General features: G+C 67.5%; 48 protein-coding genes and 2 pseudogenes (1 of these 50 only partly in view). 13 read left to right on the top strand and 37 right to left on the bottom strand.

From position 1 onward, the window contains the following. Window positions 1-283, top strand: partial view of an NYN domain-containing protein gene (locus DPQ65_RS13600; protein WP_114907896.1) — the 3' end only. 539 nt of this gene lie to the left of the window's left edge; 283 of the gene's 822 nt are visible here — the last part of the coding sequence; the start codon falls outside the window, past its left edge; its stop codon occupies window positions 281-283. A 25-nt stretch (window positions 284-308) separates the two neighbouring features. On the opposite strand, the gene pgeF is transcribed toward DPQ65_RS13600, so the two are convergent. Continuing rightward, window positions 309-1,061, bottom strand: coding sequence for a peptidoglycan editing factor PgeF (gene pgeF, locus DPQ65_RS13595; RefSeq protein WP_114907895.1), 753 nt, complete (start codon window positions 1,059-1,061; stop codon window positions 309-311). Window positions 1,062-1,146: 85 nt separating this feature from the next. On the opposite strand from pgeF, the gene DPQ65_RS13590 reads away from it, so the two are divergent. After that, window positions 1,147-2,376 carry an epoxide hydrolase family protein gene (locus DPQ65_RS13590; protein WP_114907894.1) on the top strand — a complete coding sequence of 410 codons (1,230 nt, stop codon included), beginning with the start codon at window positions 1,147-1,149 and terminating at the stop codon, window positions 2,374-2,376. Between the two features lie 31 nt (window positions 2,377-2,407). On the opposite strand, the gene DPQ65_RS13585 is transcribed toward DPQ65_RS13590, so the two are convergent. The 4 genes from DPQ65_RS13585 to DPQ65_RS13575 form a co-directional block, all read right to left on the bottom strand. Continuing rightward, entirely contained in the window at window positions 2,408-3,133 is a 726-nt protein-coding gene (locus DPQ65_RS13585; protein ID WP_162802238.1) for an alpha/beta hydrolase, read from the bottom strand. A 467-nt stretch (window positions 3,134-3,600) separates the two neighbouring features. Beyond that, window positions 3,601-4,158 carry a Fic family protein gene (locus DPQ65_RS13580; protein ID WP_202863139.1) on the bottom strand — a complete coding sequence of 186 codons (558 nt, stop codon included), beginning with the start codon at window positions 4,156-4,158 and terminating at the stop codon, window positions 3,601-3,603. Window positions 4,159-4,234: 76 nt separating this feature from the next. Continuing rightward, a complete protein-coding gene (locus DPQ65_RS15735; protein WP_162802237.1) occupies window positions 4,235-4,390 on the bottom strand; it encodes a hypothetical protein in 156 nt (51 codons plus the stop codon). Window positions 4,391-4,871: 481 nt separating this feature from the next. Further along, entirely contained in the window at window positions 4,872-5,165 is a 294-nt protein-coding gene (locus DPQ65_RS13575; RefSeq protein WP_202863138.1) for a nucleotidyltransferase family protein, read from the bottom strand. 463 nt (window positions 5,166-5,628) lie between these two features. Here DPQ65_RS13575 and DPQ65_RS15730 point away from each other — a divergent pair, with 463 nt between their 5' ends. Next, window positions 5,629-6,723, top strand: coding sequence for a hypothetical protein (locus DPQ65_RS15730; RefSeq protein WP_162802236.1), 1,095 nt, complete (start codon window positions 5,629-5,631; stop codon window positions 6,721-6,723). Between the two features lie 97 nt (window positions 6,724-6,820). Beyond that, the gene (locus DPQ65_RS13570) at window positions 6,821-9,637 is read left to right on the top strand and encodes an NACHT domain-containing protein (RefSeq protein WP_114907892.1); all 2,817 of its coding nucleotides are present in this window, start codon (window positions 6,821-6,823) and stop codon (window positions 9,635-9,637) included. Between the two features lie 35 nt (window positions 9,638-9,672). Here DPQ65_RS13570 and DPQ65_RS15725 read toward each other — a convergent pair whose 3' ends face one another. From DPQ65_RS15725 to DPQ65_RS13555, 3 genes are all read right to left on the bottom strand, one after another. Next, window positions 9,673-10,113, bottom strand: coding sequence for a hypothetical protein (locus DPQ65_RS15725; protein ID WP_162802235.1), 441 nt, complete (start codon window positions 10,111-10,113; stop codon window positions 9,673-9,675). 819 nt (window positions 10,114-10,932) lie between these two features. Then, complete coding sequence (locus tag DPQ65_RS13560; RefSeq protein ID WP_114907890.1) at window positions 10,933-11,271, bottom strand: hypothetical protein; 339 nt, start codon at window positions 11,269-11,271, stop codon at window positions 10,933-10,935. Between the two features lie 90 nt (window positions 11,272-11,361). Further along, window positions 11,362-12,891, bottom strand: a complete 1,530-nt coding sequence (locus DPQ65_RS13555) for a hypothetical protein (RefSeq protein WP_162802234.1) — start codon at window positions 12,889-12,891, stop codon at window positions 11,362-11,364. 511 nt (window positions 12,892-13,402) lie between these two features. Between DPQ65_RS13555 and DPQ65_RS13550 the strand changes: the two genes are divergently transcribed. Both DPQ65_RS13550 and DPQ65_RS13545 read left to right on the top strand, forming a co-directional pair. Then, window positions 13,403-14,188, top strand: coding sequence for a hypothetical protein (locus tag DPQ65_RS13550; RefSeq protein WP_114907888.1), 786 nt, complete (start codon window positions 13,403-13,405; stop codon window positions 14,186-14,188). 398 nt (window positions 14,189-14,586) lie between these two features. Then, window positions 14,587-14,964 carry a hypothetical protein gene (locus tag DPQ65_RS13545; RefSeq protein WP_162802233.1) on the top strand — a complete coding sequence of 126 codons (378 nt, stop codon included), beginning with the start codon at window positions 14,587-14,589 and terminating at the stop codon, window positions 14,962-14,964. Between the two features lie 598 nt (window positions 14,965-15,562). On the opposite strand, the gene DPQ65_RS16535 is transcribed toward DPQ65_RS13545, so the two are convergent. The 3 genes and pseudogenes from DPQ65_RS16535 to DPQ65_RS13530 all read right to left on the bottom strand — a co-directional run bounded on the left by DPQ65_RS16535 (window position 15,563) and on the right by DPQ65_RS13530 (window position 17,263). Continuing rightward, on the bottom strand, window positions 15,563-15,610 hold the full coding sequence (locus tag DPQ65_RS16535) for a hypothetical protein (protein ID WP_420330096.1): 48 nt from the start codon (window positions 15,608-15,610) through the stop codon (window positions 15,563-15,565). Between the two features lie 100 nt (window positions 15,611-15,710). Further along, window positions 15,711-15,860: pseudogene (locus DPQ65_RS16530) on the bottom strand (transposase); the annotation flags it as partial. Between the two features lie 554 nt (window positions 15,861-16,414). Further along, window positions 16,415-17,263: a hypothetical protein gene (locus DPQ65_RS13530; RefSeq protein ID WP_162802232.1), complete on the bottom strand. Its 849-nt coding sequence runs from the start codon at window positions 17,261-17,263 to the stop codon at window positions 16,415-16,417. A gap of 959 nt (window positions 17,264-18,222) precedes the next feature. On the opposite strand from DPQ65_RS13530, the pseudogene DPQ65_RS13525 reads away from it, so the two are divergent. Together DPQ65_RS13525 and DPQ65_RS15720 are read left to right on the top strand one after the other, a co-directional pair. Then, window positions 18,223-18,420: pseudogene (locus DPQ65_RS13525) on the top strand (cold-shock protein); the annotation flags it as partial. A 348-nt stretch (window positions 18,421-18,768) separates the two neighbouring features. After that, entirely contained in the window at window positions 18,769-19,536 is a 768-nt protein-coding gene (locus tag DPQ65_RS15720) for a hypothetical protein (RefSeq protein ID WP_162802231.1), read from the top strand. A gap of 490 nt (window positions 19,537-20,026) precedes the next feature. On the opposite strand, the gene DPQ65_RS13520 is transcribed toward DPQ65_RS15720, so the two are convergent. Then, complete coding sequence (locus tag DPQ65_RS13520) at window positions 20,027-24,025, bottom strand: S8 family serine peptidase (RefSeq protein WP_114907884.1); 3,999 nt, start codon at window positions 24,023-24,025, stop codon at window positions 20,027-20,029. Between the two features lie 131 nt (window positions 24,026-24,156). Between DPQ65_RS13520 and DPQ65_RS13515 the strand changes: the two genes are divergently transcribed. Beyond that, window positions 24,157-25,155, top strand: a complete 999-nt coding sequence (locus DPQ65_RS13515; protein ID WP_114907883.1) for a helix-turn-helix domain-containing protein — start codon at window positions 24,157-24,159, stop codon at window positions 25,153-25,155. Window positions 25,156-25,406: 251 nt separating this feature from the next. Here DPQ65_RS13515 and DPQ65_RS13510 read toward each other — a convergent pair whose 3' ends face one another. From DPQ65_RS13510 to mraZ, 25 genes are all read right to left on the bottom strand, one after another. After that, window positions 25,407-26,702 carry a site-2 protease family protein gene (locus DPQ65_RS13510; protein WP_114907882.1) on the bottom strand — a complete coding sequence of 432 codons (1,296 nt, stop codon included), beginning with the start codon at window positions 26,700-26,702 and terminating at the stop codon, window positions 25,407-25,409. Then, window positions 26,699-27,529, bottom strand: coding sequence for an HTTM domain-containing protein (locus DPQ65_RS13505; protein ID WP_114907881.1), 831 nt, complete (start codon window positions 27,527-27,529; stop codon window positions 26,699-26,701). Before DPQ65_RS13505 ends, DPQ65_RS13510 begins: the two co-directional genes overlap by 4 nt. Continuing rightward, the gene (locus DPQ65_RS13500) at window positions 27,520-27,843 is read right to left on the bottom strand and encodes a hypothetical protein (protein ID WP_162802230.1); all 324 of its coding nucleotides are present in this window, start codon (window positions 27,841-27,843) and stop codon (window positions 27,520-27,522) included. The genes DPQ65_RS13505 and DPQ65_RS13500 overlap by 10 nt, the downstream gene beginning before the upstream one ends. Before the next feature lie 26 nt (window positions 27,844-27,869). Beyond that, window positions 27,870-29,000: a DivIVA domain-containing protein gene (locus tag DPQ65_RS13495; protein ID WP_114907879.1), complete on the bottom strand. Its 1,131-nt coding sequence runs from the start codon at window positions 28,998-29,000 to the stop codon at window positions 27,870-27,872. 24 nt (window positions 29,001-29,024) lie between these two features. Then, the gene (locus DPQ65_RS13490) at window positions 29,025-29,924 is read right to left on the bottom strand and encodes a type II secretion system F family protein (protein WP_114907878.1); all 900 of its coding nucleotides are present in this window, start codon (window positions 29,922-29,924) and stop codon (window positions 29,025-29,027) included. 7 nt (window positions 29,925-29,931) lie between these two features. Then, window positions 29,932-30,822 carry a type II secretion system F family protein gene (locus tag DPQ65_RS13485; RefSeq protein WP_238146854.1) on the bottom strand — a complete coding sequence of 297 codons (891 nt, stop codon included), beginning with the start codon at window positions 30,820-30,822 and terminating at the stop codon, window positions 29,932-29,934. Between the two features lie 68 nt (window positions 30,823-30,890). Further along, window positions 30,891-32,348 carry a TadA family conjugal transfer-associated ATPase gene (locus DPQ65_RS13480; RefSeq protein WP_114907876.1) on the bottom strand — a complete coding sequence of 486 codons (1,458 nt, stop codon included), beginning with the start codon at window positions 32,346-32,348 and terminating at the stop codon, window positions 30,891-30,893. Next, a complete protein-coding gene (locus DPQ65_RS13475; RefSeq protein ID WP_238146853.1) occupies window positions 32,345-33,394 on the bottom strand; it encodes a CpaE/TadZ family protein in 1,050 nt (349 codons plus the stop codon). The genes DPQ65_RS13480 and DPQ65_RS13475 overlap by 4 nt, the downstream gene beginning before the upstream one ends. A gap of 143 nt (window positions 33,395-33,537) precedes the next feature. Continuing rightward, complete coding sequence (locus DPQ65_RS13470; protein ID WP_114907874.1) at window positions 33,538-34,431, bottom strand: CpaB family protein; 894 nt, start codon at window positions 34,429-34,431, stop codon at window positions 33,538-33,540. 31 nt (window positions 34,432-34,462) lie between these two features. Further along, a complete protein-coding gene (locus DPQ65_RS13465) occupies window positions 34,463-35,455 on the bottom strand; it encodes a pilus assembly protein TadG-related protein (RefSeq protein ID WP_162802229.1) in 993 nt (330 codons plus the stop codon). A gap of 5 nt (window positions 35,456-35,460) precedes the next feature. After that, window positions 35,461-35,877: a TadE/TadG family type IV pilus assembly protein gene (locus tag DPQ65_RS16525; RefSeq protein ID WP_114907872.1), complete on the bottom strand. Its 417-nt coding sequence runs from the start codon at window positions 35,875-35,877 to the stop codon at window positions 35,461-35,463. A gap of 79 nt (window positions 35,878-35,956) precedes the next feature. Further along, on the bottom strand, window positions 35,957-36,157 hold the full coding sequence (locus DPQ65_RS13455; protein WP_114907871.1) for a Flp family type IVb pilin: 201 nt from the start codon (window positions 36,155-36,157) through the stop codon (window positions 35,957-35,959). Window positions 36,158-36,369: 212 nt separating this feature from the next. After that, window positions 36,370-36,543, bottom strand: coding sequence for a Flp family type IVb pilin (locus tag DPQ65_RS13450; protein WP_114907870.1), 174 nt, complete (start codon window positions 36,541-36,543; stop codon window positions 36,370-36,372). A gap of 174 nt (window positions 36,544-36,717) precedes the next feature. Continuing rightward, complete coding sequence (gene ftsZ / locus DPQ65_RS13445; RefSeq protein WP_114907869.1) at window positions 36,718-38,028, bottom strand: cell division protein FtsZ; 1,311 nt, start codon at window positions 38,026-38,028, stop codon at window positions 36,718-36,720. 150 nt (window positions 38,029-38,178) lie between these two features. Next, a complete protein-coding gene (locus DPQ65_RS13440) occupies window positions 38,179-39,045 on the bottom strand; it encodes a cell division protein FtsQ/DivIB (protein ID WP_114907868.1) in 867 nt (288 codons plus the stop codon). Further along, complete coding sequence (gene murC / locus DPQ65_RS13435; protein WP_114907867.1) at window positions 39,042-40,529, bottom strand: UDP-N-acetylmuramate--L-alanine ligase; 1,488 nt, start codon at window positions 40,527-40,529, stop codon at window positions 39,042-39,044. Before murC ends, DPQ65_RS13440 begins: the two co-directional genes overlap by 4 nt. Beyond that, a complete protein-coding gene (gene murG / locus DPQ65_RS13430; RefSeq protein WP_114907866.1) occupies window positions 40,526-41,677 on the bottom strand; it encodes an undecaprenyldiphospho-muramoylpentapeptide beta-N-acetylglucosaminyltransferase in 1,152 nt (383 codons plus the stop codon). The genes murC and murG overlap by 4 nt, the downstream gene beginning before the upstream one ends. A gap of 14 nt (window positions 41,678-41,691) precedes the next feature. Further along, window positions 41,692-42,945 carry an FtsW/RodA/SpoVE family cell cycle protein gene (locus DPQ65_RS13425; RefSeq protein WP_114907865.1) on the bottom strand — a complete coding sequence of 418 codons (1,254 nt, stop codon included), beginning with the start codon at window positions 42,943-42,945 and terminating at the stop codon, window positions 41,692-41,694. Next, entirely contained in the window at window positions 42,942-44,429 is a 1,488-nt protein-coding gene (gene murD / locus DPQ65_RS13420) for a UDP-N-acetylmuramoyl-L-alanine--D-glutamate ligase (RefSeq protein WP_238146852.1), read from the bottom strand. The genes DPQ65_RS13425 and murD overlap by 4 nt, the downstream gene beginning before the upstream one ends. Window positions 44,430-44,437: 8 nt before the next feature. Beyond that, a complete protein-coding gene (gene mraY / locus DPQ65_RS13415) occupies window positions 44,438-45,553 on the bottom strand; it encodes a phospho-N-acetylmuramoyl-pentapeptide-transferase (RefSeq protein ID WP_114907863.1) in 1,116 nt (371 codons plus the stop codon). Continuing rightward, window positions 45,553-47,022, bottom strand: a complete 1,470-nt coding sequence (locus DPQ65_RS13410) for a UDP-N-acetylmuramoyl-tripeptide--D-alanyl-D-alanine ligase (RefSeq protein WP_114907862.1) — start codon at window positions 47,020-47,022, stop codon at window positions 45,553-45,555. The genes mraY and DPQ65_RS13410 overlap by 1 nt, the downstream gene beginning before the upstream one ends. Continuing rightward, window positions 47,019-48,881, bottom strand: coding sequence for a peptidoglycan D,D-transpeptidase FtsI family protein (locus tag DPQ65_RS13405; RefSeq protein WP_162802227.1), 1,863 nt, complete (start codon window positions 48,879-48,881; stop codon window positions 47,019-47,021). The genes DPQ65_RS13410 and DPQ65_RS13405 overlap by 4 nt, the downstream gene beginning before the upstream one ends. A 5-nt stretch (window positions 48,882-48,886) precedes the next feature. Further along, window positions 48,887-49,390, bottom strand: a complete 504-nt coding sequence (gene ftsL / locus DPQ65_RS13400) for a cell division protein FtsL (RefSeq protein ID WP_162802226.1) — start codon at window positions 49,388-49,390, stop codon at window positions 48,887-48,889. Continuing rightward, on the bottom strand, window positions 49,387-50,430 hold the full coding sequence (gene rsmH / locus DPQ65_RS13395) for a 16S rRNA (cytosine(1402)-N(4))-methyltransferase RsmH (RefSeq protein WP_114907859.1): 1,044 nt from the start codon (window positions 50,428-50,430) through the stop codon (window positions 49,387-49,389). Before rsmH ends, ftsL begins: the two co-directional genes overlap by 4 nt. A 307-nt stretch (window positions 50,431-50,737) precedes the next feature. Beyond that, a complete protein-coding gene (gene mraZ, locus DPQ65_RS13390; protein ID WP_114907905.1) occupies window positions 50,738-51,169 on the bottom strand; it encodes a division/cell wall cluster transcriptional repressor MraZ in 432 nt (143 codons plus the stop codon). Between the two features lie 277 nt (window positions 51,170-51,446). On the opposite strand from mraZ, the gene DPQ65_RS13385 reads away from it, so the two are divergent. From DPQ65_RS13385 to DPQ65_RS13370, 4 genes are all read left to right on the top strand, one after another. Next, window positions 51,447-52,637: a serine hydrolase domain-containing protein gene (locus DPQ65_RS13385; protein ID WP_114907858.1), complete on the top strand. Its 1,191-nt coding sequence runs from the start codon at window positions 51,447-51,449 to the stop codon at window positions 52,635-52,637. 424 nt (window positions 52,638-53,061) lie between these two features. Next, window positions 53,062-54,036, top strand: a complete 975-nt coding sequence (locus DPQ65_RS13380; RefSeq protein ID WP_114907857.1) for an AAA family ATPase — start codon at window positions 53,062-53,064, stop codon at window positions 54,034-54,036. Between the two features lie 10 nt (window positions 54,037-54,046). Further along, window positions 54,047-55,306, top strand: a complete 1,260-nt coding sequence (locus DPQ65_RS13375) for a DUF58 domain-containing protein (RefSeq protein WP_114907856.1) — start codon at window positions 54,047-54,049, stop codon at window positions 55,304-55,306. Next, on the top strand, window positions 55,303-57,630 hold the full coding sequence (locus DPQ65_RS13370; protein WP_114907855.1) for a transglutaminase TgpA family protein: 2,328 nt from the start codon (window positions 55,303-55,305) through the stop codon (window positions 57,628-57,630). The genes DPQ65_RS13375 and DPQ65_RS13370 overlap by 4 nt, the downstream gene beginning before the upstream one ends. Window positions 57,631-57,671: the final 41 nt, after the last annotated feature.

Below are 57,671 nucleotides of genomic sequence, written 5' to 3'. Positions count from 1 at the left end.
GAGCGCGCTGACCAAGGCCATCAACGCGACCTCCGGTGACGACGGGTGGAGCTTGCTCAGCCAGGTCGGTCAGCACCTCAGGCGCACACACGCTGACTTCGACTCACGCACCTATGGCCACCCCAAGCTCAGCTCCCTGGTCGATGAGCAGCCATACCTGGAAGCACGCACCCCGGGATCGAGGCGGCAGGTGCGATTGCGCAAGAAGCGAACGCCGGCGAAGGCGACCGCGACAGCCAAGAAGCGGACGGCTGTCGCCAAACCCGCCACGTCGAAGACGTAGCCCCCACCCAGCGATGCCCTCTGGGTCAGGCAGCGTCCTCCGGTGGCAGCAGCCTGATCACCCCGGCGAACCTGCCGCTGACCCCGTCCCTGCGATGGGAGAACAACGACTCCTCCTCCCGGGTGCACCCGGGCAGCCAGGTCACCGCAACACCGGCGACCTGGAGGTGGTCGACCACACCTGCGGCCACGTCGATCGCGGGGGTTCCGGTGCGAGACACCGAGTATGCCGCGGGGCTGGCGGCCGCAGCCGCCTCCCGGAGATCGGCGGGCACCTCATAACAGCGCGGGCAGATCGCGGGCCCGACCACAGCCTCGAGGTCGCTGGCCCCGCGCTCTTGGAGCGCTGTCACCGCCGCGCCGACGGCGCCGTTCGTGAAGCCCACTCGTCCCGCATGGACCGCCGCAGCCAGGCCCTCGGTGCGGTCCAGCAGCAGGATCGGAGTGCAGTCGGCGACCAGGACCACCAGGGCGACGTCCGGGTCATCGGTGATCATGATGTCCGCCTCGTGGGACGGGTCGTCCTGGTCCCGGTCGACCACGGCGATGTCACAGCCGTGGACCTGCCGCATGAAACGCAGGTCACCTGCTTCCAGGTCAAGCGCTCTCGCCACGCGGGAACGGTTGCGCGACACCGCGTCCGGGTCGTCCCCGACGTGCGCGCCGAGGTTCAGCGAGGCATACGATCCGACGCTGAGCCCGCCCATACGGTCGGTGATGGCCCAGTCCACGCCATAGGAGGTCCCGACACCCGGCTCCCGCTCACGCCACCTGAACACAAGGCCAGACTAGACGCAGGCAGCCCACTAGCTGGCACCAGATAAAAGCTCGAAATCGGTCCGGTGTCGCTCCTATCGTGGCTGAATGGAACCCGACACAGGCACCACGGACACGGCTGCGTCTCAAGCGATCCGCCCCTTCCGGATCGAGATCGCTCAGTCTACTGTCGACGATCTGCGTGACCGGGTGCGTCGGACCCGCTGGCCACAGCAGCCTGAGGGCACCGGGTGGGCCAGGGGTGTGCCCGTGGCCTACCTGCGGGAGCTGGCCGGCCACTGGTCGGAGACCTTCGACTGGCGAGTGCAGGAGGACCGCCTGAATGAGGTGCCGCAATTCGTCACCACGATCGAGGGCCAGGACATCCACTTCCTGCACGTTCGCTCAGCCGAGTCGGACGCCGTGCCACTGATCCTCACGCACGGCTGGCCGAGCACACCCTTTGAGTTCCTCGATGTGATCGGGCCGCTGACCGACCCCCGTGCGCACGGCCTCGACCCAGCAGACGCCTTCCACGTCGTCGTGCCATCCCTGCCCGGCTATGGCTTCTCCACTCCGACGGTCGATCCGGGCTGGGGGAACTTGTTCCGGGTGGCCCAGGCGTGGGCAGAGCTGATGCGTCGCCTGGGCTACGAGCACTACGCGGTCCACGGCACCGACGTCGGCTCCGGGGTGGCACTCCTGCTTGGCATGGTCGACGGGGACAGGGTGATGGGCACGCACATCACCGGCACCGAACCGGCCATGCCCTTCGGGCCACCGCTCGATGAGACCGCCCACACTGGGCAGGACCGGATTCGGGCCGAGCGGTTCAACCAGCACCAGCGTGACGAGCTCGGTTACCTCCACCTCCAGGCGACCAGACCGCAGACGCTGGCCTACTCGCTCACCGATTCACCAGTTGCTCAACTGGCGTGGATCGCGGAGAAGTTCCGCGAGTGGACCGACCCCGAGCGGGAGCTGCCCGACGAGGCCATCGACCGAGAGGCGCTGCTGACCTGCGTGAGCATAGCGTGGTTCACCGGAGCGGGTGGCAGCTCGGCGCACTCGACCTATGAGGGGATGCAGGTCTACCGGGAGATGGCCGACCAATCCGACGACTCCGGTTCCGAGCAGCCGCCCGGACCTCCGACCGGCGTGGCTGTGTTCGCCGCGGACAACATGATCAAGAGCGTGTTCGACCCAGCAGACCGGATCACGCACTGGTCCGAGTTCGACACGGGCGGGCACTTCCCGGGTCTTGAGACGCCCAGCCTCCTCGTCGGCGACCTTGCCGCGTTCTTCCGTGGACTGCGGCCGGTCCCCGCGTCAGGCTGAGTTGCCGGACGCGTGGTCGAATCGAACACCGCTACCCTGCGGCCGACTCACGTCTCAGGTTCTGCACGAGGTGCTCGAGCCAGTTGTTCTCGTCGTCGGCACGCGTCACAGCATGACGCCCTGGCCTGCCACGCAGCTGCTTGAGCGGTGAGGCCAGCAGGCCGAAGAGTTCCAGCTGACCGTCGAGGGTGAACACCTCGTCGTCCCACTGCACATGGTGGAGGACCGGTGCAGTGATCCGTGTGGCCGAGCGCCGAATGAGACTGTCCGCAGCCATCGCGGCCATCATGGGATCCGGTGCAGACAGGCCGAACTTTCCGATCACCGCCACCCGCAACCTCGGCCCCAGCGCAGCGCACAACGCCATCCCATAGCGGGCACCCATCGATACCCCGAGGTACCCGACCGCTTCACCGTCAACCAGCTCTGCATCCACGGCGGCCGACAACACTGAGAGCCAGTCGTCACGCATCCGCTCGTGGACGGCAACCGGCCCGTCGTCAATCACCCGGCGCTGGTAGTCAAGGGGCCCGTCACCGGGCACAGCGCGATCGCCGTGGTACGGACCATCGATGGCCATGGCAGCGATCCCGAACTCACCCGCAAGCCGGGACCCCATCCGACGATGCCGATCGATCGCCTTGTGCCCGCTCCCACCATGACCGAACAACACCACGGGAGGCGGGCGGATTGCGTCTGGCGGCAGCCACGCGATCGCCGGCACGTCCGAGGCACCGTGCCGCACAGAGAGCGTCATCTCCGTTACCCCCACAGGCAGCTGTCGACCCCAGACCACCTCGAACTCACGACCCACCTCGTCATTGCACCATGCGTGCTGGTGCAGATCGGCCAGCATCGCTCGACGCGTCGCCCGCACGCGAGGCCACAAAGAGCATCGCGAGCCCCGGGCCACAGACCGGGACACACCAGCGTGTCCCGACATGTCTGATCAACTCACTCCTCCGGCGGCCCCGGCCCAGGGTGAACTGCGAAAGCCTGAGACCGGCGGAGACCGGACGGCAGGCTGTATGCCGCGTGGTCCCGGTGGTGGCACACGGCACCTGTGGCCCTCGCAACTCGAGACCACCATGACGGGTGAGATCGTCCAGTCATCGTTTGGCCAACTGACCGGCGCGACGCAGCCCCGGTCCCCCGGCGCGACATTCGTCGCCGACATCCTCATGGGCGTCATTTCGCCCAGAAGGGGCTAGCAGCCGAGGTCCCCTATTCCACCTCTTCGAGGTTGATGACGGGGATGAACTCGGCGAGTGCGCTGGGGTTGCGGGTCATGTCGTACTCGCCCAGGAGCCGGATGTAGGTGGTCCGGTCGACCTCCCAGTCGTAGGTGTGTATCGGCTCCCAGCCCGTTTGCCCAGCGAGATACACAAGGTCTGCCAGCAGTCGTGTCACGCGACCGTTGCCATCTACGAACGGGTGGATGCGGACCAAGGCAGCATGAGCGGCGATGCCCAGCGTTCTCGCGTCGATGCCCGTCTGGTGCTCCCAGTGATGGTTGAGGTCGTCCAATGCGTTGCGCATCTCGACGGCGATGTGCTTTGGGGCGATGCCTATGTTGGTTTCCCGCGAGCGCTGGCGCCCTCCCCACTCCCAGACCGGCGCATAGAGACGGCGGTGGAGGTCACGCACGAAGTGGTCGTCGACGAGGTCGCGCATCGGTAGGTCGAAGTTCAGCAGGTTGCCCCACCACTCGTCGGCGACCTCTACCTGGATGCGCTGCTCCAGGTCGTAGAGGTCGGCCTTGCGGATTGGGTCGCCCAGCAACTTACGAGCTTCGGCGTGAGCGCTTCCGCTTCTTCGTAGCTGAGGAGAGTCTCGCCGTAGTCAGGGTCGAGAGCCATCAGGCCTTCGAGCGTAGCGACTCCACGAACTTCTCGACCTTGGCCGAACGGACATGCTCAGCGGGAACGTCGCGATGCTCCAACCGCGCCGAAGCCTTGGTCGAGCGCACGACGATCTGGCGGCGCGTCTTGTCGGACACAGTCTTCTTGGTCATCGCTGCTCCTTCCCTCTTCCAGCGGTAGCGCACCTACGCCGGGACACGAACCGGGCGAACAGCGCTCGAGCAAATCTGGACTCTAGTAGCCGCGTTCCGCCTCGCAACGACACGCCCGTGCGTGCGACTGTCAGCCTGGGTGACCTCGGACTTGCTGTTCCTGTAGGGCCGCGAGGGCGCCCTCGAGTGGCGTGATTCGAAGTAGGTCGTCGACGGCCCTGGCGACCAGCGTCTCGACGTCGATGTCCCAGTAGCCGTCGACGATACGGTTCCACAGCCGGCCGCGGCGCGCCAAGCGATCTCCGGGTAGGAGCCCTTGGTGTCCGAAGGGACCTGACTTGCGACCTCCCCAAGCACCGTGAAGTGCTACAAGAGCGCCGAACGCCGCATGGTGTCATCCTCAACCTGCCCAGGGCTTCGATCACCGACCAGTTCCCGGATCGCCACTGCTGCGTCGCGCATCTCGCGCAGCAGCAGGAGTTCACGCCGCATAGAAGGGTTGAGCGTCGGCGAGGACCTGCTCGCGAATGTACTTGTTGACCGACCTGCGCGCGACAAGGTCGACTGGGCGGCCGAAGAGCACAGCGAGCTCGTCCTCGAGGTCGAATAGTTGGAAGCCGAGGCGAGTGCCCGGTTTCAGGACATAGAGAAGGTCAACATCGCTGTCGACCTGGTCCTCGCCACGGGCGACAGAGCCGAACACCTCCAAGGACGCAACGCCGTAGCGCTCGCACACATCGCGCAAGCGTTCTGGGTCGACGTCCACGGCCAGCACACGCACAGACTAACGGAGAGACAGACGCAGGCGAATGCGGTTGAAGTTCCTGCCGAGGTGGGTCACTCCGCCGCGATCCGCCCACTATGGGGCAGCGTTGCACCGGCCAGAGTGCATCTGGTCCTGGTCGGCTCAAACTGGCCCCTGCACACCTTGGGACAGGACATGGGCGGCCTCCACGCCTCCCCGCACGGTTCCTCCCCGCACAACGACCGGGGCCTCCACGATCTGGGAAGAGGTCGAGGTGGGAAGCGGGAGGTTGCAGTGCTAGCACAGCATCCCAATGTCAACCCCGCTTGGCGAGTGCCGCCCGCATCGCCATCGCGTAGCTGAGCCTCAACAAGGCGAATGAGGCTTCCAAACGCACCACCTCACCGACTCGGTCCGGATTGTCAGTACGGCGCACTAGGGTTCTGACGAGACGGAGAACGCGAAGGGAGCAACCTTGGGTATCTCAGCCAGGATGAGGACCACGCTTGCAGCTATTCGAGCCGAGGCGGAGGTCGACGAACGTCGGCGCGAGGCGCTGGCCGCCCTCTGGCGCCAGAGTCCCGTGTCAGACGAGGAGGCTCAGGATCTCTTGCGTTTAGTCGGCACCGGACTCTCCAGTCGCACGGGCCTGCCCCAAGAAGGCCACGAGCCTCAACTCGAGATCGCAGTCGTGCAGTTGTGCGTCTACTTCAACAGTCGCAGGGTGGTGCCGACTGAGGCCCATCTCTCCTTCGCCCGGATCTGGGCAGACGGTGCTGTACCAGGCAAGGCGAGCCGCGCCATCCGGCGGGCTCAAATCGTCGAGCAGCACGACTTTCGGGTGCGACTGGACCTGTCGGACTTCGGTCGATTCTTGGTTACCCATGCCGAGCAGTTGAGTTCTTCGAATATTCACGACAGGTTTGCATTAATGGACTCGGGGATCATAGGGAAACTCAAGGATTCCAATTTGATGGACAGTTGTTCATCTGAACCTATTGAACTGAGAGAATCAATCTCTCGCTTACACACGTACATTAGAAATGCAAGCCTCTCGCCGAAGGCGCACCACGAATATGCGGCAGGTGTTGCTGTTGCGGCAGCTGTATTGATCCTGCTGCTTACAGGAAACCTTGCCACGCTGGGTGTGAGAGACAATCTTGCGGGACCTGGATCTGTGGTCGCATCGATGATCTGCTTGCTAATCGCATCCGTCGGGGCTGGCGCCGCTATTCGTGAGACCACGGTTTACCGCTTGGGCGCCTACGGCATGGCGCGAGCCAAGACTCTGAATAGATGCTCCGTGGCACTGCTGGCATTCAGCACAATATTGCTTGGGGCAGGCTTGAGTTCTGGAACGTCAGAAAACACAAACTCGGTTGACGTCTACGGTGCACTCTTCGTTTATGGCGCGACCGTGGTCACCACAATAGCCGCAGAGCACATGATCAGCACCGCGGAGGCGCGCATTAGGGTGACCGCACCAAAAGGCAGTCTTCCACGAGCGACTCGCGAGCATGCGCGTTGCATCCACCGGACGACACGCGAGCGACCCACAACTCGGAAACCCGACTGTCCACGCTCGTGACAACCGACAGGCAGAAGGTGACTTACGCCGTGATTGTAGGCACTATGGCGCCTGTCGTTGGGTCTGCGTGGACGCCTGGAGCAGAAGGATGGGACCCATGCCCTACGTGATCGAGGAACTCGGACCCCACGACTTCGAGCGCATGGTGCAGGCCTTGCTGATCTGCGACTTCGGGCCGAGAGTGCAGGTCTTCGGCACGGGCAAGGACGACGGCCGGGACGCCACGTTTGAGGGGGTCTTGCATCCTGCACACGCTGCATCCGACGCACCATCCTGGGATGGGTACTGCGTGTTCCAGGCGAAGTTCTGCGAGCGTCCCGCTGACACGCGCGCGAACAAGGCCTGGTTGATCGCGCAAGTCCGCAAGGAGTTGCGACGCTGGAGCGAGGTCGTCACTCACAACGGCAAGAAGGAACTCAAACGCAAAGGTAGACGGCCTGACTATTTCGTCGTCATCACCAATGTGTCCCTGTCCGGGCAGATCGGTGGTGGGATCGATGATGTCGAGCGGACCATCCGCGACCACGCCGCCGATCCGATGAACCAGTGGCCGCTGAAGGACTGCCAGGTGTGGGACCGGTCCAAAGTCGAGCGACTCCTGGACGTGCACGCCAGCGTGCGTCAGCGGTTCAACGGGCTACTGACCGCCGGCGACGTGCTCGCGGCACTGGCTGCAGGCGAGATGACAGTCCCAACAATCTCGCTAGCCACCTCGCTGCCGCTACTGGAGGAGCACGCCCGGGTCGAACTGGGGCAGGGGGGCAAGGTGAAACTCGGCGAGGCTGGTCAGGTGGCCAACCAGCGGCTCGACCTCGCCGGAGTCGCTGTCGACCTGCCCGCGGATATCGAGTCCAGCGAGGACCCCATGTCTGAAGTGCGAGTGCTGCAGCACGTGATCACGGTGGGCAACCGTGTCCAGCGTGCTTCCGTGCGAGACGAGAACAGCCCGCACTTCCTGATCATGGGTGGACCGGGACAGGGCAAGACCACCCTCGGTCGGATTCTCGTTCAGACCTACCGCGCCGCGCTCTTGGAATCCCGACCGCGCCTGAGTCCTGAGGTTTCCAGGATCGTGGACGCGTCGCTCGAGCGCGCCGTCCAGATCGGCGTGCCACGCATTACGAACCGACGATGGCCATTTCGCGTCGACTTGGCCGAGTACGCCTCGGAGGTGGCTGGCGGTCCGGAGGTGCCACTCGTCGCCTACTTGGCGCGCAAGATCAACGGGCCCACTGGTGCCGACTTCACGGCACGCGATGCCCGTCAATGGCTAACCGCCTGGCCCTGGCTGCTGGTCCTCGACGGCTATGACGAGGTCGCCGCCGCCGCCGCGCGCGAGCAGGTCGCGAACGCCGTCACCGCTTTGCTGGAGACCGCGCAGACTGAAGACGCCGACCTGCTCGTCGTGGCGACCACCCGACCCCAAGGGTATGGCGACGAGTTGCCTGAGTCACTGGGCAAGGTCAAGTTGCTAAAGCTCTCTCGGGCGGACGCCGTCGCCTATGCGACCCGGCTCACGGAGATGCGCCTGGGTGAGGATGCCGACAAGACAGAGATCGTTGAACGCATCACCTCTGCAGTGGATGACGAGGTGACCGGGCGGTTGATGCGCACGCCGCTCCAGGTCATGATCCTGTCGCTCTTGCTGGAGAATCGGCGTCGGCCCCCGCAGGACCGCGCCGCCCTTTTCCAGGCGTACTACGACGTGATCTACGACCGTGAACTGCAGAAGAAGAACCATTTGTCCGACGTGCTCCAGGACCACCGCCCGGATATCGACGCTATCCACCACACCGTCGGCCTCACGCTACAAATCCGTAGCGAGAAGGGTGGCGACTTCGATGCCGCGATGCCCGTTGACGAACTTCACCGGATCATCAAGCAACGCCTGATCGATCAAGAGCACTCCGGTCCCGGGCTCGAACGCCTGGTTGGCAACCTTACTCGTGCCGCACGTGACCGTCTCGTGCTCCTAGCCGCCACGGGTCAGGAACATGTTGGATTCGACCTGCGCAGCCTGCAGGAGTTCATGGCTGCGAAGGCACTTACTTCGAGACGGGACGATGATGTGGTGGGCGCCCTGGCGGCCGTAGGCCCGTCGGCGCACTGGCGCAATACCTGGCTGCTGGCCGTCGGTACGCTGTACCGCGAGAAGCCCCACCTGTTCGACCGGATGCTGCAAGCAATTCGAGATCTCGATGCCGCCGACGACGCCTGGCTTAGTCTCCTTGCCCCTATCGGTCCCAGGCTGGCTACGGACATCCTCGAAGACGGTGTCGCAGCGAACAACCCACGACACGTGCGGCTCCTCATCGACCATGCCTTGGAGGCTCTCAACGGCGCGAACCTGGGCGCCAGTCGACTCGGTCAGGTCCTCGCTGACCAGACCGGCCTCAACGACATAACGCGCCTCAACATCCTGCGCGAACTCGAACTTGCCGTCGCCTCTCGCCCGGAGAACCACCAGAGCGCGGTTCTCGTCCTGCGCGAACTCGGCGCGAAGGAACGAGTAGGCCTGCTGGCCGCCAAGGCACGCCAGATGCTCTCCAAGTACGCCAAGTCGAAGCAACGTTCGAAGGCCAGCAAGCGGATCGTGACTCTCGCGGATGCGCTTCCAACCGAAGCTTCGACATGGGTGAGCGGCTCATTAGCGGAGGCGTTTCGTCACGATCTGCGAAGAATCCAGACCACCAGCGACGCGGACGGCCTCTTCGATTTCCCGGAGGGCTTAGCGGTTCCTGCCAGTGCGCTCAACCTGGTGGGTGACTGGGCGGCGTTGCAAGTGGTGGTGGAAGCGATCGATGCGATCGATCCGCAGAATTGGCCGGCGCGAAGCGCGATCACTTCGCTGCTGTGGCGTGCGCGCGAACGGCTACCCGTGGCCGATGGCCTCGTCGGCCACGAAGCGCGCTGAGCCAAGCACGGATCGTCTGCATCTCCTTCTCGCTACTAGTACCACTTCTCTACTTCGGGGTGGTCGCTTGCGAAGTCGAGGAGCTCAGATGCCAGGACGGAAGCCTTCTCGTCGCTCATCGTCTCCGGCTCCGTCGTGGACTCACCCAGTATCCCAGCACGCTCCACCAGGCACGCACCAGACGCGCTCAGGAGACCATCGTGGACAAGGTCGGACTCAATCTCATCGTGTATCCGGCTGACCAACATCAGCCCGAGACCTTCTCCTGAAGTTTGTGTTGCGACCATGCGAAGCCGCGGTGGTCGGCTGTAGTCCGGCGGCTCAGGGTCAGGATCAGGTATCCGATCGCCGACACTAGCTACCGCTACGCAGGTGCCTGCACGCACAAGCGCGAACACGCGCAGGCCGTGCTGCCGAGCGCTCAGCAGGACAAGGACTGGCTCAGAGGTCACCGCTGTTGAGGAGGCATCAGTCACAGGGCGACCCTAGGGCAAGTGTCCTGGCAACGTGTCCCTCGTGGCCAACACGCAAGGGCCGCACCGAGCCTGGCCGATCTCGCTCCTACCAACGACGATCACGACGCCATCGCGAACGGTGAGCGTCTGGAAGACGTTGCGGCAGTAGTTGCGATGGCAATCTACCCGTCCATGCACTGCCTTGCCTGCGCTATCGACGAAGACATGATCGCTAGTCATCAACCCGCCGAGGCGATCAAGGAGCCTGGTCTGAAATGCACTGGTTGAAGGCAATCACCAAGGCTCGGGCGTCAGCGGCTCTCATCGGCGCCTCCTTCGCCTTCTGGCCAGTGACGTCCCGTGCACGCAGGGTGCTCCTCACCATCGCTGGCTACTCAGTAGCCATCGAAGTTCCGCTACTCGCGCGAGGTGCCGATGCGCGAGACGGTGGTGGAGACCCACGCCCCTTCGCGGCGCTCCCCCTCCATAATGACGTGCCCTGCTCCCGTCGGCCGGGAATCGGGTTCGCGGATGCTCGCCTAGATGTTGGCGGGCTCCGGCTCGAACCACGACTCGCCTTGGGCCGGCGCCGCGGCCGGAGTCTGTGTTGGGGGCTAAGGCCTTCTCGTGGCTGATCGGAAGTACAACCTCCTCGGATGCCTCGATGCTTGGCTTCCCGGTTGAACGATGGGCTTGGCCAGCGCGCGACCGCGACAACGCACACCGGGAGCACCCGCATGCGCCGTCCGAGAGGCTCGCTAGAGCCCGGAGTCCACAACGGGGGCCGAGCGCTATCGCGCGATCGAGCCAGGCACGGCCTGCCGTCGTCGCTGGCCCGGCTCAACCGCCGTTCTTGATGGTGCGCCAGGCGCCCTCGAGCGCGAGGTGCACGGCGTGCTGGATCGGGGAGTCGGGTGGAGGTGCGGTCGCGCCGTACTCGGCGAACACCCCAATCAGGTACGCGATCAAGTTGAGGAGCGCAAGCAGGACGGTGCCGGCAATGACTTGGGCCGTCTTCGGTGCTTCGCGTACGACGTCCTTAAGGACCGTCGACCAGGCGTCGTCGGGGGCGCCCAGGCGGGGTCGGGCAAGCACGTTCCGGGCAGGGTCAGCCGGGGCCGCGTCACAGCGCAGATCGCGTGCTTGGCTGGCTTCTCGCTGGTTCTTCTTGTGGCCCACGGCTCCTCCTGAAATGGCGTGGACCCAAGTCTTTCTTCTCGCACGAGTACGTGACTATCTGCGGATGTCGCACGGGTCCAGTAAGCGGGGTCAATCGACCAGGCCACCGAGGTTGAACTCGGTCTCATCCTCGTCCGACTCGCCACACTCGGCGTCGTAGTAGGCCAGATGCTCCGGGTCGGCGTAGCCGTGCGCGATTGCGGCTCGGCCGGCGGCCTCCATCGTCGCCTCGAGCTGCCGCTTCCAGTTGCGCCCACGAGAGCGCACGAGTTGTCGCAGCCGGTCTGGGGCGCCAGCGAGGTTGTCCAGTTCCGTGACCGTCGGCCCGGCCTCCCACACCCACCAGGGCCGGACCACGCCCTCGCTGATGTGATGCTCGGCTGCGAGCTCGAAGAACCGTTCCGGATCGTCGCGGAGCGCGTCGAGTTCCGCGTGTTCGTCCGGCGTCCAGTTCTCAGCGCGCTTGAGCGTCGTCTCAATCCGGCCAGCCGTCCTCTTCGCCGCGTCCTCGATCAACGCGTCGCGCTCGTCGGCGGTGATGAATCCTAAGTCGTACGCGAGGGCCGGGTCCAGGTAGACGTCGGCGAGACGCGGGTCGTCAAGAAGGACGAGCTCCACGACCTCCTCGGGCCGTCGGCGCGCAAGTTCCTCGATCACGATGTCGAACCGCGGCACCGGCTCCCCCGTCTCCCTTAGGTAGGGCCACGCCGAGATTGACTCGTCGGTCGACAACAAGAGCACCTTGCCTGCCTCCGCGTCGGCAATCACTTGGGCCGGCAGGTGGTCATCCGCCGGCACCCGGACGGATGTCCATGCCTTCGGGTGAACGATCTTGACGTATGGAGGCGACACAGTCAGCGGCGTGGTCGGCTTCGACACGATCCAGTTCCTGATCGCCTGCAGCGCGAGGCTGCGACGTGCACGCCACACCAACGCCCCTCCGCGGCCTGTCACGTTGCTGATGGCGTGCTTCGGCGCACCTCGTAGGAGCGTATGGTCGAGGTCGTCGGTGCGTTCGAAGTCGAAGCGAAGGACCTCGAACTCATCGTCGCGGTTCTTGAGCGAGCGCCAGTTCTGGACCCGCTTCGGTCCGGTCAGAAGGTTGCGTGCGAGGTGGAGTGCTACCTCAAACCGCCACGGGTGGTGCCATGCGAAGTGACCATCACGCAGGATCTGCGTCAGCTCCGTCGGGTTCTCCGCGTCCGCGTCGAGCGCTTCGAGATTGCCCAGGACTGCTAGTTGCTCTGGCACGGTCAGGGTAGCGGCGACTGTTAGATGCCACAGACTGACGGCTGCCCTTTGGGTCCAGATCGGCGGAATGTCCTCGAGCCCGGGAACGTCGAAAGGCTTGTCGCACGCGATCGCGGTTGTGAGCGCCTCGGCCAGTGGACTGCGGACGTAGTCCTTCAGCCCGCGACGTCGAGGCTGACCGGGAAGGCGGAGCGTGAGCTCCGTGACCTTCTCCATGGTGTCGGCGGGCAGCCGTGCCGGAACGCGGACGCGTCCATCGGGACGGTGCCGACCCGGCGGCGGCGGCGGATACCGCAGAACTGCCGTGACGTGAGTCAGGCGGCCGCCCGGCTCGAGCTCCTGCTGGGCCGCGATGTACGCGTCGAGCAAGTCGCGGATCGCTCGATCCCGAGAGCAGCCACGGTCGCGAACCACCGCCTCGAGCGCCTCGACCGTTTCAGGCAGCAAGCGCACGCTGGTCTGGTCGACCCTTGCTCTTCCCATCGCAAACCCTCATTCTCTAGGAGAGCTGTACCCGCCCCCTTGCGTAGATAAGCGTGGAGTCCGTTGCGGATGCCAGCCAGCATGGCATCTCGCGACTGCGCATCCGAGCCGCACATGCCGCCGCCAAGGGGCTGTCACAGCCCGCGGAGCAGCCGCGTCGCCACATCGACTGAACGGTCGCTAGCGATCTGCGGCGAGCTTGCAGAGGCTGGGGCGAGGATTGGCGCGCCGGACGCGGACTGGCGCTCGTGTCCGAATGTGCGTCACCCGGCTCCCTTCCTTTGGAGCGCCTCACTACTGGCTCGGTGTCCGCTGCTCGCTTGCTCGTGCTCGGGAGCCCCGTGAACCTCGGCGCGTCAGAGGCTGCGTTGCCGCAGCGCATGACCACACTGTCGTCGTGGACACAACACGAGCGATTCCCGCGTACGCAAAGATTGGGCGCGCGCGGCAGCACGGCCTCGCGCTGCAGTCGCGCATAATCGGCTGGTCAAGCAGTCTCGACCTGCAGCCGGTCGCGAAGATCGCAGACGATCGACTGTCGTGGGAGTTACGCCTGCCTGTCTTCGACCCGCCCCCTCTCAGTGAGTGGGCGCTGATCCTTGGTGATGGCGTCCACAATCTCCGCTCAGCCCTGGATGCGCTTGTGTGGTCGCATGCCGAAGATTCCGCAATGACCGAAGGGCAGAAGAAGAGCATCTCCTTCCCGATCTGGTCGGACCCCGACGACTGGGACAAGCACTCGTCACGGCTGCTCAGGACGCTGCCGGCAGACGTCGTCCAGCGCATCCACGACTGTCAGCCCTTTCAGCGACTGGAGGCGGAGCGCTCGGGCGACCTGTTGCCTCTCCTGGCTGACCTTGACAACAGAGACAAGCATCGGCTGACCATCACGCCCGTCGTGCAGCTCAACCAGATGCAGGTCTCGCACTCCGTCGAGTTCTCCGACGAAGCGGCTGTCGCCCGGAACCTGCCGCCAGATGTCTCTGTGCACGGGACATCGCTGATCCCTGGACAGCTGCTGTTGTCGGGGGCGACCATAGACCCGATCCAGCGAATCAGCGGCTCTACCGCGGTTCAAGTCCAGTTCGGTCTCGAGCTCGACGCCGGCTTCGTCGGTGTTGTTGAGTTAGTTGAAATGCTGGTGGACTACACCGCCCAGGTCGTCGCGCACGTGTCGTCGTGACTCTTCCACTCGTCGTTGGTCAACTACCGAGGCGAGCGACATGGACCGAGAAGCAGCGCGGCAGGCTACCGGCGGCGGGCGCGACTTCCAATACCCAAGAGTCCTCGAGGTAGGCCCCTGCCAGTTCGGGAAGGGCCTCGCAGGCACGATCACGAACTGGCGAGCGGTGTGCACAAGTATCCGGCCATCCGCGCCGTCCGGACTGCGTCATACCGCCGCGTTCGACACACGGGCGTCGATCCGTCCACTATTCCCGTACCCTCACGTTGCGCTCCTGGTCTGCAGAATGCGGGCCCCCTGCTGCTTCCGCTGACCACGCGGGCGTGGCAGGCCAGAAACACCGTTGAGCGAACAGCCCCCTGGGTGTGATCAGGGCCGACATCCGATAGGGTCCGGGCGTGGGATGGGCACAGTGGATCACCGTGGCGGGCTTAGTGATGACGGTCCTCGGGGCAGTCATCGCCGCGAACGACCTCAAGGTCTTGCCATTTGCCCTTTTGCCCGAAGTAAAGGCGGCCCAGCGACACCGGATCGCGGTGGTCGACTCTTCTCGGCGTAAGGGCTACGTGTCACCGCCCTACACGCAGGAGCAAGTGTCGCAAGCTCTGCAACTCGCAGATGATGCGCTGGCCGATGACCTGGCGGAGGTACAGGAAGACGAGAACAGGGCGCTCAGAGATGTATCCGGCTCTCGCTACATGGCTGCACGGAATGGGTTACTGCTGGTAGCAGTCGGCTCTGTTGCACAGATTTTGGGGGTCGTGGGAGCCGCTTAGCAGACGTTTACTAACGCATGGGTTGGTCGGATGTCATCTACGACTATCCCGCGCGTGACCAGCGAGGAACCACTCAGAGGGTCACGGAGGGAGTCCGTTATGCAACGGCGAGACGTCAACATCTCTATCACCTTGAATCGCCGATAACGCCCGGCTGGGGGGTGGGCTTTGAGCTGATGCTCCTTGCCCTACCGATCGCCGGTTTCGAGGGCGACGGTGTCAGTCTCGCTGGTCTTGTAGAGTTTGGCCATGGCGCCTTCGGAGAGGGAGCGGCGGTCGTCGATTTGCCACTCGTCGTGAGTGTCCGCTAGGACGGCGCCGATGAGGCGGATGACGGCGGCCTCATGGGTGAAGATGCCACGACCCGGGAGCGTCGCTTGATCTCATTGTTGAGCCGCTCGAGCGGTCAGGTGGACCAGATCTTGCGCCAGTGCTCACGTGGGAAGACGGCGAAGCGCGAGCCCTTGGTCTTGGCGCCGTCCATCAGCGGACCGGTCTGGGGTACCTGCCGGAAAGGTCGTCACGGACCTTGTCCCACTGCTTGACCATCAGTCCAGGTCGGGCTGGCGAAGATCGTCCGGAGCACTGCGGCGACATCTCACTCGGCCTTCGGGACGTGCGCTACGACGTTGCGTATGAAGTGCACCCGGCACCGTTGGTGGCCCGAATTTTGAATACCGGGGCGAGCGCGGCAAGCAGGCTGGCGTGCTGGTCGGAGATGACCAGCTGCGCCCTGGAAGGCCACGATTCTTTAGACCGGTCAGGAAGCCGCGCCAGAAGACCTCGTCCTCGCTGCCGCCGACGTCCCGGCCCAGGATCTCCAGGCGCCCGTGCTCGGTCACACCGGTGGCGATCGCGACCGCGTTGGGCACCACCATCGCAGCCTCGGTGTGCACGTGCAGGTACGCCGATCGCCTCGGTGGCCTCGGCCTTTAGTGACAGCCGGAATCACCGATGGCACAGCCTGTCGCCTGAGCACACCATCGTGGCGCGCGACAGCTGTGTTCATCAACTTCGTACCGCCCGCATTACGGCTCATCGGCCGCGGGTCGGCCGTTGCGGAGCGCGTCATACCGGCCGCGATCCGCCCATTTGGCTGTGCCCACAACCCTGGCCGAAGTGGTCTCGCAAAAGCGTTGCGGCTCACCGCCTACTAGGCTTCAAGAGCTTGGCGGCAGAGTTGAGTGGCGAGTCCGATCTGGGTGGAATCTGATGTGGGCGCGAGGCGGTCGGCGAGCTGCGGCGGAGTCCGGTTCAACAGGAAGGCTGGCCTTTGTCCAGCGTCGACCCAATGCCAGCGCGTGCTGTGACGGGACCGCGGAGACCCGCGTCGCACACGTGACACCCCCCCTCGACGACCCAGAGTCGACGACCAGCCTCTGCCCACCCGAGGATGCAGTGCTCTGCTCCCCGTCAGCGTGTCGGCTGCCGCCGACAGAGTGCCACCAGTTCATGGGCCGTGCGCGTGCGGCGGTTCGGTGACGTCAGGGTTGCAGGCGAGATGGACTAGGCCCTCGGCATACCCCAGCACCGCCAGACGCATCGACTGCAGCCGCTTCGCCAGGGTTCCCCATGGACGCATCACCTCACCCGTTGGCCCGGCGGACCGTTCGACGTCGGCGAGTTCGACCTCGAACTCGAAGTTCCCGTCGATGTGCTCACGCCTCAGCCCGCCACTGCCCGTAAAAACAAAGGTCAGAATAGTGCCACCATCGTCGAGATCCTCCCCAGTGCGCAGTTCGACGTTCTGAATTACATCCAAGTCCACGATCAGGTCACTGGCCACAGGCACCAGCGTGACTAGATGAAGGGTGCGATGCCTGTCCACCCGCGCCAGGTCATTGAGGAGACGCAGCGAGTTCCAGGTCGGCAGCTCAGCTTGGTATGGCTGGATCGCCTCCAAAGCGTCGACCAGATCAGACCGGAGGTACTTGAGTCGGGACCGCTGCTTGTTGAAAGCCTCTGCGGTGTCGCAGGTCGGCCACTGCAACGCCCCGGCGCCGGGAGGCGGGCTGGTGCCGGCAACGATCACGGCAACGGCGTACAAGCAGTTGTCGAGCGCAGCACGCAGCTGGTACAGAAACTCGCCGAGGATGAGGCCGAGTTCGGCTGGCATCGGCACGACCCGTTCCATCAGCAGTTCCCCGCGACCATCGGCGTGGAGCTTCGTGACGAGCCGGTGGGGCCGCTGCTCGAGGTAGACGCCCCATGCTGTCCCCAACGCCTCGTACAACTCCTCTGCACGGTCCAGCCGCGCGCGGAAGTCCGCGAGCTCGGGAACCTGCGACTCGTCAGTCATCTGCGCCATTTCGTGCCGGATCGGGTCAGTTCAGTCGGCGTGCACCGTCGGGCCCGCTCCCAGTGCTCGGCCAGGCTAAGTCGACCGGAACTGGCAGCGACGTCGCGCCCAGGCACGAGCCGTGCTCGAAAGGCTACTGCGCAACAACGGGTCCAGCGGAACCACAGGCCATACCGGCGGCTCTGCCGAGCATCGACCACGCTGACCTCACGGCGCACGAGGTTTTGCGCACGGCACCGGCAACTCCCGCGCACGCCCGTGGCGCGTCCTTTCGCCGCGAGCGAGCCGCCCCAGGTCTCCCGGTTAGGACGGTAAAATTTCCCGCCCGCGTACGGAACAGGGTTGAACGTGGTGGCGACTGGGTAGCGCTCCTTCACTGGGTCTCAGGGCCGACCCTGGGTCCAGTAGCCCCGAAGACCCAGGCGACCTCGGCCTCATCGATCTGCACGTCGTGGGTGTGCTCCGTGACGCCGTCGTTGCGGCCCATGTCCACGCCGTGCAGTCACCGGTCATGTCACCGTAGGGTGGAGACACCGCGTAAGTGTGGGGCCGCAGCCAGAACCGTGGTGCCCGAAGCCGACTGAGGCGCCTGCACTGCCACGACGGGCACCCCAGGTCGGCGCGTCCACGGCGCCCCTCTGCGGCTGGGGGTCGGCTTCAATGCTCGTTGGTCAGGCGCCCCGGCCCGAGGCGCTACCGATGAGACCGCTGCCGCCGTGGAAAGGCCAGGCTATGCGCCACACGCGCTGTACCGGGAGCAGCTGACGCTTGCACGGTTCTCGGACAGTTACCTCGGCTGGATACGTCCGCATCTCTTGTCTCGTGTCGGTCCGACACCCGCCAAGGTCTACTGCGCGGCGATCGCGATCCGCTGGGCTGCTTGACGACCCGCTTCAGGGACTGCCACGCTGGCACACCTGAGCCGCGATGGGGCTCGGGAGTCACGAAGGAGTCTGGGCATGGCAACGGGAACCGTGAAGTGGTTCAACAGTGAGAAGGGCTTCGGCTTCATCGAGCAGGACGGTGGCGGCGCTGACGTTTTCGTTCACTACTCGGCGATCGAAAGCAGCGGCTACCGCGAGCTCCAGGAGGGGCAGAAGGTCGAGTTCGACGTCACGCAAGGCCCCAAAGGTCCACAGGCCGAAACAGTCAAACCTGCATATGCCGGACCGCTCGAAGGTCCTGGTGGAGGAGGCGGTGATGACCGGCCACCGCCTAGGCGAGACTGATCGGCTACCTATTGATGTGGGTCGACCGTGACAGACGTTCTGAAAGGTCTATCTGGTGGATGGGCGTTTCTCGTGTCTTGGGTCTTTCCGAGCGCGCTTGCGTGGCCAGTGGTAGTTTTCCTTGCCCTCCCGACCCTGTCGCACGTTTCAATAGTAAGGGACCTCGCGCGAACGAGCGCAACTAACCAAAGCCTTGTCCTTCTGGGCCTCATCTTCTTGACAGGGATCCTTCTCTCGTCCCTATCGACAGTGTTATACCGCCTGCTCGAAGGCTATATGTTCCTGCCCAAGAGACTGCGCGTAGCGATGACGGGGCGACAACAGGAGAAGCATGCGGCACTGCTTGATGAAGTCAAGGCACTTAGGGTCGAGCGCAATGTGGTGAATAGTGCGAGCGGCAGCAAAGACGACGCACTCTCGCCCCCCAAACTGGCGGGCATTGATGTCCGCATCGGATTACTGAATGAACGCATACGGAAGTACCCTGCTGACGTAAGGCAGCTCGGCCCCACAGCGCTTGCTAACGCGCTTCGCGCCATTGAAACGTATGGATGGGATAGGTACCGCCTAGATTCGCAGACATTGTGGTCTGAGATCCAAAGTGTGATTCCGGAGCGCCTCATAGACGAGCACGAACGGTCACGGGCTCCTGTGAATTTCTTTGTGAGCTTGGTTTACCTTTCGTTGTCGTCAGGCATCACCTTGATCGCGACGGGATTATACACGGCTGGCGGATCAATGACCATGGTCACCGTCGGAGTCGCCCTAGTAGCAACGGCGCCATTGTGGTATAGATTAGCAATCTTGAATACCAGGTACCTGCTTGCCACAATGCAGGCTGCCGTGAACGTGAGTCGAGTCAAGTTGGCTGAATCAATGGGGCTCGTTCTGCCGCGCGCCTTAGCCGACGAACGTGACATGTGGGCTCGGGTCTATTATTTTGTGCACGATCCCTTCGACGCAGATTACGATCAGGACCTGAATTCTTACCGGGCGGGGCCCGAATCTGCAGAGGCCCCCGTTTCGCATGAAAATCAGGCCTGAATTCTTACCGGGCGGGGCCCGAATCTGCAGAGGCCACCGTTTCGCATGAAAGATTCCTGGCTCGGCTTTTTCGTCGGGCGTCCGATCCCTGAACCACCCCCGCGTCCGTCATCCGTGGACATGGGTATCAAGGAGCGGTCAGCGTCCTCGTCACGAAGATTGGTGACCTTCAGGCTCACCGTGTCTCGCTGCCACTCCCGGAAGCGAGTCACAACCTCGCGCTCAGCACCGTTCCCGACCGGGTACTGCTTGGCCATTCCCGTCCCTTCGTCCGACACGTCATGGTCGTTTCCCCAGTACACGCTAACTGCCGCGGGTCGGTCATTCCAGAGGTGCGTCCTTTTGCCGCGACTGCCCCATTTGTCACGCCTCCCTATGAGGCTCGTCAGCAGAGCGCAGGCCCCCGGCGGTTCTACCCACAGACACAGCCGTGGGGCCGGGGTGTACCTTCCACCCCGGCCCCACGGCATACGGCCTCACTCAGGCAAGCTCACTCCGGCAAGCCAGCCGCCCGCAGTACCTCCTGCTCCACCGTGTTGCCGGCAGAGTCCGAGGCACTCACCCGCAGCGACAGCGCGCCGTCGTTGCCCTTCGGCGTGCTGGACGGCAGGTTCCCGACGAAGTGCCCCCCGGACGTCTCGCGCAGGTTCTTGATCGTCCGCCACGACTCACCACCGTCATAGGAGACCTCCAGAGAGGCGTCCGCGATCGGCAGCGACTCCGCACCGGTCTGGTGACCGACCGCGAACTCCACGGTCAGCGGACCCTTGCGTTCCGACGGTGGCAGCAGCCGGTTCTCCAGGTCCACCTCAACGTCATAGTCCACGGTCAGCATCGGCTCGACCCGCACCTCGCCCTCGGCCGGGCGCTCCGACTGATAGGTCCACACCGTCTTCGTGTGCGTGGACAGCTGCGCCCACGAGGAGTGGTTGTCCACCTCATACTCCACGCGATAGTCCGTCGCATCCGCCGGGATCTCGAGCGTGCCATAGGCATAGTCGCTCTCGATCACCTCCCCGCCATCGGCGATGACCCGCATCGCGACGTCAAACCCGTTGTCGTAGGTCGCGCCCTGAGCCTCTGAGGTGTTCCCGCCTCCATCGATGAACCCGGCCAGGTGGATGTCCAGGGAGTCACCAGTGCGCAGCATCGACTCACTCGGCCACAGGCCCGTGCGCACCGGTGCCTTGAGCCAGGACCGCTCGAGGCTCTCGCCCGCGTCATACGTCGTGGGTTGGGTGCGCAGCCGGACCGGAGCTTCCTGGCCGCCCGGCCAGTTGTAGTTGTAGCGCTCCTCCGGCGTGGTGACGTGTTGGGTGTACTCCAGGCCCTCCTCAGCAACGTAGTAGTCCACGCGCTCACGCGGGCCGCCCACCGTGGGCGTCGGGAAGGTGATCGCGAAGTTCTCCCAGGGCGCCGTGGCGAACCAGGACTCGGTGAGGGTCACCGTGTCGCTGAGCTGGCTGTGGAAGCTGTTGTTCACCGTGGCCAGGTCATCGGTGTGCAGGACATAGTCCAACTCGGCCGGGATGGTGTCCTGCTCGGTCAACCGCAGGCTGTAGCGGTAGGGGCTGGCCGGCTGGCCGGTGACCAGCATCGTGGGCCGCTCCTTGCTCAGGGCCACTCCCGGGCTCACCAGCTCCAGCAGGGCAGCGCCCTCCTCGTGCGACAGGCGCACCGTGGGCACCTCCAGCTGGATGCCGGAGGCACCCGGATAGGCGTCCGACCCGGGGTCGTCGTGATAGACCGCGACCATGGTCGCGCCGGCTGCGGCTGCGTTGTTGGACTGGTCGGCGACGGGGACGTCGTCCGAGCTGCGGACCAGGGCAAGAGCACCACTGAGGTCGACACCGTCCAACTCCTCGGGCGTTGCCGTCCCCACGTCCATCACCGTCAGCGCGTGCTCCCCCTCGATCTGGGGGAACTGCCAGGAGTTGTCGCTGAACCAGTAGCGGTCGTAGTAGTGCGGCTCCAGCTCAAGCTCGTCGTGCCCCTCGACCTGGAAGGTCACGTCCGGGGCCTCGAGGGTCCATTGGGTGTATGCCGACAGCTGGCCGTGCTGGACCGGCTCAGTGGGCGTCATGAACAGTCGGCTCTCCAACTGCGTGCGTGGCCCGACGAACAGGCCGTGGCTGAGCGCCTCGCCCTCCTCGGGCACACGGTGGAACTGGACCTGCACCGCCGAGCCGTTGACCGGGCGCGTCTCATGCTCGGGTGTGTCGATCTGGACCTCGACGGCCTCCCGCGCGTCCAGGGTCAGCGTGGTCGGCCCGTCGATGGTGACCTCCGGCTCGGCCACGAGCGCGGAGTTGAGGAAGTCAGCCGTCTGCCCCGGATAGCCCAGGGCGGGCAGGTCGGCGGGCATGGTCTGGATCACGCCGGAGAAGGAGTATGCGCCCGGCGCCAGGCGGATGCAGTTGCTGCCGTCCCAGGGCTCGGTGGTGCAGGTGTCGCCCTGGCCCCAGTTGCGGGTGGCCGACACACTGCCGTCCTCGACGTCCAGCACCCGGAAGCTGCCCTGCGCCTCGCGTCCGTCGCGGGCGATGCCCTCGACGTGCACGTCGTAGCGCTCCGGCTCCTTGTAGTAGCTGATCGGCGTCGTCAGGCTCTGGCCCGACCCGGAGGTCGCCACGACCGCGCCGCTGAACTGGCCGGCGCCGGGCACGCTGATGTCCAGACCGACGGTGGCGGTCGCGGTCTCACCGGCCGGCACCGTCAGCGTCGCCGGGCTCACCGACACCGCCCCCTCGGCCGGCTCACCCTCGACGTTGCGCGCGGACACCTCGAGGTCGAGCGTCAGCGGCTCCTCCCCCAGGTTGCGATAGGTCACGGTGCGCTCCTCCTGCACCGGCTCCTGCGGGTAGGGGTAGGTGCCCAGGTGCATGGCCACCGGCTCGGCGATCGCCTCACCGGTCAGCGCGGTCGGCACGTTGACCCGGCCGGCGCCCTGGTCGAGCACGCGCAGGTCCTCGTTGGGCACGGCGCTGCCCACCAGCATCGCCTTGAGCTCCAGGGCTTCCAGCTCGGGGCGGGACTGCGCCAGCAGCGCGGCCGCGCCCGCCACGTGCGGGGTGGCCATGGACGTCCCGGACATATAGGCGTAGTCGTCGTCGAACGGGAACATCGGGTTGCTGCCGCCGGCCCGGGCGGCGACGATGTCGACGCCGGGCGCGGTGATCTCCGGCTTGACCGCGTGGTCGCCGAAGCGGGGCCCGCGGCTGGAGAAGTAGGCGATGTCCTCGTCGCGGTCGACGGCGCCGACGGTCAGTGCGAGGTCCGCGGCGCCGGGCGAGGTGACGGTCCCGTCCCTGGGTCCCTCGTTGCCGGCCGCGATCACGAACAGCGTGCCGTGCTCCTCGGTGATGGCGTTGACCGCCAGACTGCCCGGGTCGGTGCCGTCGGTGTAGAAGCCGCGCACGCCCAGGCTCATGTTCACGATGTCGGCGCCCTGCTCGGCGGCCCACTCCATGCCGTCGATCACGCCGCTGGTCGAGCCGTTGCCGTGGTCGTCCAGCACCTTGGCGTTGATCAGGCCGGCGCCGGGCGCGACGCCGACGAACCGGCCGTCCGAGGCGGCGCCGGTGCCCGCGATGGTGGAGGCGACGTGCGTGCCGTGCCCCGCCAGGTCATCCGTGGTGTCCGAGCCGCTGAAGTTCTGCCGGGCCACGACCTGACCGGCCAGGTCCGGGTGCTCCTCGTCGATGCCGCTGTCCAGCACCGCGACGTTGACGCCGGTGCCGTCAAAGCCCTGCTCCCAGGCAGTCGGCGCACCGATCTGCGGGACGCTGTGGTCGAGCAGCCCCGCGACGGGGGCGTCCAGCCAGATCTTGTCCAGGCCGGTGAGCACACCCGGCGCTGACCGGGCGTTGGCCGGGGTGCCGGTGGCCAACTGCTGCAGACCCTCGGCGATCTCCGGGGTGTCCGCGGTCTTGTCCACGGCGAGCGCGAGGCCGTTGACACTCTCCAGCTCCCGGGCCTGGCTGTCCACGGACCGGGCCGCGGCCGGCACCGGTGCGTCCTCCTGATAGGTGGCGATGATCGGCACCGCGCCCATCTGGTCGTCGGTGTAGCCGGCCTCCACGAGGTCGCTGACGTTGAACAGGGCGGGGTCGAGCTGGTCCGGGATCAGGGACTGCACGCTCAGGGGGACGACATACAGGTCGTCGCCCTCCTGGTGGGTCCAGAACCCGGTCTCGGCCGCGTTCTCTGCCGGGGTGACGGTGGCCGTATGCCGTCCGTCGGGGGCCGTGGTCACGTGGACCGTGTCTCCGGTGATCAGGGTGACGTCCTGCCCCTCCGGGGCAGCTCCGGTCTCACCGGAGTTCTGGACGGTCCAGTCCGCGGACGCGGCCGGGGACAACTGCGCGTGGTCTGTCTCCTGCGCGGACGTCGCCAGCGGCGAAAGCACCAGCGGCACCGCTAGGACGCCGTAGGCGAGTCGTGGTCTGGGCAGGCGTAGCCGAGCCGCGTGGGCAGGCTTGTCGTGCATGGGGGCTCCTCACGAGAAAGGGGATTGCCCATTGGTAACCCGTTCGAAAGACCGAGTCAACGCTTTCCCATGGCGTACCTTTGACATGTCGACAACTAGCCACACCCGGCGACAGGACGAGGAGACGCTCCATGGCGCAGCACCAGGGTTCCCTGCTGGCAGGCCTGGGAGTGTCCGTCGCGGAGGAGGCGACCTACCGCGCGCTGCTCCGGACCGGTCCCGCCACCCTGGCACGGGTGGCCGAGCAGGCCAACGTCTCGACCGAGGCGCTGCGCCGGCTGGTGCCGGGCCTGGAGGAGCTTGGCCTGGTCAGCAAGCTGCCCGGCCGGCCGCTGCGGCTGACCGCGACACCGCCGGGTGTGGCGATCGACGCCCTCGCGGCCAGACGGCAGGACGAGGTGGCCTCCAGCCGTGCGGCCGCGAGCGTGCTGATGGCCGAGGAGGCGATCCACTCCGCCGAGCGCCCGGAGGAGCTGCTGGAGGTGGTGACCGGCGGAGAGGCCATCGCCCGCCGGTTCTATCAGCTGCACGAGGCGGCGCAGCACGAGGTGCTGGGCCTGGTGAAGCCGCCGTTTGCCATCGACATCTCCACGCCCAATGTGGCCCAGGAGGCCGCGATGCGCCGCGGCGTCCGGGTGCGCTGCATCTACACCCCCAGCGCCTTCGACCAGCCGAGCATGCCGGCCAACGTGAAGCGGGCGACCGCCAAGGGCGAGATCGTCCGGGTCGCCGAGGTCCCCACCAAGCTGACTGTGGTCGACGCCAAGTTCGCCCTGCTCCCCCTCACCTCGCACGAGGTGTCCGTGGAGAGCGCCCTGGTGGTGCACTCCAGCGCGCTGCTGGACGCGCTCGTCTCCCTGTTCGAGGCGCTGTGGCGGACGGCCGCTCCCCTCGACCTCTCACTCGGCACACCCGAGGCCGCACGCCCCGACGTCCTGGAGCAGGACATCGTCTCCCTGCTGGCCAGCGGCATGCAGGACGAGGCCGTGGCACGACAGCTGGGCGTCAGCGCCCGCACCCTGCAGCGTCGGTTGCAGACCCTGTTCGACCAGCTCGACAGCCGCACCCGATTCCAGGCCGGCTTCCGCGCCGCCATCCGTCAAGAGCAACGGGACGAGGCAGAGATCTGAGCGGCGGGCCTCCACCCGGATCTGTCGAGTGCTATTCGAAGAACAGCCCGACCGCCACCATCCCCACGATGTGGGCGAGGACGACGTAGGTCACGAACGCCCCGGCCACGCATGTCCAGTAGGCCAATTCGCGCCAGTCCTCGCGACCCATGCGACAGCCTCCTCACCGCTGGTGAGTGCCCGGGACGTCGGCGCCCTCACTCAGGTTCGAAGTTACTCCCACTGACCCGTGCTCGCGAGATGACAGCCTTCTAGCTGGTGGCAGGACCTGCCGGGTTGAGCCCTCCCAGCGCGACGCGCACCTGGTCGCCTCGCGGGTCGCCGTCCGACTCGCGGACGAACGCCGTGAGCGCAGACCGCATCTCTGCGACATGCCACGAGATCTCGTCGCCCTCTCGGTGCTCGGGCCAGACGAACCGTCCGTCCGGTCCGAGCAGGCTGCTCAGCGCGTGCTCGACCTCCATCGGCCGCAGCAGTGCCCGGCTTGTGATCACGATGTGTTCGTCAGCGCCGTCCGCGATCAACTGGAGCAGGGCTGCCCGGGCGCCATAGAGGTTCCCCATCCGTGCCTCGGCACGGAGCAGGTGGTCCAGGACGAATGCCCGGTCGCGAGACGCGGCCTCATCGAGATCGCACTGCCGCAGCAGATCTCGCCCCTCGACAAGCTCCCCCAACTCAACCAGCACGCAGCCCCGCGTAGAGTCGAACGTCTTCTCCCACGGCTGCAGGCGCAGCGCCTCCGCACTGGTTTGGTCCGCTTCGAGCAACCAGCCGTCCGGCCGCGAGAGCAGCAGCGCCCACGCCAGGTTGTTCAGTGTCATGGCCCTCGTGTGGTCGTCCTGCGGCAGTGGCGCGGCCTCGCGCAGCAGCGCGACGGCCTGGTCAAGCTCACCAGTGAAGATCCGGCGAGTGCCCTCTACTCCCAGGATGACGGGGTCGGACCGGTCGATCGGCCCTTCGTCTCCCGGTCTATTGCCGCTCTCCCCCGGCAACTCCCCCGCTGCGTGCCTGCGCATCGCCACGGAGAGCCTGCCAGCAGCGAGCGCCTGCCGGGCGGAGCGTCGTCCGCCCCGGGCGAGCGAGAGCAGCAAGGCGCCGTCCGAGCGCACGGCCCCACCCTGCAGTGTCAGCGGCAGCAAATTAACCACCGTGATGAGGACGCCCAGCACGACGAGCGCCCAGCGGACAAGCTCTGCCAGGCTTCCCGCTGAGGCGCCCGCCAGCAGCAACCAGGACACCAGTGCTAACGCGAGATTGCTCAGGGGACCAGCCGCCGTCACAGCGGCGAGTCTGCAGCGCAGGCCCGCCTCTGACCGCGGCTCGAGTTGGGTGACCCCGCCGTTGAAGCCGCCAACCTTCACCACGGTGCCGAAGAGACGGAAACGCAGCCAGGCCTTCCCTGCTCCCATCGTGACCTCTGGCACGCCGATCCCGGTCATACGGGCAGCCAGCGCGTGCGCGACCTCATGCACGACGACGTGCACCGCCCCCGCGGCAAAGACCAGCAGGGTCACGCTGAGGATGCCGAGGAAGTCGCCCATCGTCATCCGCGGTCTCCCACCGTGATGCGACCCGGCAGACCCGAACGGGGTGCCATCACATGAGACTGACCCGACAGCGTTGGGCGCATGAGGAACATCCAGTATGTGGCAACACACAGGAGCGAGAAAGCGATGAAGGTGAGCCAGCCGCCATCAAAGAGGACGACAATGCCGACGTGAAGTCCGAGCCCGACCAGGACAGCCAAGCGCCGTGTGGCTGGCAGCCAGAGAGCCACAGCAAGGAAGATTTCGGTGGCGATGGTGGCAACGGCCAGCGCGCGGAAGACGAGGGGCGGCGCGTCGATCACCAGGAACTCTGGGAGCGTCTGACCGGACAGAAAGATCGGATTGATCTTGGAGAGCCCGGCGAACAGATAGCAGATCGCGACCTGGGACATCATGAGCAACTGGGGCCACCAGGGGACGGTGTCCCGTCGGCCTCGCAGTCGAGCGTCCACGCCCCACCGTGATCCCGACTTGGCGAACGCGAGGTAGGCCAGAAGCAGGGTGCACAGGATCAGGTGGTTGGAGTAGGTCTGCTGATCCAGCAGTTGCGCAACGACCAGCACGAGACAACCGACAACTGCCGAGGCGCTCGACAGAATCCCCAGGATGAGTAGGACGCCCGCGAGCATGCCCACCAGGGTCAACGAGGCGACGAGGCCGGACGAGACATCTGGCAGCGGCTCCAGCACCGGATATGCCAACTTTCCCGCTGCAACGCCCGACAGAACCAGGAGCACCTCCCCCAGACAGACGAGGTAGGCCGCGCCAAGGCACATACGCGCCAGGGCAATAGGTCGGGCGTCCACCCTGATCTCGGTCAGGGACACGGAAGCACCTCTTGTCCGGTCCCATACTGGGACACGACAACATCATGCGCACCGGGCACGTGCGAGCACGCGTGAGCGGGGTACCGCTCAGACCAATCGAGCTCCGGGCGCAGGGAGGGCGACCAGAATTCGCCACCGACAGAGATCTCGTCCCCCTGGCTGTCTCTGACGACCAGGGAGTCGTGCGTCTCGTAGCCGGCGAACATCTGGAAGCCGAAGCGCACGGGTGGTGTCCCAAAGAAGGCAAGTATCGGCACCAGGGCCTGGAGCATGATCACCAGGAGCACCAATTGAGTGCCTCGTCGATGCGGCATCAGCTCTCACGCCCGCGCGTCGTGCTCTATGCGGAGCGAACGGGCCGAGGCGAGACTGGAGCCAGCGGCTCCCAGTCGTCGGTGTCCACCGCGGCCAGTTGCTCGCTGATGAGCGACCTGAGACGTTGGCGGTACTCTCGCTGCGCGCTCTCGAGGTCGGCGACCCGCACCTCCAGTCCTTCACGGCGGGTCATCAGGTCGGCGATGATCGCATCGCGCTCCAGCTGAGCGTCCTCGATGATCCTAGTTGCCTGTACTTCAGCTGCAGCCAGCTTGTCGTCATGTCCACGTTGCGCCTCCGCGAGAAGTTTCTCCCCAGACCGGCGTGCAATCTCCTTTGCGTGCTCACCCTCGACCTGCGCGATCGACAGGACGCCGGCAGCCTCCTTCTTGGCCGTCGCTAGCGCCTCCTGACCCTCGGCGACGAGGGCATCGCGCTCAAGCATGGCCTCACCCAGGAAGCGTTCGGCCTCACGCTGGCCGGCCGTCACATGATCCTGCCGGACGCGCTCGGCGAGCATGGCCATGGCCGAGGCCTGGGCAACCGGATCGTTCTCCAGTTCGACGCTGAACGGGACCAGTTCCTCGACCGCCTCTGCACCCAGGTGGTCAGTCACCGCGGAGCGCACCTCCGCGCTCATGGCTGCCAACTTCTCGCGCAGGAGGGTCGCCTGCTGCTGAGCGGCCGCAACCTGTGTCTCCGCCGTCGCGATGCGCTGTGCAGTGTCGCGCTCGGCCTCGTCAGCTGCCTCACTGGCTCGAGCCACGCGCTGCTCATGGGCGAGCAGGTCGTCATCGAAGCGTTCTCGGAGTTCCGCGAGACTGGCGTTGCGCGACTCCTCCGCCAGGGTGGCGGCCTCCCGTGCTGCGGCAACGCGACTGTCAGCATCCGCGAGCTCGGCCACGATGGCATCGCGCTCTTGGCGCACCTGCTCGAGTTGGATCGTCTCGACCTCAAGGTCGTGAGTGATGGTGCCGCCGTGGGTCTTCAGCGTGTGGATCTCGGCCTGCTGCTCATCCAGCAGGGTCGTGAACCGCCTCAGCGAAGCGGCCACTTCCTCCAGAAAGCCATCCACTTCCTCGATAGCGTAGCCGCCACGCAAGCGCGTGGAGGTGAACGTCTTCCGGACAACGTCGTCGGCACTGATTGACATCATGCGTTCCTCATCTGCGTGGGCGCCCTATAAATTGGAAAACATGTCGATAATATTCATCGCCGCGGGCCCTAGGATGACAATGAAGAGTGCCGGCAGAATGCAGAGCATCAGGGGGAAGACCACCTTGACGGGGATCTGCATTGCCTTCTCTTCTGCCCGCTGCCGCCGCTTGAGCCTCATCTCCTTGGCCTGACTTGCGAGCACTCGGCCGATCGAGATGCCGTTGATCTCTGCCTGATTGATGGCCCTGACGAACCGTCCGAGATCCTGCACCTGGGTGCGTTCGGCGAGGTCCGCGTAGGCCACCCGCCGCGGTCGACCGACCTGGACATCCTGCAGCGTCCGGATCAGCTCCTCCGAGAGCGGCCCCTCCGTGTGCCGTGCGACATGCGCCAGAGCAGCCTCGAAGCCAAGGCCCGCCTCAACGGCGATCGTCAGTTGATCCATGGAGTCTGGGAGCTTCTCCTGGATGATCTTGCGACGCTCCTGACCCCGGCTGTAGAGCAGTAACTCCGGTGTGGCCCAAGCCACGACTGCGACCCCGACGGCAAGAGCAAAGAAACGGGGATTGGGGTTGCTCGCCGCCAGGAAGAACCCCAGCCCGACCCCGGCGGCTGTGAGGACGAGTTTCATCACGATAACTCGCTCCAGCGGCCAGGCCCTTGGTCGACCAGCACGGCTGAGCAGGGTGTCGAGCCAGCGCACTGCCACTAAGGGCGTGAGCGAGCGAGCGAGGTTCGTCAGAGTCCCACCGGCGACCTGGGGTCCATCGCTCACGGATGTGGCGTGGATGTCCCGGTTGAGATTCCTGAGGGTCTGCTGTCGAGCGACGCCGGGGCGTGCGGTGAAGGCGAAGGCCAAGAGTGGCAGTGCGACAGCGATGCAGCCTGCCGCCACGAGGATGAGGGTGTTGAGTGTGTCCATCGATTCCTCAGAACTTGATCGTGACCATTTTGCTGAGCCACCACGAGCCGATGGAGAGGAGCGCGGCGGCTAGTGCGATCAACACGTAGCCCATCAGGCTCTCCGTGAGCTGGCCAATGTAGCCGGGATTTGTCACCATCAGAAACGCTGTGACGACGAAGGGGAGGCCGACGAGCACGTAGGCGGAGAGTTTGCCCTCGGCCGCGAGCGCTTTGACCTGACGGCGAATCTGGTTGCGCTCCCGGATCGTCTCTCCGACGGTGTCCATCACCTCGGCGAGGTTTCCACCCACTTGCCGGTGAATGGCGATCGCCTGTGCGATCCAGAGGAAGTCGTCGCTCTGCATCCGGCCCGCCGTCTCATCAAGGGTCTCCCCGAAGTCCCGGCCGACACGCACCTGGTTGACCACGCGCGCGATCTCGCTCTTGCCGGGCTCTTCGAGCTCGCGGGACACCGAGTCCATCGCCTGGAGAATACTGTGCCCGGCACGCATGTTGCTGCTCAACAACTGGACCAGGTCGTCAAGCTGATCGGCGAAATCGGCCCGTCGCCGGCCGGCCCGGATTTTCACGAAGGCGCTCGCACCGCCGACGGCCAGCACACCGAACATGATGGCCAAAGGCACCCCGGACAACACTGCTCCCAGGGCCACGGCGACCAGGGCTGCTGCGCCGATGAGGACGATAAACTCCGGCACCGACCGCTTGATGCCCGCTAGATCGAGAGCGTGCGCCATCGAGTCGAGGCGTCCCCGGCTCCGGAGGATACGGTCAATCAGCCCGGTGCTGACGTCGGTCGCCCGCGTGAGGGCTGTCGGGGCCCCTGCCACACCTTGGCGGCGTCGCTCGATGGGGATCGCCTTGGATGGGATGAGAAAAACCAGGGCGGCGATCGCCACGGCGGCCACCAGGGCACCGGCGGCCCACCACACGGCCTGTGGGTCGTTCACCAAGGACTCCCAGCGCGTCATCGCCGCACCATCCGAAGGTCTGGGATCTCGAAGACCTCAGATGGAAGTTCGATGCCCTGATCGAGAATCCGCTCCGTGAACTGGGGGCGCACTCCGGTGGACTTGGTGGTGCCTAGGAACTTGCCATGGCTGTCCACGCCTGCGTGGTAGTCGAACGCGAAGGCATCCTGCAGGGTGACGATGTCGCCCTCCATGCCCTGCACCTCGGTCACGTGCGTGACGCGGCGCGTCCCGTCGCGCAGTCGCGTGAGGTGCACGATCACGTCAATCGCGGAGGCGATCTGTTCACGGATCGCTCGGAGTGGCAGGTCCATCCCGGCCATGAGCACCATCGTCTCTAGTCGTGACACAGCGTCACGCGGAGTGTTGGCGTGCAACGTGGACAGGGACCCGTCGTGACCGGTGTTCATCGCCTGGAGCATGTCCAGACTCTCGCCGCCACGGACCTCGCCGACGATGATGCGGTCTGGGCGCATGCGCAGGGAGTTGCGGACCAAGTCCCGGATGGTGACCTCGCCGCGTCCCTCGATGTTGCGGGGGCGTGCCTCCAGCCGGACGATGTGGTCCTGCTGGAGTTGCAATTCCACGGCATCCTCGATGGTGACAATCCGCTCGTCACCAGGAATGAAGGAGGACAGGACGTTCAGCAGGGTCGTCTTGCCCGTGCCTGTTCCGCCGGAGACCAGAACGTTGAGCTTCGCCTGCACACACGCGCGGAGAAGCTCAACCATCTGTGGCGACAAACTGTCCCTGGCCACCAGATCATCGACCTTGAGTGGCACCTTGCCGAACTTGCGGATCGTGAGACTCGAGCCGCTGAAGGCAAGTGGGGGGATGACAGCATTGACGCGCGAGCCGTCCTCGAGGCGGGCGTCAACCAACGGAGACGACTCGTCGATCCGCCGGCCCACGCGAGTCACAATCCGTTCGATGACTCTCCGGAGGTGCTCCTCGGATGCGAAGTGGACCTCGGACCTCGTGAGCCGTCCGGCCTGCTCGACGTAGACGTTGTCCGGGCCGTTGACCATGATCTCGGTGACGTCGTCATTGTCCAACAGCGTCTGAAGGGGGCCGTAGCCCAGGACGTCATCAGTGACCTCACGGATTAGGCGACGTCGTTCGTCAGTCTTCAGCGGCGTGTCGGCTGCCTGGACAAGTTGCGTGAGTTCCTTACGGACGAGCTCATGTAATTGCGCCTCGCTCATCGACGTGTCGCTCAGCCGAGCGCCGAGCCTGGCAAAGAGCTGTTCCCGTGCCTCGGCCTTGAGTCGCGCCAGGGCATCCGAGGCTCGCACCACTGGCTCGCTGCGCGGGGCCTCGGGGGGAGCAGGTTCGATGGCCGTCACCGGAGTTGCCGGCACGACATCCTCCGCCAGGCCGGCGGGTGCTGTGGCTGGGTCGTCCTGGGCGGCATCAGACTGCTTGGTCGCCCTGAGTCGTTGCGAGAGGTTCATGATGCTGCTCCACGGTGACGAGAGGACCAGGACAGGCCTGACTTGCGCACGGTGGTCGGGCGGAACCTGCTCACAAGTTGCTCCAAGTCCTTGCTGACCTTGTCGCGCCCTCGATCCTCCAATATCGGTCGGCCCCGGTTGGTCGAGGCCATGACCTTGCTCGAACGCGGGATGGCGAAGTCAACTTTCCTGCCGATGGTTGCCTCGACATCTGCAAGGGAGAGCCCGCCACCACGGTCCACCATGTTCACTGCGACGTGGCGCGTGGCCGGTGGCAGTTCCAGCTCATCGAGCAGTTCCATCTCCTTGCGCAATCCCCGCACGCTGGGCACATCGAGGCTGGCCGTGAGCACCAGATCAGTGGTGTGGTCCAGTGCAGCGAGTGTGTGCGGTCCCATCCCGGGCGCCGTGTCGATGACGACGTAACGGAACTCCGAGATGAGCAGTCCGAGGATGGTGTTGACGTGCTCTGCTGTGATCTCGTCGCCTTCCACCGGCGACTTCACTCCGCAGAGCACGTGGAGTCCGGTGCGGTGTTTCGTGAGGAGAGTTTTCAAGCCGGTCACATCACGCAGCCCCGCACCATGAACAGCGTCGGCCAGGGTGTACTCCGGATCAAGGTCCAACGCGGCAGCGACGTCGCCGAACTGGATATCCAGATCCACCAGCACCGTGCCGTTGGGCGACTCCTGCGCCAGACCGACGGCTAGATTGGTGGCCAGCGTCGTCTTCCCGACTCCGCCCTTCGGCGAGGCAACCGTGATCACCCGGCCACTTGCCTCCGGTGTTGCCTTCTGTCCATCAGCGGTTGCGGCCGAGTTCGCCTCGATGGCACGAAGCAATACCCATCGAATCTCGTCGATCGGCAGCCCTGGCTCGACGAGGTCGCGGACCCCAGCGCGGAGCGCGGAAAGTCCTAGTTCGTTGGGGCGATCGGTGACCAGAAGCACCGCAATGTGCGGGAACTGCTCCTGAAACCTCTCTGCCAGTCCGAGTGACCCATCCGGCGAGCCTTCACCGGTCACGTCAAGCATGACCGCCTGCACCGGGCCGGTGCCATTGCTCAACCCGAGGAGCTGCGCTGGCCCGGTCGGCACCTGCTCGGGCGCGAGCACGAAGAGGTTGTCTCCCGAGGCCAGACGGACCCGGCGAGCAAGGTCTGTCGATGCACTGGCCAGGATGACGGAACTCATTCCAGGACCCCAGTCACGCGAGTCGGCGCGGAAGGAATCACGGCATCGATGTCAGCCTCGGGGGCGTCCTCCGGTGAGAGTGTCAGCCACACGGTGCCGGTGTGCATCGTCTGGATCACACGGGCCGCGTCCTGAGGTTCCAGGGCGATCGTGACGTGGATGGAGTCCTGAGCCGCGGCGGCCACTTCATCATCTCCGCTGCCACCAGCGATGAAGCCGCCCTCGACGCGAACGACGAGCACCTTGTCGAGCACCAGATCGGTGAAGGTTATCGACTCCTCGCTGCCGTCCTCACTTCCACCCTCGTCGCCGGAACCTTCGTCGCCAGCTTCGTCCTCACTGCTGTTGGGGTCATTCGTTCGCGCTGCGTTAGGGTCCCACTCAAGCTCACCGTTCGCGCCGATCACCCAACCCGTGGGCGGAAGGAGCTCGTAGGTGCCAAAGAGGCCGACGGTGTCGCCCGCGGCGATGCTGCCACCGAGTGCCTGAGGATTGGGCAAGTTGATCGTCAACTGGTGGAGGTCCTCTGCCTCCTCAGGCAGCGCGAAGTCTCCCCGACGGCGGATCTCGTCAGCCGTGGCAAACCGGGCGTTCGTGAGTTGCTCGCCTGGTAACAGTTCAGCGGTGAGGAGTTCGCCCTCAAGGTCGTCCATGTCATCGACGGCATCGTCAACCAGGAACTTGGCAGGTACCGCCTGCACCTCTACCAAGTCCGACAGCTCTTCTGCTGGCGTTCCTTGAGGAATGTGTGCGGTGGCTACAAGGGTGTCGACTGTCTCCATGTCTGCCATAGCACGCTCATCGGCAGTATTGGCGTAGGACATGACGAGGAAGACGCCGACGGCGGCCAGGATGAGGGCCGCGAAGGCGGCGATGATGCGTCGAATCACGATTCTTCCTTACAGCAGGTCAGTAAGAACATTAGGATTGACTGTCTTCGTAGGCTGGATCTATGAGGCGAATGATCGACACCTCAGTATCTTCCGCACCACCGGTGTATCCTTCCCCAACTTCCACCCACTCAACAAACTCAACGTTGAGGCAGGAGTTGCGGTAGTCACTAGTTGATGGTCTCGACGAAGCAGGACAACGCAGGCCCTCTCTGATCGTTGGACCACCTTCGGTGAAGTGCCATCCGAGCAACTTCATTGCCGCGAACCGATCGATCTGAAACTGGGCATTATTCCCGCTTCCGGTGATATCGCTGAAAATGGGGATCAGTAGGACCTCACCGACATTCAAAGCTTCCAGCATGCACTCATCGGGGCGATCGGCCCCAGTGTCCCCCGGGGCCCAATCGTCCGTTTCCACCGTGACCACACAGTCGGTATGGTCTAGCCATCCAAAACCACCAGGCGGATAGTCGAGAGTCCCGCAGCCGACACCCGGATCCTCCAAATAGGAACCTTTGGGGAGCCAAACGTTGATTTCTTGATTCAATACAGGGTCACCTGCCTGACTATAAAACTGGCAAGCAGATATAGTCAGGGGAAGCATGGCTGGACCCGCCGCTGGGTGCTCCCACTGGGCTGTCGCCTCGCGTACCACGGTGAAGGTGTCGAAACCAAAGAGCCCTACGAACATGTTCTGGTTCTCAGCAGTGACTTCAACGGTCACGCGATTGCCGGAGATATTCACTTCGGGAGCGAGTTCTGGATCGTAGCCAGATCGGATATTACCCTCGGCGAGGTCATCGACGAGACTGCCGTGACTCCCCGAGGCGCAAGCCGGATCCGCGTCGGCACACTCCTGGGCGACAGCTAGAGCCCCTGCATCTGCGGCGTTCTGCGCCTCCTGCGACTTCGCATAGGCAGAGGTCACGTCGATTCCGAGACCAACAAAGCCTATGAGCACGAGTAGCGACAGGGCGAAAACGATCGCCACGGCACCGCGGTCAGCGGTGGGCTCTGGCACGCTAGTCATCCGTTGCATCGCATGGACCCTTCAGCAGTGAGATTCCAACTATCCCCCAAGAAACCGGTGAGGGTGCTTACCGCATAGGATGCGGTCACTGTGCGCCGGCAGTCTACGTCGCCAGGTTCGCCGTCAGCCAGTGGAGATGGATTGATACTGAGCGACGATTCCGTGCCTGGAGCAAGCCAAGCGAAAGTCTCCAGAAAGGCTGGTTGCACGGTTGCTGGGTCATCGGTTATGGCGTAGGTACGAGCGGCATCCCGTGCTGCCTGAGCGAGGCTTCCTTGGACAGCCCAGAGTCGACCGAACTCAACTACGCCAAGGATCATGGTAATCAGAACGATGGCGACGAGTGCAAACTCCACGGCGGCCGCACCACGTTCACACTGGCGACGTTCAACGTTCACACGAACTCCCGACATGAGGGCGGCTACTCGAATCTGACCTGAACACCAGTGTGGCGGCCCACAAAGCCTGGGCCGCCACACTGGCAACAATCAATCAGGTAGCGGCGGGGAGCTCAAGCTCCGCGCCAACATCGTTGAACAGGGCCAGCAGGTTGTCTCCAACAAGCGTGACTCCAACGATCATGACGATCGCGATGAGGGCAACGAGCAGGCCGTACTCGACAGCCGTTGCACCCTTCTCCTTGTCCTCGAACTTCGCACGCAGGGTTGCAACGTAGTAGGCCAGAGCAGCCATGGGGTTTCTCCTCTTTCGAAGGTGAGAGCGTCTGACTGACGCCCGTCTGCGGGGGTCGGCCGGGAGGGGAACCTGGCCGTTTCGGTATCAACTACTGGTTGGCACCTGAGAGGACTCTGACACGGTTCCCACTGGTGCACAAGCCCTAGACTATCACGATTCTATAACGTTCCTTTACCTCGCCTTTGCGTGCAGGTGAGGTGGGCGCGAGGTTACGGGAAGCCGTCGGCGGCAGCCTGGAACAGGCCGAGGACCTCGGTGCCGAGGGTGCCGACGGCAGCCGCGATCACCACTGCGATCAGGCTTGCGACCAGCGCATACTCCGCAGCCGTACCACCGCGGTCACGCTCGCGACGCGGCGAATCAGGGAGGAGTTCAGGGGGCATCAGGACTCCTAGGAGACGGGCCGGCTCGTCGGGGGTGTGAGCAGGCTGTGAGGATCCTGACACTACTTGAGAGATAAAGCAAGGGCCCCAGCCAAATTGGCTGGGGCCCTTGCTCATTGAGTGCACTTTGCCCGCGCTATACCTCTGCTTTCCGGAGGCTTGACGCGGGTGGCGTCACTTCAGGAAGTCGGGCACGTCCAGGTCGTCGGAGTCGTCGAAGGTGACCGGCTTGGGCTGGCGCGGGGGCTGCTGCGGCTGAGCCGCCGGCTGCCCCTGGGGCTGCGGCTGGCCCTGCTGGGCCGGAGCCGCCTGCGGCTGGCCCTGGGGGGCCTGCGCCGGCCGCTGCTGCTGTGCCTGGCCACCCTGGGCCGGCGCACCCTGCTGCGGTGCACGAGCGGGCTGGCCACCCTGCGGCGGGGCCTGGGCCGGGCGCTGCTGCGGCTGGCCCTGCTGGGGCGTGCCCTGCTGGGCGGCAGGGCGATTGGTCCCGCCGGCCTGCACCTGGCCCAGGGCTCGGTCGTCGGAGCGCTGCATGGGCGCTCCCCCGTCGAAGCCGGCGGCAATCACGGTGACGCGCACCTCATCCCCGAGCGAGTCGTCGATGACGGCACCGAAGATGATGTTGGCCTCCGGGTGCGCGGCCTCCTGCACCAGGCGGGCTGCCTCATTGATCTCGAACAGGCCGAGGTCGGAGCCACCCTGCACCGACAGCAGCACGCCGTGAGCGCCCTCGATGGAGGCCTCCAGCAACGGTGAGGAGATCGCGAGCTCGGCGGCCTGCACCGCGCGATCCTCGCCTCGTGCCGAGCCAATCCCCATCAGTGCCGAGCCGGCCCCCTGCATGACCGACTTGACGTCGGCGAAGTCGAGGTTAATGAGTCCCGGTGTCGTGATCAGGTCGGTGATGCCCTGGACACCAGAGAGCAGGACCTGGTCGGCGCTGCGGAAGGCGTCGAGCATCGAGACCTGGCGGTCGGAGATCGACAGCAGCCGGTCGTTCGGGATGACGATGAGGGTGTCGACCTCCTCGCGGAGGCTGCCGATGCCGGTCTCGGCCTGGTTGGCGCGGCGACGACCCTCGAAGGTGAACGGGCGGGTGACCACACCGATGGTCAGAGCCCCGAGGGACTTGGCGATCTTGGCCACGACGGGGGCGCCACCGGTGCCGGTGCCACCACCCTCGCCGGCGGTCACGAAGACCATGTCGGCGCCGCGCAGGGCCTCCTCGATCTCCTCGGCGTGGTCCTCGGCGGCCTTGCGACCGACCTCCGGATCAGCGCCGGCGCCGAGCCCGCGGGTGAGCTCACGCCCCACGTCGAGCTTGACGTCGGCATCGCTCATCAGCAGCGCCTGGGCGTCGGTGTTGATGGCGATGAACTCGACGCCCTTGAGGCCGACCTCGATCATCCGGTTGATGGCGTTGACACCACCGCCGCCGATGCCGACGACCTTGATGACGGCCAGGTAGTTCTGCGCTGAGGACACGGGTGGAACCTTCCTTAAGGAGTCCTGCTAAGTCTGTGCAGCGAGCAGCGCAGGCACGGTCGACCCGATCGGGCATTGAGCTGATCGCTATCGTGCGAGCATACGTGGTCACTTCCAGCACGCCCAGCCCGCTGCACCTAAAGTAGAGGTCTAACCCTCGTCCTCGGGGGTCAGACCCGTCACGACCGGCGTCGTGGGGATGGTCACGTCGATGGTCATCGGGCCCGCTGCCGGCACCTCAGCCTCGGGGTCGAGGCCCTCCTGCTCGAGCAGTCCCTGCAGCACACGGCCCTTCAGCTGGGCGTTGCTGCCGTCGCCCCAGACGACCTCGATGGCGCCGACCGTGAACTCGATGTCACCGGTCCGTGTCAGGGTCAGGTCGCCGGTCTCCTTGGCCACCGCCTCGGGCAGGGCGTCCCGCAGCTCCTGCAGCGCCACCAGATCGTCGGGGTCCAGGTCCTCGTCCTGGATGCGCACCCTCGCCAGCGGCACGCCCTTGGGCTTGTCCTTGATGGTGTTGAAGACGGTGCCCTCGCTGTCGACCAGCTGGATGCCCGGGGTGCCGCTCTGGTCGATCGCCAGGGTGGGCTTGCGCAAGGTCAGGTCGAGGGTGAGGCCCGAGGGCCAGTTGCGGCTGATCTCCACGGAGGCGACGCGCGTGTCCTCCAGCACCCGCTCCTCCAGCGCCTGGGCGTCCACCCGGGCCAGCGGCCGGCCCAGCTGGGTGTCCCCCACGACCTGGGCGTCGTCGGCGATGTCACCCTTGGCCCCGGCCACGGTGACCTCCTCGACCTCGAAGACGGTCGAGAAGCCGAACAGGAAGACCACGCCGGCCACGAGCGCGAGGATGAGTGCCAGCACCCCGACCACGCGCCACGGACGGCGCCGGACCTCAGCGGCCCGCTGCCGCAGCCTCGGATGCGCCTTGGGCTGCCCCTTGCGCTTGCCGAAGCGGTAGGTGCGCTCCTTGGTGGACCTCGACGTCTTGTTGAGGTCTGGGTTGTTCCTGCTGGTCACCGGGCGCCACGCTCCTGCAGGCGCTCCACCAGCGGGGCACCCAGCTCGGTGATGTCACCGGCGCCGACGGTCAGCACCAGGTCACCCTGCTGCAGCAGGTCGGCCACCTTCGGCACGACGACGGAGCGGTCGGCGACGTAGTGCACCTGCGGGCCCTCCACGAGGTCGGCGATGGTGGCCCCGGAGACACCGTCGATCGGGTCCTCGCGTGCCGCATAGACGTCCAGGAGCACCACGACGTCGGCCGCGGACAGCCCGGCGGCGAACTCGGCCGCGAAGTCCCGGGTGCGGGAGAACAGGTGCGGCTGGAAGAGCACGACCAGGCGCCCGCCACCGGTGTCGACCAGCCCCCGCCCGGCCCGCACGACGGCGGCGACCTTGTCCGGGTTGTGGGCATAGTCGTCGATGACGAGCACCCCGGCGGCCTCCCCGACCCGCTCGAACCGGCGGTGGGTGCCCGGATAGGCCGCCAGGCCGGCCAGCACGGCGTCCAGGTCCTGCCCCAGGCCCGCGGTGGCGGCCACCAGCGCCGCGGCCGCGTTGGCCAGGTTGTGGGCGCCCGGCATGGGCACGCTCAGGGTGCGCGTCGTCCCGGCCGGCACCGTGGCGCCGTCGGGCGCGGTCAGGTCGCGCTGCCAGGTCAGGTGCGCGGTCGCCGTCATCGCGTCGGGCCGCAGCTCGGTCAACCACACGTCGGCGCTCTCGTCGGTGCCGAAGGTGGCCACCGCTCCCCCGCCCTCGCGGTGGGTCGCGGCCAGCGTCGCCGCGCCCCGGTCGTCGGCAGCGGCGACCAGCAACCCGTCGGCGGCGATGGTGCCGGCGAACCGGGTGAAGGTCGCCTCGATGGTGGCCAGGTCGCCATAGAAGTCCAGGTGGTCGGGCTTGATGTTGGTGACCACCGCGACGTCGGGGTGATAGGTCAGGAACGACCCGTCGCTCTCGTCGGCCTCGATCACGAACGGGCCGGTGCCCGGGGCGGCGTTGGTGCCGCGGCCGTCCTGGGTCGTCAGCTGTGAGCCCAGCACATAGGCAGGGTCGGCGCCGGAGTGCTGCAGCGCGACGGTCAGCATGCCGCTGGTCGTGGTCTTGCCGTTGGCCCCGGCCACCGCCACCGCAGCCCGCCCCGGCAGCAGGGCGGCGATGCCCTGGGCGCGGTGCAGCACCCGCAGGCCCCGCTCCCGGGCGGCGGCGAGCTCGGGGTTGCTCTCCCGGATCGCCGAGGAGATCACCACGGTCGCCACGTCGGCGGGCAGGTTCTCGGCGCGCTGGCCGACGAAGACCCGGGCGCCCTCGGCCTCCAGGGCACGCAGCGTCGCACTGTCGCGCGCATCCGACCCGGAGACCGGCACCCCGGCGGCCAGGAACATCCGGGCGACCCCGGACATGCCCGAGCCGCCGATGGCGATGAAGTGGACCGGTCCGAGGTCGGCCACCGGGGGCACCGGGGTGGTGAAGTCGAACCGGTCGTTGACCCCCGACGTCATGCCGGTGCTCGCCGTGCTGCTGAGATGACCCGCTGGGCCAGCACCTCCGCGGCGTCCCGGGTGCCCATCACCGCGGCGGCGTCGGCCATCTGCGCGAGACGGTCCCGGTCGGCCAGCAGCGGCAGGACGCTCTCGCGCACCCACTCGGGCGTGACCGCGGCGTCGTCGACCAGCAGCCCGCCACCGGCGGCCACCACGTCCTGGGCGTTGAGACGCTGCTCGCCGTTGCCGATCGGCAGCGGCACATAGATCGCCGGCAGCCCCACGGCGGTGAGCTCACAGACCGTCCCGGCACCGGCACGGGACACGACCAGGTCGGCCACGGCGTAGGCCAGGTCCATCCGGTCGGTGTAGTCCACCGCCACATAGGGGCTGGCCGGGTCGGCACCCTCCAGGTCCACGGTCTTGCCGCCGCCGGTCAGGTGCAGCACCTGCACCCCGGCCTCGCGCAGGTCGCCCGCGGCCCGGCCGAAGGCCTGGTTCAGCCGCTGGGCGCCCAGGGAGCCGCCGAAGACCAGCAGTGTGGTGCGGTCCTCGCGCAGCCCGAAGTGCGCCAGCCCCTCCTCACGCAGGGCGGCCCGGTCCAGGTCGGTGATCTCGGCGCGCATCGGCAGCCCGATCACCTCCGCCCCCGGCAACGGTGTGCTGGCAAAGGTGGTGGCGACGTGCCGGGTGAACCGGGCGCCGAGCTTGTTGGCCAGCCCGGGGCGCGCGTTCTGCTCGTGGATCACGATCGGCGTGCGGGTGCGCCGCGCCGCCAGGTAGGCCGGGGTCGCGACATAGCCACCGAAACCGACCACCACGTCGGCCTCGGCGGCGCGGATCACCTCGGCGGACCGGCTGATCGAGCGCCGCAGCGACAGCGGGAAGCGCAGGGCCGCGGTGCTGGGACGCCGCGGGAACGGCACCTTGGGCACCAGGTCGAGGTCGTAGCCGCGCTCGGGCACCAGCCGGGCCTCCAGGCCCTCGGCGGTGCCCAGGACGACGATGCGGCAGCCTGGCTCGGCGGCGCGCAAGGCGTCGGCGGTGGCCAGCAGCGGGTTGACGTGGCCGGCCGAGCCGCCGCCGGCCAGCACGACCGACAGGGCCGTATGCCGTGGGGCGGCTGAGTGCTCGGAGGCTGTGCCCGAGGGGGGTGGGGTGTTCATCTGTGGCGCTCCGATCAGCGTCGCCGGAGCCGGGGGGCCGGCACCACTGCCAGGGTACGCCGCAGGAGCGAGGGGCGGCTGCCGAGCGAGGCCTTCGCGCCCGGCAGGGAGCGGGCCAGGCTGAGCAGGATCCCCATGCCGAGCAGCGCGGCCACCAGGGCCGAGCCACCGGAGGAGACCAGCGGCAGCGGCACCCCGATGATCGGCAGCATGCCGATGACCGAGCCGATGTTGAGCATCGCCTGCGAGACCAGCCAGACCATGATGCCGCAGGCCGCGATGCGCACGAAGAAGTCCTTGCTGGTCACCACGATGCGGTAGGAGGCGTAGGCGATGACCACGAACAGCATCATCACGGTGAGCGTGCCGGGCAGGCCCAGCTCCTCGCCGATGATGGCCAGGATGAAGTCGTTGTGCGGCTCGGGCAGCAGGCCCCACTTCTCGCGGGAGCCGCCGAGGCCCAGGCCCCACCAGCCGCCGTCGGCGAGGGCATACTCGGCGTGCACCTTCTGGAAGCAGCCCTGCACGTCGGGGTTGACGCAGATGTTGCCGATCCAGGCCTGGATGCGCTCCATCCGGTTGGCGCTGCCGATCGCCATGTAGGCCGCGCCGGCCGCGGCCAGCGCAGCGACCACCACGAAGTAGCGGGCCTGCACACCGGCGCCGAACATCATGCCGCCGGTGATGGCCACCAGGATGAGCACGGTGCCCAGGTCGTGGCCGGCCAGCACCAGCCCGATGAGCAGCGCCGCGCCGGGGATGACGAAGGGCACCAGCACGTGGCTGATCCGACCCAGCACCTTGCGCTTCTTGGTCAGCACGGCGGCGCCGAAGACCACGAGGGCGACCTTGCCGAACTCCGAGGGCTGCAGGGACATGCCGGCGATGGCGATCCAGTTGCGGTTGCCCTGGAAGGGGACGCCGAGCGGGGTGAACACCAGGGCCTGCAGGCCGATCGCGACCAGCATGCCCCAGGGGGCCAGCCACTTCCACACCCGCACCGGGATGTGGCTGGCAACGAGCCCCAGCACGATGCCGGCGCCGGCGAACATCAGCTGCTGGGTGAAGACCTTGTAGGAGTTGCCCGAGGTCTGGAAGGACCCGACGCTGCTGGCCGAGAGCACCATGACCAGCCCGATCGAGACCAGCAGCGCCGTGGCGCCCAGCAGCAGGTAGTAGGGCGCCACCGGCGACTTCAGCCGCTCCCCGAGACCGGCGGCGACCGACTCCCGCCCCTGCTCGTCGCGGCGGACCGGCCACGTCGTCATGACCGCTCCCCGCCGGCCCTCCGCCGCACCGCCTCGGTGAAGACGTCGCCCCGGGCTCCGTAGTGCGCAAACATGTCCAGTGACGCCGCGGCGGGCGCGAGCAGCACGACATCGCCTGGTCGAGCCAGGGTCAGCGCCGCCTCAATCGCCTCATCCATCACAGCCGTCACATCTCCAGTGTCGGCTGTGGGCACCTCCACGACGGGGATCTGCGGCGCGTGTCGGGTCAGTGCCGTCGCGATCTGCGCCCGGTCCTGCCCCAGCAGCACGGCACCGCGCAGCCGGTCGGCGGCACCGGCGACCAGGTCGTCCACCTCGGCGCCCTTGAGCTGTCCGCCGGCGATCCACACGATGTGCTCGTAGGCGCTCAGCGAGGCGGCCGCGGCGTGCGGGTTGGTGGCCTTGGAGTCGTTGACGAAGCGGACGCCGTCGATCTCGCCGATCTCGGTGATCCGGTGGGTGTCCGGCACGAAGTCACGCAGCCCGGCCTGCACCGCGGCCGGTGGGACGCCGGCGGCCCGGGCCAGGGCCGCGGCGGCCAGGGCGTCGGCCACCAGGTGCGGCGGCGGCGCACCCTCGGCGCCGCCGGGCACGTCGCGCAGGGTGGCAAGCTCGGCCGCCGAGGACTTGCGCTCCTCGACGAACGCCCGGTCGGCCAGGACGTCCTCGACCAGCCCGAGCATGGACAGGCCCGGCGTGCCCAGGGTGAAGCCGATCGCCCGGCAGCCCTCGATGACGTCGGCCTCCTCGACCATCGCCTCGGTGGCCTTGTCGTCGTGGTTGTAGACGCAGGCCACCTGGGTGTGCTCGTAGATCTTGGCCTTGGCCGCGGCGTAGGCGTCCGGGCCGCCGTGCCAGTCCAGGTGGTCGGGGGCGACGTTGAGCACGCAGGAGGCCAGCGCCGAGATCGACTCCGACCAGTGCAGCTGGAAGCTGGACAGCTCAACCGCGATCACGTCATAGGGCTCGGGGTCCATGATCGCCTCGAGGATCGGGGTGCCCACGTTGCCGGCGGCGATCGTGCGCAGCCCCGCGGCGCGCAGCATCGAGGCCAGCATCTGCACTGTGGTCGTCTTGCCGTTGGTGCCGGTGACGGTCAGCCAGGGCGCTCCCCCGGCCGCCGGCCGCATCCGCCAGGCCAGCTCGACCTCCCCCCAGATCGGGATGCCGGCGCCCGCCGCGGCGGCCAGCACCGGTTGGTCGGGCCGCCACCCGGGAGAGGTGACGACCAGGTCGACCGGCCCCTCGGCATACTCCGGCAGGGCCTGGGTGTGCTCGGGCCCCAGGCGCACGTCGGCGTCCAGGATCTCCAGGATCCGGGCCCGCTCGGCCTGGTCGGTGGAGCCGTTGCCGGCGTCCACGACGATCACGTGCGCCCCGCGCTCCAGCAGCGCGTCGGCCGCGGCGAACCCGCTGACGCCCAGCCCGGTCACCACGGTGCGCAGGCCCGCCCAGTCGGACTCCCTGGAGGTCAGTCCAGCCACCCGGTCACTCACAGCGAGACCACCCACTCGGCGTAGAAGATGCCCAGGCCGGCCGCCACGCACAGACCCTGGATGATCCAGAAGCGGATCACGATGGTGACCTCGTTCCACCCGAGCAGCTCGAAGTGGTGCTGCAACGGCGCCATCCGGAACACCCGTTTGCCGGTCAGCTTGAACGAGGCGACCTGGATGATGACCGACATCGTGATGATCACGAACAGGCCGCCGAGGATGACCATCAGCAGCTGGGTGTGGGTGGTGATGGCCAGGCCGGCCAGCGCGCCACCCAGGGCCAGGGCGCCGGTGTCGCCCATGAAGATCTTGGCCGGCGAGGCGTTCCACCACAGGAACCCGAAGCAGGCGCCGGCGACGCAGGCCGCGACGACGGCCAGGTCGTGGGCGTCGCGCACGTCATAGCAGTTGGGGCCGGGGGTGATCTGGCAGTTCTGGTTGTACTGCCAGATGCCGATCAGCACGTAGCCGCCGAAGACCATCACCGAGGCGCCGGTGGCGAGGCCGTCCAGGCCGTCGGTGAGGTTCACGCCGTTGGAGGCTCCGGCGATCATCAGGTTGGCCCAGATGACGAAGGCGATCAGCCCGCCCACGGTGCCGAAGACCGCGAAGTCGAGGTTGAGGTCGCGCACGAAGCTGACGGCGGTGCTGGCCGGGGTGCGGAAGGCGTCGCCGGGGAACTGCAGGGCCGCCACGGCGAAGAGCACGGCGACCAGCGTCTGCCCGATGAGCTTCTCGTGGGAGCGCAGCCCCAGGCTGCGCTGCTTGGAGATCTTGGTCCAGTCGTCGGCGAACCCGACCAGCCCCAGGCCGGCCATCAGGAACAGCACCAGCAGGCCGCTGATGCTCATCGAGCTGCCGCCGAACTCCATCAGCCCGGTTGCGTCGATCACCCACATGCTGGCGTGCGCGCCGACGTAGCCCAGCAGCGTGGCCAGGATGATCACCGCGCCGCCCATCGTGGGCGTGCCGCGCTTGGTGTGGTGCGAGGTGGGGCCGTCGTCGCGGATGAACTGGCCATAGCCGCGGCGGACCAGGAAGCGGATGAACAGCGGGGTGCCGAACAGCGCCACCACCATGGCGATCCCGGCCGCCAGGACGATCGTCACCATCAGGACACCGTGCTCTCAGGGTCGCCCGGGGAGTCGGTGCCGGTGGCCTGTGGGGCGTCGCCGTCGGTGTCCTGGGAGGCGTCGCCGACCAGGTCGTCCCCGAGGAAGCGCAGGCCGGAGTCGCGGCTGGACTTCAGCAGCACGACGTCACCGGCGGCCAGGATCTCCTCCAGCAGCGGGCGGGCGGCGTCGGTGTCGGCACAGACGTGGGCCTGCCGACCGCCGGCCTCGCGGAACCCGTCGGCCACGGGGACCGCCCCGTCCCCGACGGCGACGACCGTCTCGATCCCCAGCCCGGCGGCGAGCTCACCGATGGCGCGGTGCTCGGCGACCGAGTCCTCCCCCAGCTCGCGCATCTCGCCGACGACCGCGACGGCGGCCCCCTCCCCGCTGCGCATGACGGCCAGGGAGCGCAGCGCGGCGCGCATCGAGTCGGGGTTGGCGTTGTAGGCGTCGTTGACGATCGTCACGCCGTCGGCGCGCTCGTGGACCTCCATGCGCCACCGGCTGACCGCCCCGGCCGCGCCGAGGGCGTCGGCGATCTGCTCGACCGGCATGCCCCACTCCGCGGCGACCGTGGCCACCGCCAGGGCGTTGCCGACGTGGTGCGGCCCGTGCAGCTTGAGGGTGACCGGCACCGGCTGCTCACCGGGCAGGTGCAGGGTGAAAGCCGCCTGGCCGCGCACGTTGATCTCGACGTCCTCGGCGCGCACGTCGGCGTCGGGGCTGAGGCCGACGGTGCGCACTCGCGCGCGGGTCTGGTCGGCCATCGCGACCACGACCGGGTCGTCGGCGTTGAGCACGGCCAGCCCGTCCTCGGGCAGCGCCCGGACCAGCTCGGCCTTGGTGTGCGCGATCGCCTCCCGGCTGCCGAACTCCCCCAGGTGGGCGGTGCCGACGTTGAGCACCACCCCGACCTGCGGCGGGGCGATGGCGGTCAGGAAGTCGATGTGGCCGACCCCGGAGGCGCCCATCTCGGCGACCAGGAACTGGGTGTCCTCGGTCAGCCGGCACACGGTCAGCGGCACGCCGACCTCGGAGTTGTAGGACGCGATCGGTGCGACCGTGGCGCCCAGCCGGCTGATCACCTGCTCAGCCAGGTCCTTGGTGGAGGTCTTGCCCGAGGAGCCGGTGATGCCCACGATCCGCAGGCCGCCCGCGGCGGTGCAGCGGTCCACCACCTCCCGCCCGAGCGCGGCGAAACCGTCGGTGGTGTCGGACACCACCACGCACGGCAGCTCCTCCATCACCCGGTCGGTCAGGGCGCCCACGGCGCCCTGCTGCGCAGCCGACCCCACGTAGTCGTGGCCGTCGGCGTGCTCACCCAGCCGTGCGACATACAGCCCGCCGGGCTCGACCTCACGGGAGTCGGTGACCACGCCTGCGGTGACCCTGATGTCGGCGGCCCCTGCCGGGTGCACCTGGCCGCCGGTTGCCTCGGCGATCTCGCCGAGGGACAACTCGATCACTGTTGCGGGGTCCCTTCGTCTCGGATAGCGATATCGCCCAGTGTGACACCGGGATCCTCACCGGGCGCCGGGGCGTCCGGGTCGTAGTGCAGGGTGATCTCCGGCGCCTCGGAGGTGCTCGGCGACACCCCGCGCTGGGTGAGCGCATAGCGCATGACCTCGGAGAAGACCGGGCCGGCCAGCTCGCCGCCCCACTTGCCGCGGGTCGGCCGCTGGATGGCGACCGCGATCACCAGCTCCGGGTCGTCGGCCGGCGCGAAGCCGATGAAGCCGGCGGTCACCCCGGAGTAGCGGCCCTTCTGCGGGTCGTAGCGGTCCGCCGTCGAGGTCTTGCCGGCCACCCGGTAGCCCTCCACGGCCGCCTGCGGTGCGGTGCCCTCGGGGCTGGGGACGTACTCCATGATCGAGGTCAGCTCGTTGGCGGTCTCCGCGGACACGACCCGGTCCTCCTTGGCGTCCGGCTCGGCCACGAAGGACCCGTCCTCGTCGGCGCCCTTGACCAGCCGCGGCTCGACATAGACGCCGTCGTTGGCGACGGTCTGGAAGACGCCGATCTGCTGCAGCATCGTGCTGGCCAGGCCCTGGCCGAAGGTCATGGTGTATTTGCTGGTGGCGCTCCAGGTGTCCGGGGGCGGCACCAGGCCGTTGGACTGGCCGGGGAAGCCGAGGTTGGCCTCGCGGCCCATGCCGAAGTCGCGCATGTACTCGTAGAGCACCTCATCGGGCAGCTTCTCGCCATACATGATCGTGCCCATGTTGGAGCTGGTCGCCAGCACGCCGGCGAAGGTGGCGTAGGGGTTGTCCGGGTCGTGCGCGTCCTGGAAGCGCGTGCCGCCGCGGGGCAGCCGGTTGGGCAGCACCATCGGCGTCTCCAGGTCGATGATCCCCTCCTCCAGGGCCGCGCCGGCGGTGATCACCTTGTTGGTCGAGCCGGGCTCGTAGACGTCCTCGAACAGGGGGTTGCGCAGGGCGGCGGAGGTCTGCTGGTCATCGGTCGGGTCGTAGGAGGGGTAGCTCGCCGCGGCCAGCAGGTCACCGGTCGTGGGGTCCATCACCACGGCGTAGCCGGACAGCGCCCCGGACTGCTCCACCATGGCCTTGACCTGGTCGTAGGTGAACCACTGCAGGTCACTGTCGATGGTCAGGTGCACGTCCTCGCCGGGCACGGCCGGGGTCTCGCTGCTCTTGCCGGTCGTGATCCGCTCGCCGCGGCCGCCCAGCTCATAGGTCATCGAGCCTGGTGTGCCGGTCAGCTGCTCCTCGAACATCAGCTCCACGCCGTTGGCGGCCATGCCGCTGGATCCGACCCAGCCGACCAGCGGAGCCATCGAGGCCCCGAGCGGGTAGGCACGCTTGACGAACGGCTCGGCGTAGATGCCGGGGATCTGCAGCGCCTTGACCCGCTGCCAGGTCTGCGGGGAGACGTCCTTCTGCAGCCAGGTCCACCGGGCACCGTGATGGTCCCGCAGCGTCTTCTCGAGCACGGCGGGGTCGGCGCCGGTGACCTCGGCGATGTCCTGAGCAGCGCCCTCATAGCCGACCTCGACGCGCTCGCCGTCGATCCGCTTGGTGTAGGTGATGACGGCCGTCGGGTCGGCGGTGATGTTGCGGCGCTCCACGGACTCGGCCAGCGCGACTCCGTTGGCGTCATAGATCACGCCGCGGGAGGCAGGGATGGAGACCTCGTGCAGACGCCGGTCAATCGCGGCCGCCGAGACGCTCGCGGCGTCCAGGCCCTGCAGCTTCACCAGCTGCGCGGCAAACAGGCTGAAGACGATGAGGATGCCGAAGAGCATGAACCGCATCCGGCGTTGCGGGTGCACGACCCCCGCGGCGCCGCGACGACGGGCTGCTGCCACGCTCCTCAACCTCCCTGGACGGCCCCCTCAAGGGCCTGCTCGATGCGCTCGGCGCCGCCCTCAGCGGTCGTGACGAATGGTGAGACCACGGTAGAGCTGTCAGCCGGGTCCACCTGGGCCGCCACGCCGAGAACCTGGTTGTCTGAGAGCCGCAGCACCGCCGTGGAGGGCGAGGCGACCAGCCCGAGGTCCTCGGCGGAGGCGGCCAGCGTCTCCGGGGAGCGCATCTGGCTGAGCTCGGCCTCCAGGGTGACCCGGGTGTCGTGCAGCTCGGTCTGCTCGGCGCGCAGGTCGCTCAGGGTGAAGGAGCTCTCGGCCCGAGCCGTGTTGAGCAGCAGGGCGCTGAGCAGCCCGCCGACGACCAGCGCCAGGCACAGCACCACGAAGCCGGCGTGGCTCTGGGTCTTCGGCGTGGCGTCGACGACCCGCAGCCGGGCGCGCTTGCGCGGCGCCACCCGGGCTCGGGGACTGCCGATGCGGGCGGTGCGGGCAACGGCCATCTGGCTCATCGGGTCTCCCCTTTCGGAGCGGTCTCTCCCCATTTTTTGGGGAAGTTCGGAACGGGTTTTCCGGATTTTTGGGGAAGTTCGGACCGGGTGCGTTCGGCGGCACGCAGCCGCACCGAGGCCGCCCGCGGGTTCTCGGCCCGCTCGGCCTCCCCCGCGACCTCGGCACCCCGGGTCAGCAGCTTGAGCCACGGCTTGTGCTCGGGCAGCTCGACCGGCAGGTCCGGCGGTGCCGAGCTGGTCGCTCCCAGCGCCAGGCCGCGCTTGGTGATCCGGTCCTCGAGCGAGTGGTAGGACAGCACCGCGATCCGCCCGCCGACCGGCAGCAGTGCGAGCGCGGCCGGCAGCGCGTCGGCCCACACCGACAGCTCGGCGTTGACCTCGATGCGCAGCGCCTGGAAGGTCCGCTTGGCCGGGTGCCCGCCGGAGCGCTGCGAGGCGGCCGGCACGACGCGGTGCAGCAGCTCCACCAGCCGGCCGGAGGTGGTGAACGGCTCCTTGTCGCGCTCGGCGACCACGGCGCGGGCGATCTTGCGGGCGAAGCGCTCCTCGCCGAAGTCGCGCAGGATCACCTCGAGCTCACGGACGTCATAGTCGTTGAGCACGTCAGCGGCGGTCAGCCCGGTCGACTGGTCCATCCGCATGTCCAGCGGCGCGTCCATCCGATAGGCGAAGCCCCGCTCGGCCTCGTCCAGCTGCAGCGAGGAGACGCCCAGGTCGAACAGGATCGCCTGCGCCTCCTGGATCCCCCGCTCCGCCAGCGCCTCCGGGATCGCGTCATAGACCGCGTGCACCGGCACGAACCGGTCGCCGAAACGCGCGAGGCGCTCCCCCGCCAGGGTCAGCGCCTCGGTGTCCCGGTCGATCCCGACCGCGATGGCTCCCGGGCAGGCGGTGAGCACCGCCTCGGTGTGCCCGCCCATGCCCAGCGTCCCGTCGACATACACCGCGCCCTCGGCCTGCAGCGCCGGTGCGAGGAGCTCGACGATGCGGTCGCGCAACACGGGCGTGTGCCGCTCGGCGGTGGGGCGTTGCTGCTGCATCGTCAACTCCTTTCGGTATGCGGATCTGCTGGCCGGTCCTCGCGCTGCCGGTTGGTCGGTGGTCGGCTGTCTGTCGGTGGTCGGTGGTGCGATGTGGAGTGGGTGGTGGTGGTCCCAGCGCCGATTCGGCGCCAATCCTGCTGGCCCTGGGACCTGGTCCCCCTCCGCACGGCTCCGAGTCGGTGGGCCCGGCTCCGGGGAAGTGGAGTCGGGATCGGCTCGTGGTGCGCCCGGCCCGGGGGAAGTCGGGTCGGGGGCAGAGCGTGCGGCTGGAGACCAGGTGTCAGGGCGTGGGCCCGGTGGTCGGTCAGAGACCCGGGACCACCTCCTCGCTCTGGTTGGCGAAGCCGTCCTCGTGCTCGGCGACGTAGGCCTCCCAGGCCGCGGCGTCCCAGATCTCGATCCGGTTGCCGGAGCCGATCACGGTGCACTCGTGGGTGAGGCCGGCGTAGTCCCGCAGGATCGCCGGCACGGTCACCCGCCCCTGCTTGTCGGGGATCTCGTCGGAGGCACCGGACAGGAGAAGTCGCTGGTAGGCCCGCACGCCGGCGTTGGTCGTCGGGCCGTTCTGCCACTGCTCGGCGACCTTCTCGAACTCGGCCATCGGGTAGACGTACAGGCAGCGCTCCTGCCCCCGGGTCATCACCAGTCCACCGGCGAGCTTGTCGCGGAACTTGGCCGGCAGGAACATGCGGCCCTTGTCGTCCAGGCGGGGCGAGTAGGTGCCGAGAAGTAGCACCGTGACCACCCCTTCCCGTGCCGTTCCTGCTCCCTGGTCATCCTGTGCGCCCCACAGTACTCCACTTTGCTCCACTGTCAACGCCAAACGCGCCCTACTTGTGAGTTCTCCCACACGTTGTTGCAGGTCAGCGCGGTGGGTGCGAAGTGGGGGAAAATCCGCACCGCTGACCGCTCCCGCTCTGTGCTGAGGGGCGCGGACCCCGCGACGCCTGAGGCGTGCGAGCGGCCCGCGTCCGCGCTACGTTGCCCAGTGGGGAGATGTGGAGGAGAGACAGATGGCAGCCCGTGGTTTCTCGGCCCAGCGGCTGGCTCGGCTGCGCGCACTGCTCGAGCGGCACGTCGAGACCGGCTTCGTCCCGGGCGCGGTGGTCGTCCTGGCCCGCCGCGGGCAGGTGCACACCGAGGCCGTGGGCACTCTCGCCTTCGCGGGCGTCGGGTCCGAGGTCCCGATGGCCAGCGACACGATCTGCCGCCTGGGCTCGATGTCCAAGCCGGTGGTCGCCGCGTGCGCGATGACGCTCATCGAGGACTGCACTCTGCGCCTGGACGACCCGGTCGACGACCTGCTGCCGGAACTGGCGGACATGCGGGTGCTCGCCGACCCCGACGGACCACTGGAGGACACCGTCCCGGCGCAGCGTCCGATCCTGGTGCGGGACCTGCTGACCTACACCCTGGGCACCGGCATGGTCCCGGCCGAGCCGGGCACGGTCCCGATCGCCGACGCGCTAGAGTCCCTGGCGACCTCGTCACCCGATGAGTGGTTGCGCCAGCTCGGCGCCCTCCCCCTCGTGCACCAGCCCGGCGAGCGCTGGATGTATCACACGGCCGCCGATGTGACCGGCGTGCTCATCGCCCGCGCCACGGGCCGGTCGCTCGGGCAGGCCCTGGCCAAGCGGGTGTGCGATCCCCTCGGGATGACGGACACGGGCTTCACCGTGGCCGAGCCGGACCTCCCACGGTTCGCCACGGCATACGAGCGGGATGGCGACGCCCACGGGGAGCCGGTCGTCGCGGACCTCCCGGACGGCCGGTTCAGCAGGCCGCGCGCCTTCGAGAGTGGCGGCGGCGGACTCGTCTCGACCGCCGGCGACTACCTGACGTTCGCCTCCGCCCTGTTGGCGGGAGGCGCGCACGGTGGCGAGCGGCTGCTCTCCCGGCCGTCGGTGACGCTGATGACCGGCAACCAGCTGACCCCGGCGCAGCGCGCGGTCTCGGGGTTCTGGCCGGGCTACTTCGACACCATGGGCTGGGGCTTCGGGATGTCGGTGCGCACCGCCCGCACGGAACTCGGCCCCTCGGTGGGCAGCTATGGCTGGCCCGGGTTCTACGGCACGGCCTGGGTCAACGACCCGGCCGAGGACCTGACAACGATCGTCATGTTGCAGCGGGCACACGCCGGTGACCAGAGGCTGCCGATGTGGAGCGACTTCTGGACCGCCGTCTACCAGGCCGTCGACGACTGACTCCGTCCGGCCGGTCTCGCCCACCGCCCGCGAGTGCACAGCTCGGAACTGGTGGGGTGCGAGGACGGGTGGCTGAGTCACGATCGTGTGCCGTGCACTCAACCCGGCACGTGCACGCGAACTACCCACGATCTGGCGAGACCATGGGTAGTTGCCACGCACGTGCACGCGAACTACCCACGATCTGGCGGCGAGACCATGGGTAGTTGCCAGGCACGTGCACGCGAACTACCCAAGTCCGGGGCGAGGTTCTGGATCGTTGCACGGCAGGCCTCCGCGCACACGCGGTTCCAGCTGGGTCTGAAGCTCGGTCGTGGGGGCACGGCCTCTGCCACCTGAGGGGGCAACCATTTCGGGCCCCGCACCACGTAGTCTTTTCCGAGAACCGTGCAGCCACGCTCGACGATCAGGCAGGATTCCCTCTATGACGGTCAACGCAGACCCCGCCTCCGACCTCACCTCCGTGCAGGACGTGGCCAGCGACATCCACCGCGCCATCAGCACGGTGATCGAGGGCAAGGAGGAGGCGGTGCGCACCGCCGTCACGGTGCTGCTGGCCGAGGGGCACCTGCTGGTCGAGGACGTGCCGGGGGTCGGCAAGACGATGCTGGCCAAGGCGCTGGCCAAGTCGATCGACTGTGACGTCAGCCGCGTGCAGTTCACGCCGGACCTGCTGCCCAGCGACATCACCGGCGTCAACGTCTTCAACCAGAACTCCCACTCCTTCGAGTTCCGCCGCGGCGCGATCTTCGCCAACATCGTGGTGGGCGACGAGATCAACCGGGCCTCGCCCAAGACCCAGTCCGCGCTCCTGGAGTGCATGGCCGAGCGCCAGGTCACCGTCGACGGCACGACCTACCCGCTGCCCGGGCCGTTCCTGGTGATGGCCACCCAGAACCCGATCGAGATGGAGGGCACCTATCCCCTCCCCGAGGCCCAGCGCGACCGCTTCATGGCCCGCATCTCGATGGGCTACCCCTCCGACGCGGCCGAGCTGGCGCTGCTGGAGTCCCACGGCGACCACGACCCGTTGGGCGACCTGGAGGCGGTCACCGACGGCGCCACGGTGCAGCGGCAGATCCAGGCGGTGCGGCGGCTGCACACCGCCCAGGCACTGCGGGAGTATGTCGTGGCTCTGGTCACCGCGTCCCGGCGCCACTCCTCGCTCCGGCTGGGTGCCTCCCCCCGCGCGAGCCTGCACCTGCTGGGGGCGGCGCGGGCCAACGCGGCCCTGGCGGGCCGCGACCACGTGCTCCCCGAGGACGTGCAGGCCCTGGCTCCCGCCGTCCTGACCCACCGGGTGATGCTGACGGGCGAGGCGCAGCTGACGGGACGGACCGCCGGCGACGTCGTGGCCGACATCCTGCACCGCACGCCGGTGCCCTCCGGCCGCCGCTGAGGAGCAGGTCGTGCGTGCCCCGGGGGTGCTGACGAATCGGGGCCAGATGTTCCTGGCCCTGGGGGCCATCGTGGCCATCGCCGGCATCGTGCTGGGCTATCGCGACGTGACCCGCATCGGGCTGCTGCTGGTGATCCTGCCGCTGCTGGCCCTGCTCCTGGTCCGCCCGACCCCGCCGAGCCTGCGGGTCACCCGCGTCGTCACGCCCGCGCGGCTGCACCCCGACCAGCAGGGCACCGTCGAGGTCCAGTTCACCAATGTCGGCCGGCGCCCGACCCCGCTGTTCCTGGCCGAGGAGCAGTTCGACTACGCCCTGGGCGACCGGCCGCGCTTCCTGCTCCCCCGGATGGTCCCCGGCGAGGGCCGCAAGCTGCGCTACACCGTGCGCAGCCGGCACCGCGGCGCGTTCTTCGTCGGGCCGATCACCCTGCGCCGCCGCGACCCGTTCGGGCTGACCCACGTCGCGCTCCAGCTGCCCGCGACCGTGGAGCTGCTGGTGCTCCCCCACGTCTGGGACCTGGGCAACCGCCGGGTGGCCGGTCAGGGCCGCGGCACCGAGGGTGAGCTGCCCCAGATGGTCTCCCTGCACGGTGAGGACGACGTCTCGATCCGGCAGTACCGCGACGGCGACGAGCTGCGGCGCGTGCACTGGCCGGCCACCGCGCACCGCGGGGAGATCATGGTGCGTCAGGAGGACCGGCCCGCCCGGCGTCGCGCCGTCCTGCTGCTCGACAGCCGCGCCGGGGCCTATCCCGGCAGTGGCTACCAGGTCTCCTTCGAGTGGGCCGTCAGTGCCGTCGCCTCCCTCGCGCGGCACCTGATCAAGGACGGCTTCGTCATCCACCTGCTCACGCACCGCACCGTCGAGGACGGGTCGGCCGGTGTGCAGATCGGGCTCGACCAGGCGCTCAGCGTGCTGGCCCGGGCCCAGCCCGACCAGGACCCGAGCCTGGAGCCCCTGGCTGCCGCCGCGCACAGCTTCACCTCCGGTGGCGTGCTGCTCATCTCTGTCGTGGTCGCGCACGACGAGACCGAGCTGAGGCACCTGGCCGCCGTCCGTGAGCCGGGGTCGGCCGCGATGGCGATGGTGCTGGCCCCGGAGGCCTTCAGCGGCGGCCGGGAGAGCCGGAAGGACCGCGTGCAGGCCCAGCGGCACACCGGGCTGCTGACCCAGGCCGGCTGGCAGACCGTGCTGGTCGGCCCCGAGGACTCGGTGCCCGTCTCCTGGGAGCGGCTGCGCGCGGCCCGACGCACCGGGGCCCTGACATGAGGTTCAACCTGGACCGCGGCATGTGGCCCGAGGCCGGCCTCGCGGCCTTCGCCACCCTGTCCGTGGCGTGGCCATTGACCGAGCTGCTCCGTGAGGGCTCCTGGATCGGCCCGGCCATCCTGATGGTCCTGCTGGTCGGCGGCGTCGGGTCGCTGCTGCGCAGCCTCGACCTGGACCCCACGCTGATCGTGCTCTCCCAGGCGTTCGCCGCGGCCGTGGCCCTGCTGTGGCAGTTCCTGCGCGACACCCTCGTCTACGGCATCTTCCCCTGGTCGGAGACCCTGGACCAGACCACCGAGCTGTTGCGCGAGGCCGGCTCGACCCTGCGGACCTACGCCGCGCCGGCCCCGACCCACGACGGCGTGGAGTTCCTGATCGTCGCCGTCCTGACCCTCACCGCGATCTCGGTCGACTCGATCGGGGTGACGGGACGCGCCCCGGCGACTGCCGGCATACCGCTCGCTGCAGCCTTCCTGGTCTCGGTCTCCAACAGCGGGCAGGCGATGGAGCCGTGGTTCTTCGCGGCGGCCGCGCTGGGCTGGCTGCTGATGGTGGCCCAGCAGGGCAACCGGCTGGTCACCGGGTGGAGCTCGGCCGACCGGCGCGAGAGCGTCGGATCCCACGACGTGTCCTTCGGGCCCACCGGGCACCGGCGGACAGCCCGGGTGCTGGCGATCGTCACGGTGCTCGGCGCCCTGGTCGCCGCCTCGGCCCTACCTCACCTGCCCCCGACCTTCTTCACCGAGGGCCTGGCCCGCAACGCCGACGGCCGGTCCCTGGGCGGCAACGGCTCGGTGAGCTTCACCGAGACGATGGACGTCACGGCCGACCTGCACAACCGGTCGGACGAGCCGGTCCTGACCTATCGCTCGCAGGAGCTGCTGCAAGAGCCGCTGCGGGTGACTGCCACCAGCGAGTTCGACGGCGAGCGCTGGGTCCCGCCGGACTACGACCCCGCCGCCCCGGTGGAGGGCAGCCTGAACCCCTACCCCGGCAACGCACCCCCCGGCGTGGCCGACTCGGTGCCGCGGGAGTTCTCGGAGGTCGCCTTCCTCAGCAACGGCCTGCGACCACCCCACCTGGCCGTCCCCGGCCCGGTGTCCGAGGTCACCGCCGATGCGCAGATGCGGTGGGACCCGCGAACGGCCGCGGTGCGCGTCCAGGACCGGGTGGACAGCTATGACGTGACCTTCATGCGCCTGGCCCCGGGCGGGGCCGACGACCTGCCCGACGGCGTCGGCGAGGCCGAGGCGGACCCCGACGAGTTCGCGCAGTATCTCCAGGCCTCCCCCAACGGCCGCGAGACCTACGGCGCCCTGAGCGATGAGATCGTCGGCGAGGAGACCAACGACCTGGTGGTCGGGCAGCTCCTGCAGCAGCACTTCCGCAGCGGGATCTACACCTACAACCTCCAGCTGGCCCCCGGCCCGAGCGACTCCCAGCCGATCGAGCACTTCCTGACGACCCAGCAGGGCTACTGCGTGCAGTTCGCCACGGCGATGGTGATGATGGCCCGCCACCAGGGCATCCCGGCCCGGATGGCGGTGGGCTTCCTGCCCGGCGAGCGCGAGCCCGACGGCACCTGGACCGTCATCGCCTCGCGCGCCCACACCTGGCCCGAGCTGTGGGTCGACGGCATGGGCTGGGTCCGCTTCGACCCCACCCCGGGCGTGCGGTCCGGTCAGCCCCCGGCCTACACCGAGCTCAACCAGAACACCGCCGAGGCCGACCCGACGCTGACCTCCTCGGCAACGCCCACCGGCGAGCCGACGCAGGCCCCGGACGACTCCGCCGGCGAGGACAGTTGGTGGGACAGCACGGTCGACGCGCTGCGCTCCTCCGCGCCGATCCTGCTGCGGGGCCTGGCCGTGGTGCTCGTGCTCGGCCTGCTCATGGCGCTCGTGGCGATCGCCGGCCGGCGGCACCGGGAGGCGGTGCTGCGCCACGCGGACACGCCGCAGGAGCGGATCGAGGGCCAGTGGGAGCTGCTCAAGCGCTCCCTGCAGGACTACGGCATCGACCCGCCGCCGGACAAGAGCCCCCGCGAGATGGGCGCCCACTATGCGGACCGGGCGCACCTGGGCCGTCGGGCCGACGAGGCCCTGGGCCGGGCGACCGCCACCCTGGAGCGCGCCCGCTATGCCCCGGCCGCCCACACCGAGACCTCCGACGACGCGACCATGCACCGCGACGTCGTCAGCGTCCTGGACTCCGTGGCGGCAGACCTGCCGTGGAACATCCGCGCCAGCGCCAAGCTGTTCCCCCGCAGCGGCGTGCAGTACATCCGCTCCATCATCCGCAGCTGGTTCCCCTTCCGAACCTAAGCCGACCGAGCGCACCGTCGCCCGGGATCTCCCCCCACCGA

This window comes from Ornithinimicrobium murale (assembly GCF_003352835.1).
Lineage (GTDB): Bacteria > Actinomycetota > Actinomycetes > Actinomycetales > Dermatophilaceae > Ornithinicoccus > Ornithinicoccus muralis.
Note: the sequence above shows the minus strand (reverse complement) of the source record. Positions and strands in the feature narration are given on the sequence as shown.

What these genes read in the sequence shown, in the direction of transcription:
- DPQ65_RS13590 (WP_114907894.1), top strand. Translation starts at nt 1,147, where the DNA reads ATGGAACCCGACACAGGCACCACGGACACGGCTGCGTCTCAAGCGATC.
- DPQ65_RS13585 (WP_162802238.1), bottom strand. Translation starts at nt 3,133, where the DNA reads ATGACGCTCTCTGTGCGGCACGGTGCCTCGGACGTGCCGGCGATCGCG.
- DPQ65_RS15735 (WP_162802237.1), bottom strand. Translation starts at nt 4,390, where the DNA reads ATGACCAAGAAGACTGTGTCCGACAAGACGCGCCGCCAGATCGTCGTG.
- DPQ65_RS15730 (WP_162802236.1), top strand. Translation starts at nt 5,629, where the DNA reads ATGAGGACCACGCTTGCAGCTATTCGAGCCGAGGCGGAGGTCGACGAA.
- DPQ65_RS13570 (WP_114907892.1), top strand. Translation starts at nt 6,821, where the DNA reads ATGCCCTACGTGATCGAGGAACTCGGACCCCACGACTTCGAGCGCATG.
- DPQ65_RS13530 (WP_162802232.1), bottom strand. Translation starts at nt 17,263, where the DNA reads ATGACTGACGAGTCGCAGGTTCCCGAGCTCGCGGACTTCCGCGCGCGG.
- DPQ65_RS15720 (WP_162802231.1), top strand. Translation starts at nt 18,769, where the DNA reads ATGTTCCTGCCCAAGAGACTGCGCGTAGCGATGACGGGGCGACAACAG.
- DPQ65_RS13520 (WP_114907884.1), bottom strand. Translation starts at nt 24,025, where the DNA reads ATGCACGACAAGCCTGCCCACGCGGCTCGGCTACGCCTGCCCAGACCA.
- DPQ65_RS13515 (WP_114907883.1), top strand. Translation starts at nt 24,157, where the DNA reads ATGGCGCAGCACCAGGGTTCCCTGCTGGCAGGCCTGGGAGTGTCCGTC.
- DPQ65_RS13510 (WP_114907882.1), bottom strand. Translation starts at nt 26,702, where the DNA reads ATGACGATGGGCGACTTCCTCGGCATCCTCAGCGTGACCCTGCTGGTC.
- DPQ65_RS13500 (WP_162802230.1), bottom strand. Translation starts at nt 27,843, where the DNA reads ATGCCGCATCGACGAGGCACTCAATTGGTGCTCCTGGTGATCATGCTC.
- DPQ65_RS13495 (WP_114907879.1), bottom strand. Translation starts at nt 29,000, where the DNA reads ATGATGTCAATCAGTGCCGACGACGTTGTCCGGAAGACGTTCACCTCC.
- DPQ65_RS13490 (WP_114907878.1), bottom strand. Translation starts at nt 29,924, where the DNA reads ATGGACACACTCAACACCCTCATCCTCGTGGCGGCAGGCTGCATCGCT.
- DPQ65_RS13480 (WP_114907876.1), bottom strand. Translation starts at nt 32,348, where the DNA reads ATGAACCTCTCGCAACGACTCAGGGCGACCAAGCAGTCTGATGCCGCC.
- DPQ65_RS16525 (WP_114907872.1), bottom strand. Translation starts at nt 35,877, where the DNA reads ATGTCGGGAGTTCGTGTGAACGTTGAACGTCGCCAGTGTGAACGTGGT.
- DPQ65_RS13455 (WP_114907871.1), bottom strand. Translation starts at nt 36,157, where the DNA reads ATGGCTGCTCTGGCCTACTACGTTGCAACCCTGCGTGCGAAGTTCGAG.
- DPQ65_RS13450 (WP_114907870.1), bottom strand. Translation starts at nt 36,543, where the DNA reads ATGCCCCCTGAACTCCTCCCTGATTCGCCGCGTCGCGAGCGTGACCGC.
- murC (WP_114907867.1), bottom strand. Translation starts at nt 40,529, where the DNA reads ATGACGTCGGGGGTCAACGACCGGTTCGACTTCACCACCCCGGTGCCC.
- murG (WP_114907866.1), bottom strand. Translation starts at nt 41,677, where the DNA reads ATGAACACCCCACCCCCCTCGGGCACAGCCTCCGAGCACTCAGCCGCC.
- DPQ65_RS13425 (WP_114907865.1), bottom strand. Translation starts at nt 42,945, where the DNA reads ATGACGACGTGGCCGGTCCGCCGCGACGAGCAGGGGCGGGAGTCGGTC.
- mraY (WP_114907863.1), bottom strand. Translation starts at nt 45,553, where the DNA reads ATGGTGACGATCGTCCTGGCGGCCGGGATCGCCATGGTGGTGGCGCTG.
- ftsL (WP_162802226.1), bottom strand. Translation starts at nt 49,390, where the DNA reads ATGAGCCAGATGGCCGTTGCCCGCACCGCCCGCATCGGCAGTCCCCGA.
- rsmH (WP_114907859.1), bottom strand. Translation starts at nt 50,430, where the DNA reads ATGCAGCAGCAACGCCCCACCGCCGAGCGGCACACGCCCGTGTTGCGC.
- DPQ65_RS13385 (WP_114907858.1), top strand. Translation starts at nt 51,447, where the DNA reads ATGGCAGCCCGTGGTTTCTCGGCCCAGCGGCTGGCTCGGCTGCGCGCA.
- DPQ65_RS13380 (WP_114907857.1), top strand. Translation starts at nt 53,062, where the DNA reads ATGACGGTCAACGCAGACCCCGCCTCCGACCTCACCTCCGTGCAGGAC.
- DPQ65_RS13370 (WP_114907855.1), top strand. Translation starts at nt 55,303, where the DNA reads ATGAGGTTCAACCTGGACCGCGGCATGTGGCCCGAGGCCGGCCTCGCG.